The sequence below is a fragment of the Giesbergeria sinuosa genome, from assembly GCF_042652905.1.
In the GTDB taxonomy this organism is placed as follows: Bacteria; Pseudomonadota; Gammaproteobacteria; order Burkholderiales; family Burkholderiaceae_C; genus Simplicispira; species Simplicispira sinuosa.
The window spans coordinates 57,672-108,688 of record NZ_JBHSHJ010000013.1 but is presented as its reverse complement, the minus strand read 5'-3'; the positions used below and the strand labels follow the sequence as shown (position 1 = coordinate 108,688).

Here is a 51,017-nt window from a genome sequence, read left to right as displayed (position 1 = left end):
CTTGCAGCAGCGGTTCACCGCTACTGTTCTTGACCAGTGGGATATCGGCCAGCGCGCCATTGGGGGTGTTGGGGTCTTCGGCGCGGCTGTCACTGACAGGGGCAATGGTTTGGGTCGTGGTGGTGGTGGTTTGACCATCGCTGCCTGTTTGGGTGCTGGTCTGTGTTTGTACTGTCGTGCCATCGACAGTTTCGGTGTTGGGCGCTGGAGCCGGGGCTGGAGCTGGAGCTGGAGCTGGAGCTGGAGCTGGAGCTGGAGCTGGAGCTGGAGCTGGAGCTGGAGCTGGAGCTGGAGCTGGAGCTGGAGCTGGAGCTGGAGCTGGGGCTGGATCACCCCCGCCCCCACCCCCTGCACTGATGCCTGACACCGTGATACTGTTGTCGACGAGATCGGCCACCGTGGTCTCCGCTTCGGCACCGGCTGCCCAGTCTTCGGCCCCCGCCAGGTTGTAGCTGATGTTGCCCGTGCTGCTACTGCCATTTTTGTTGAGCACGGTTGCCAATGCTGTTTTGTCGGTAGCATTGAGGGTGACGCTAAAGCTGGTGCCATCGGTGATCTCGACACTGCTGGAAGTGAGCGTGTAGGCGGTGCTGTCACCGGTGATGGTCAATTTGCTGACATCAATGTCATTGGTAGCGCCGGAGCGTTTGAGCAGGCCGGTACCCGTGACAGCCAGCGTGCCAGTGCTGGCGTTGTAGGTGGCACTGGTCAGGGTGGGGGCAGGGACGTTGCTGACAGTCAGGGCGTTGCTGGGGTCGGCGTTCCCTGTTCCGTGCCAGTCTGCGGCAGCGTCTAGATTGAAGGTGGTACCACCGGTAGAACCGGTACCTGCCTTGTTCAAAATCTGGTTGAGCGTTGCTTTGTCCGTGGCATTGAGGATGATAGAGATGCTGGTGGCACTGCTGGCGGTAATTGCACCGGTCTCGGTCAGGGCGTAGGTACTGCCGCCTTCGCCGGTGATGGTCAATTTGGTTTCATCGACGGCATTGCCGCTGGTGAGGTTGGTGCCGGTGATCGTGAGCACGCCCGTGCTGGCATTGTAGGTAGCGCTGGTGATGGTGGGGACGCGAGCTGTAAGGCGAATGAACTCACCATCAAGGATAAATTCTTCGGGGGCGAAAGTGCCCGTGAGCTTGATCTCTACTTCTGGCGCATCATCCACGCCATCAGCATCAATGTAGAGGGTAGTCACACCACTGGTGGTAGTGGTCTGTACAGAATTCGCTGCAACGGCTGTGCCTGTGCCTGTGGTCACCAGCCCACCTGTGGAGGCCCGCCCCACCACTTGGATGGCATCACCGGTGCTGAAGTCGGTGATGGTATCTATATCGTTGCTAGTCGCCTCATACTTGAAGACATCGCTGCCGCTGCCCCCCGTCAAGCTATCGTCACCCGCGCCACCAATCAACGTGTCATCGCCACTGCCACTGTTGATTGTGTCGGTACCTGTCCCGCCCGTCACTTGGCTAGGTGCAATACCCGTGTCAGTGAAGCTGTCTCCATTGTCCTGAAGCACAAAGACCAGCTTCCCGCTAGCGTTGGTTGGCACTGTGCTCGCCTGCGTTATGGTCAGTCTATTGGTGGTTGTTATCGATGATGGTGAAAGATAAAAATCAATGGCCTGCTGGGTGTCTGTAAAGTTATTGTTGCTGACCTGATGAGCCAACCCCAATGTTGTACTGCCATAGTGTTCGAAGCTAATGCCGTAGGCCAGATTGGCAAAAATGTTGTCGTGGATATTCACGCCAGCCAAGGGTGTCATGACGGTCACGCCAGCAGTCTGATTGGCAGTCTCTTCGCGTGCGCCAGCCCCAAAGTTGTTGTTGGCAATTTCAACTACTCCAGCATTGGACAGCACCACACCCGACGACAGATACCCATTGGCGTTGGCGGTATCCAGCCCTGTGAATGTATTACCTGTCACTGTGCCGGTGGTGCCCATCCGGTCTGAATTGAATGAGCCAATTTGGATGGCGTTTTGCACGGTCAGGCTGCTGACCCCCGTTCCTGTGAAAGTGTTGTCCAGAATGTTGGCGTGCAGTTTGGCTCCCCAAGCAATGATACCGGTACGTTGGAAGGTCTGGAGCGTGGAGTTCTGAACAGTGACAGTGACCGGTGTGCTCAGGGCTGCATCAGCCTCGGCCACGATGCCAAAATTCTCATCGGTGTCGGCATACGCACCGCTGCTGCTATCAGCCATGTTCTTGACAGTAACTTTGTCAATGACCGCGTTAGTATTGAACACACCAATACCCACCAAGTCTTTGTTCGCGGCATCCCCGTCTACCACCGCCTGATAGCGCCCATCCACGGTGATGTTTTTGACCGTTACAGTGCCTGAACTTGGTGTGCTGGTTTGCAAATCTAACACGGGCATGCGCCAGCGCCCGTTGTTGCTCAAAAAGTCCTGTGCAGACTTGACCAGATCGGCTGTGTCCGGTGCCTCCAGCGTGACACTACCACTGGCACCTCCAAGCGCATCAATGGTCACGGCCTTGGTAGCGACAAACTGACCCCGGTACGTGCCATCGTGAATCAAAATACTGTCACCGTTTTTGGCAATAGCCAATGCTTCTTTCAAGTTGAAACCATCGGCCGCATCACTGTCAGCATCCAACACGGTTTGATCGACGTGAATGATATTGCTGGTCACCGTCACATCGGCGTTGGCAGTGCTGCTGCCATCATTCAACGCCATACGGATGATGGCATCGCCATAAGGCCGGGTGTTGCTGTACCCCACATGGCGCACCACGTCTTGCACCAAACTGCTGCTGGCGTTGGCATTGAAGCTGATATCGAGCGAGCCCGTAGAGCTGGTGTAAGTCCACGAAGCAAATGCGCTTCCTCCCGAGGTCAAAGTGCCATTGCTGTTAGTGCCTTGGGCCATTGGGCCACCCGTGACGGTGAAGGTGGCTCCTGAGGTAAAACCAAACACATCATGGGCGCAGCCATCGGCCATGCCACCGGCTTTGACACGATGCACGCTCAAAGTGCTGTTGTTCCAATTGCTGGCATCCAATTCAGCATCGCTGACAACGGCAGCGGCGCTTACCAGGCCATTGGCGGCATTGGCCAGCGTGATGGTGTTGCCTGTGCCTGCTGTGCCAGAACCGTTTAAATCGAGAACGGGGCTGGCATTTTCATCGTCGTTGATGGTGCCCGTAGCTGTGGCTGTGCCAATGGTGGCATTGGTTGCGTTGGATAACGTAACGGTGAATGTTTCATTGCCCTCCTGTGTGGTATCGCCCAGCACCGGCACAGTGAAGGTCTTGCTGGTATCGCCGGGATTAAAGGTCAGGGTGCCACTGCTGGCGGTGTAATCTGTCACTGCCGTGGCACTGGCGTTGTCACTGGTGGCGTAGTCCACCGTCACGGTCTTGCCCGAGGCTGCGCCCAATGTGACCGTAAAAGTCATGTTGCTGCTGCCGCTGTGGCCTTCCGTCAGGCTGGCGTTAACGATCGACAAGCTAGGCAGCGGATCGTCATCCATAATAGTGATGGTAGCTTGCTGAGTGCCGCTTTCGGTTGCTCCTCCTCCCCCCGTGACCGTGGTGATTTCAAGGATTACTGTTTCATCTGCTTCGTTCAGTGCATCTGGCACAGTTACCACCGTGGTGGTTCCTGTAGTCTCGCCTGCCAAGATCGTAATGGTGCTGCTACCCAGGGTGTAATCGACCCCAGAACTGCTGGCTATACCGCTCTGGCTCAGAGTAATCGTAGTGTCTGTTGAAGCAATTGCGCTCAGGGTGGCGGTGATTGTGGAAATGCCAGCTGATTCCGTAATGCTAGTAGCTGAAGCTCCCAAAGTCACACTAGGGACAGGTGGCCCAAAAGATCCTGTACCGGTAACAAAATCATCAGAAGTTAAGTTTTGACCTATATTTTTCACTAAGATGGTTACTTTATGCCCATTCCCATCATCTAGTATCACCGATCGATCTGAATTGCCTGTGCCAGATGTGATTTGATCAGCTAATAATCCGCTGAGCGTAGCACTCGAAACGGCGTTACTATTGATGAGTAGCTTTATCTTGTCGATGCCCTGCTTAAAATCTAAAATGGTATCAATGTCGTTACCACCTGCATCATTAATTTCGGCCTGAAAAACATCGGATCCCCCCATGCCGATTAGCTGATCAGAGCCAGCACCGCCATCTAGGGTGTCATTCCCACTCCCCGCAGCACTAAGTAACGACGTGATTTTCCCGTTCACCAAATCTGTCATAACTTGGGTGTAGATTGCACCATTGTTATCAGTGAAACGATAAACAGCAGTATCACCTACAGCCCCATCAACACCATTTCCACCAGATCCACCGTCTCCTCCGTCTCCGTTACCGAAGCCTCCCCCCCCACCACCACCAGAATTGTTATTAGCACCTCCTGTACCGCCTTTACCTTTATTCGTGCCAGCACTACTGGAATAGCCATTTCCACCAGCTGCGGCTGAAGAAGAACCAGCTGCCCCCCCTTGCCCAAAGTAACCACCACCGCCACCACCACCACCAAAAGTGGACACGTAAGTACTATCCTGTAGAGCCGATCCTCCTGATGCTGCCAAAGTTATGGAGGCATTTGCACCTACAGTGGCACCTTCACCTGCTGCGCCACCACCACCACCACCGATTCCACCTGATCCTGCATTGGCTGCGGCCCAAGATGGCCCTCCCCCAGAAGCGCCACCTCCAGCACCAATTCCTCCTTTGGCATTCGGGTTATCAGGTCCAAATGCACCACCGCCGCCTCCCCCACCATAACCGCCATAGCCACCTTGAGTATCTGTTTTACCTGCTCCACCATTAAACCCATCACCAAACAAGATATCGTTACCAGCGCCACCGTGGATTGAGTCAGAGCCTTCACCACCTAATCCACCAATACCTACACTGGTTGAGCTGCCACCATAACTACCGCCGCCACCACCTGAGCCGTCCCCAAAGATGACGTCATTGCCTGCTGTGCCAGTCAGTGTGTCAGCGTCACCTCCACCTGCACCACCAGCTCCGCCATTCTTACCTCCAGCCGCACCACCGCCACCGCCGCCTGAGCCATCGCCAACAATGAAATCGCCATTGGCTAAAACATACTCATAGCTGCTGAACGCTAACGCTCGGCTATCAATTTTCCCCGTTGACCTCTCCAGCACCCAGTCTCCACCGGATGTGCGGCCACCTGTCAGATTTTCAGATGCTGCAACATCGGTAGATGTTAGTTTTGCCAGTTTTTCAATGAAATCAACCCCAGTGATTCCATCTGCCACCTTGCAGCCGTACAGCAACAAGTCACCATCTTTTCTCAAATAAGAAGCAATTTTTTCTAACGCTGAAGAATTAATTTCGAGATTTTCTGATTTCAACTTTATAGCGCCGAACTGAATTTCACCAGAATCACCATGACTTAGTATATGAATAGCATCTAAACTATGAATTTCTCTTGATGAAAGATAGTTTGAAATTTCCAGCAGTCCATTGTTTTTTGCATTAATAACAACTAGATCTGTCTTGGAGGATATGGAATCAACCAAACCTCCCCATTCATTTAAATCATCAAACACAAATACCAATTCATTGTGTTCTTTGTCATCAGTGGAGCCTGAAAAATAGTCTTTTTCTTTTTTGTCAACAGAGAATAACATTTTTGAATCCCAATTCTAAAAATAAATTAAATTAATTATTTAGAGTCTAATCTAGAGTCCAATAATATTTAATTCAATTGCACGAGATATCATCTGCAATCGCGTATTTGCACCTAATTTTTGACGTACATTTTTTAAGTGAAACCGTATAGTTCGAGTATTTACATCTAGCCGCCATGCAATTTCAGCATCAGCAAATCCTTGTGCCGATAAATTAAGGCATTGGATTTCACGTGGGCTAAGCTCTGCATGGTGTGGCTTTGGCTTAATATTCAGCAAACGGATAACGGCCTCATGCATATAACAACCAAGCAAATGGCCGCAAGCCAATGATTTTACTGATTCTTCAAATAACTTATCAGCATCCCCTGGTTTTGAATATCCAAAGCCAGCAAGATCTTTTTGTTGCGTCACAATTGGGCATGTCACTCCAGCAGAAATACCAAATTGCTTTGCTTCTTCATACATTTTCCTTGCTTTTGCTTCAGAAAACGTAGCATTAGACCAAGGCAATGGGTAGTGGTGTTCACGAATATGCCTCGCAGTTGGGTCAACCAAATGATAATCCATTTCTAAATATCGATTTAGCCATGCATCTGGATAGGTAGCGACAGAGAACAATCGAAAATTATCCTGCTGCATGTCATCTTGTTGGCTTAACAGGTACATGTAGTGCTTGAATCCGAGCATTTCAATCACTTGCTGAGTTTGCTCCTTGAGCTGCTCCACCGATGTTGCGTTCAAGACGCGCAGCATAGACTCATAGATAGACATATCCATTATTTATCCTCAGATCTAGATGAATTGTCATGAAAAAAACCACTAAAGAAAACTGTCACTTGTGACAGTAGGACAAAAATGATCCTCTGGATCATGGAAAGATCATTGACCTGTCAAAAGACGCAGTAGCATGTTTCTAATTTTCTTGCTACATTTAAATTTCTGACTTTACGTCTAAGAAATTCGTCTGCTCAGTCACCAGAAAAACAATTTTTTTGGCTCATTTCAGGCAAAAAGTACCAAATTAAAACTGCTGTGAACTTTTTGATTGGCGTGATAATTCCGCACCGCAACCGACACTGCACCCACCCCGGCGGGTTTACCTGCCGCCATCACTCATGCCCGTCAGACAACAGTAATGCCTGCAAGTGACCCCTTATGTCCCTCGAAACTACCAGGCAATCCTCTGGATACACACGAAACACGGCCGCACTGTAAGAGCCAAAAACAGATGGCCGCACACCATCACCATGCAGACTATCGTCACCGTACCCTAGGCCTGCAGGTTTTGCAATTGGGCCACAAAATGGCGAACATTTACGAATTGCTTTAATTGAACAACCAAATGCTGTACAGCTAGACCAAAACCTACAGACCCGAGGGCATGGTACGTATTAAGCAAGCAGCCCTTGATAGACAAGTGGATGTTATGTACGGACAAGACAGATATGGACTACTAGCTCGATTGGATGGATGCTAGTCGCAGTCACAGGCGCATCAACGTGCTGAAGGCATTGAGCTAGGTTACGGGGTCAAGACCACAGGCACTATACGGAGTTTCTGGACAAGCCGACACACTACAGCGATTCGTATAAACGGACATTTGCGGTGATGGATAACGCCAGCATGCACCATAACCTCAACAACCGAATGCGCGAAGAATGACTGGCGGGGTATTTTTTCCGTTGAACTTGTCTGTCGGACTATAGCACGGGGCTCAATCTGATAGATATCATCGAGAAATAAGCTAATTACCACTGATTTTTATTCTAAATTTTGGCGGAAACGGCATATTTACCGATGCTAATGAATTATTTAATGAGTCAGGTACTAAATATCATTCTTCAACAATCTATTTATATAATTCATGAGTTTATCAAGCCAGAAACAATCAATAATATCAGAAAATAATGGCCTGCAAGCTAAATCATGTGGGGTGTATGATAATTCTCACAGTACGCATAAAAACATATGTATAAATCTTAAATTGCATCCAAATGATTATAAAATAATCGAAACTGCGGCAAAATTCCGAGGCATAGGAATAGAAGATTTCATTGAAATAACTGTTTATTTATGCGCAAAAGAAATAATTTTTCAAACCCATCCATTTATTGATATATTAAGTCAACAAGATACTGAACTGAACCAACGTGGAGAAAATTGAACATCTGCGAGCGCCAATTCAGCGATTTGCATATCTGGGCAACGATATTGAACCGATTCACTGAGCTGGGCAGCCCTCAGACAGTAGTCCCGGCATAGCACTAGCTAGGCTAGCGTGTTATGAACTCAGACTTGGTCTGGCATCGGGGTAAATTGTGGCCATGTCCCGCAAACCCTACCCCACCGATGTCCGTGACGAGGAATGGGATTTCGCTCTACCGTATTTGGCACTGATCACCATCGAGGCGCCCCAACGTCACTACGATCTACGCGAAGTCTTTAACGCCCTGCGCTGGCTCGTGCGTGCTGGAGCCCCTTGGCGCATGCTGCCCAATGATCTGCCTCCCTGGGAGGTGGTATGCCAGCAAACACGCCGCTGGCTGCAGGCCGGTTGCTTTGACGCGATGGCCTCAGCTCTGCGCTCCATCATTTGTGTCGCTCAAGGCAAACAAGGCCAGCCCAGTACGGTGATTCTGGATGGACGCACTCTGCAATCGAGCTGTGAGAGCAGCCCTCGGGCCGGTTATGACCGTTATAAGTGCAGGCGTGGCAGCAAGGTTCACATGGCAGTCGATACGCTGAGGCATTTGCTGGCCTTGCATGTGACACCCGCCCATGAACAGGAACGCGCGCAGGTGCAGGTGCTGTGTGAGGCTGTGCAGTAGGTCACGGGGGAGACAGTGAAGTTAGCGTGGGCCGATCAGGGCTATACGGGAGACAAAGCGCGCAGTGATGCCCAAGGACATGGAGTGCAGTTGGAAATCGTGAGGTTGCCAGAGGCAAAGAAGGGCTTTGTATTGTTGCCTAAGCGTTGGGTGGTGGAGCGCAGCTTGGGCTGGCTGGCGAGGTTTCGCCGGTGAGCGAGAGACTACGAGCGGTTGCTGCAGGTGTTTGCACTTTTTGGTGTTTGTGGTGCTGATGTTGCTAGCGGCGAGCCAGATATTGGCTGCTGCTGGGAGTTCATAATACGCTCTAGATGGATTCCTCTCTCAGCCTCTTATTGGTGATGAGGCTAGGTTCTGTGGTCTTGTGATACAGGGCCTTTTTATTTCTAGAAACCCTCGCCTCTGGTGAGGTTGTCTTCTCCTGTTTTGGCACGCAATGAACCCGTTTTCCACCCTGCATCTGCCTACCGACCCCACCATCACGGCTCCCGATGGCTCCGATGTGCGGGTCTTGCTTGGCCTGTCTGGTGGCGGCATGGCACATTTTGAGCTAGCTGCAGGCAAAGTCGCCAAGGCTGTGGCCCATCGCACGGTGGAGGAAGTGTGGTTCGTTCTGACAGGCCGTGGCGACATGTGGCGCAAACAAGGTGACCGGGAGGAGATCATTGCCCTACAGCCCGGTGTCTGTCTCACGATCCCCTTGGGTACACATTTTCAATTCCGTGCATCTGCGTCGGAATCTGTGTCTGCTGTTGCAGTAACGATGCCCCCTTGGCCCGGAGAAGATGAGGCCGTATTTGTTTCGGGGCCATGGCAGCCATCCATGTAGAACGGATCACTGGCATCGGTGTACCCGTGCAGTGAATTCTTTGCAGCCACCATTGACATCGTCTTGCTTGAACTGGTGGCTGGATTCTCCCACTTTCTCAGATGTTGGCGCCTCCTCAGTGCCCGAGGTGGTGCAGTGCGAGGGTGGATGCAAGACGGCAGCCTACAGAGAGAGCAACGCCAATCCCCCCAGTGCCTGAGCAACCCCGTGGAGCAGGAGCAGGCGCACCGAGCAATCCAGCATCGGCTCAGACCGATGCTAGGATGGAAGTCGTTTTATACAGCAAGGCACCTGATAGCCGGTATTAAGACCATGCACATGATTGCCAAGGGGCAGATGAACTGTGAGATGAGGGACAGCATTTCAACCGCTGAGCAGTTCTACCACTTGGCCTCATAACCGCCACCGACCTTATTACGACAGAACCAATCATTGAATCAATATGACCCATTCGATTAAACAACTTTGTTGCGCAGCTTCTCTCCTGCTGCCGGCCTTGGCCGGTAGCCAGGAGTTTCCTTTCTTTACCGCTGCTCAAAACGGCTTTCGACTCAGCATTCCCTATCTGGAATACAACGGCGGTGTCAGCAAACAAGGATTCCGGATGGCGTTGACCACCAGCGATGGCGGACTCTTTCAGTTGGAGCCGAGTTCGGTTGGTAGCGTGAGCACGGTCACTCCGGCGGTGAACGCCACCACGATCGCTGAGGTAAACGGTGCTTTCAAGCTGAACATCCCCTATTTAGAGTATGCCAACGGCAGCGTCACCCGTGCCTTTCAGGTTGCACTGAGTTCCACCGACCTCAGTGTCTTTAGGCTAGATCCGGCATCGGTGATCGAAGTAGCGGTGGAAGAATCGCCCTACGTCAAAGACGACCCCACCGTCTATGCGGTCGAAGAAGCGAAAGTATTGAGCGCAACCGTGGTCACGGTTGACGGGACTTATACTTTTGCCGACGTGAATGCCGATGTGGATGACAGCGACGCGATCGTTCCAGAAGTGGCCGCTCACTTCATCGTCGATGGCTATCCCGATGATGGCAAGGCTACCAACGCCACGCTGCGCTTACGTGGCCATAGTTCACGCCTCGCAGCGCAGAAATCCTACCGGATCAAACTGGCCAATGATGCCGCAGCCTGGCGCAATGAAAAAACCTTGCAGTTCAACAAACATCCGTATGACCTGACCCGGATGCGCAACAAACTGGCTTTTGACCTGTTTCGAGACATTCCACACATTCCCAGCTTGCGCACCCAATTCGTCCGCATTGGCATCACCAACAAGAACGCCAGTGGAGTCAGTTACGCCACCGGAGACTTCGGACTTTTTACCCACGTCGAAAAAATGGGCAAGGAGTACCTTAGCAAACGTGGTCTGCCCACTGATGGCAATATTTACAAGGCTGAGGATTTCGACTTCCGCTTGAGTCCAAAGCTCGCCCTAGACGGCAACGGTAAGCCGCTCAATAAAACCGAATTCGAAAAGGTGTTAAGTCTGGAGGCTGATAACGGGAATCATGAAAAACTGATTGCTATGACCAACGCGGTCAATGATGCGAGCACGGACTTCGATACCGTATTCACTCAATACTTCGATCGGAAAAATTACCTGACCTGGTTAGCCACAAGCATCTTGATGGGTAACCGGGACACCATCAACCAGAACTTCGCGCTTTACCAACCCAAGGCCAACGACAAGTTCTACTTCTTGCCCTGGGATTATGACGGCGCCTTTGGCTTTGAAGACCAACCGAGCCAAAGGGCCGCCGGCCCGCTTTATGCAGCCTACCAGAAAACCGTAGCCAATTGGTGGGGCGTTCCCCTGCACCAGCGATTTTTGAGCGATCCTCAGCACCGGGCTGAACTGGTGGCAATGGTGAATGAGCTTGCCGATCGTTACCTAACCGAAGCCAAAATCAAGGCCAAGATGGATGCTTATCGGCCATTGGTTGAGCCATCGATTACCACTTCTCCAGATCTCGACCATCTCCCACTTGTCAGCAATGCTGCAAGCAGCGAATGGGATGCCGAACGCACCCGAATCGCCAAAGTGATTCAAACGAATCTCACCAACTTCACCAGTACGTTGGAAAACCCGATGCCTTTCTGGCAGTCGGCTACCAGCCAAGGCAATCAAATTCAGTTGAACTGGGGTCAATCGGTCGATTTACAGGGCGACCCGGTTCGTTATACCGCAATGATCTCGGCAAACCCCGACTTCTCCAGTGTCAAGATGCAAAACGATCTGACCGAGAACCAATGGCTGGTGCCAATGCTCCCTGATGGAACCTGGTATTTGAAGGTATTTGCTACTGACAGCAAAGGAAACACCCAAGAAGCGTTTGATGTTACGGAATCGGCAAATAATCGCTATTTTGGTGTGCTCACTTTTGTGGTCAGGGGAAGTCAAATCGTGCAGCAGTGATCGATAACTTACCATAGCAGATCAGCGGTAGCCCAAGGCAGTAAAGCCTAGAGCCTTTTATGAACTCGGAGGGTGCTGGACAAGGGTAACTTTCCCATCATGTTCCGCATGCCATCCCCCTCCGATGTCCGTAATAAAGCACGGGATTTTTCCCTGCCGCCCTAAAACGGATCACCACCGCGTACATCACAAGCTTTAGCGGTCAAGGGAGATGGTATGAAATTAGAAAAAAATAAATAATAGAGTCAAGACTGTATGTCCCCCAAGCACAAATATTTGATCTCTAGATAATCATCTATGCCGTGGTGGGAGCCTTCTCGGCCCAAGCCAGATTGCTTGACACCACCAAACGGTACGTGTTCAGTGGCGAGCAGGCCCACATTGACACCCACCATGCCATATTCCAAGGCCTCACCCACACGGAAAATTCGGCCAATGTCGCGGCTGTAAAAGTAACTGGCCAGACCAAAATCGGTGGCGTTGGCCGCCTCGATGGCTTCTTGCTCGGTTTGAAACCTGAATACGGGTGCCAGTGGGCCAAAGGTTTCTTCGCTGGCACACAGCATGTGGGCAGCAGCATCGGCCACCACGGTGGGCGCAAAAAACTGGCCGCTGCCCAAACCAGACAGGCGTTGGCCGCCAGTCAGTACCCGTCCTCCTTTGGCGATGGCATCTTCCACATGGCGCTGCACTTTTTGCACCGCAGCCTCTTCAATCAACGGCCCTTGGTTGACACCCTCGTCAAAGCCATTGCCCACCTTGGCCGTCTGCACTTTGGCGGCAAACTTGTTGACAAACGCGTCATAGACTCCATCTTGGACATAGAAGCGATTGGTACAAACGCAGGTTTGGCCCGCATTGCGGTATTTGCTGGCAAAGGCACCTTCTACGGCGCTGTCAATGTCTGCATCATCAAACACAATAAAAGGCGCATTACCACCCAGTTCCAGCGCCAGTTTCTTCACGGTAGGCGCACATTGGGCCATCAGAATGCGGCCTACCTCGGTGCTGCCGGTAAAGCTGAGGTGGCGCACGGTGCTGCTGGCGCACAGCACCTTGCCAATGGCAATGCTGTTGGCACTGTCAGCCGTCAATACATGCAACACCCCTGCCGGAATGCCTGCGCGCAGCGCCAGTTCAGCCACCGCCAGCGCCGTTAGCGGGGTGAGTTCGGCCGGTTTGATCACCACTGGGCAACCCGCTGCCAGTGCTGGAGCTACCTTGCGGGTGATCATGGCCAAGGGGAAGTTCCAAGGCGTGATGGCAGCGCAAACACCAATGGGTTGTTTGAGTACCAGCAGGCGTCGGTTATTGTCGAATGGGGGCAAGGTTTCGCCGTTGACGCGTTTGGCTTCTTCAGCAAACCACTCGACAAAGCTGGCACCGTAGGCGACTTCGCCTTTGGCCTCTGCCAGTGGCTTGCCTTGTTCTGCGGTCATGATGCGGGCCAAGTCGTCTTGGTGTTGCATGAGCAAATTAAACCAACGCCGCAGCACCATGCTGCGCTCTTTGGCCGTGGTGTTGCGCCATGCGGGCCAAGCAGCGGCTGCGGCTGCAATGGCGGCTTCGGCCTCTTGTGGCCCCAGATTGGCAACCTGTGCCAACAGGGCACCAGTGGCGGGGTCGTGTACGGCAAAGCGGTCGCTGCCGCACACCCATTGGCCGTTGAGCAGAGCGTTGGTTTGAAGCAAGCTGGGGTCTTGGAGCAGGGCGAGGGGGGAAGTTGTCATGGAGAATGAGTGCAGAAAAAGGGGGATAGGCGTGAGACGGGATTGAAGCAGAATAGCCAAAACCTTGCTTCCCAAGGACACGCCCATGCTCATACTTTTGTTGACTGGCCGGGCGGGTTTGGTGGTCGATGCAGATGTGACCCTAGCAGGCAAGGCCAAATCTATAATCTCTGGCTATCCTCCAAGGGTAGGGCGCTGGTTGACCTGCCCTCCTGAATACCCCCTCACACACCCCATGAGCACACCCATTTTTACCGTTGCCGACATCCGCAAGACCTTTTTGGATTTCTTCGCTTCCAAGGGGCACACTGTTGTGGCGTCCAGCCCGTTGGTGCCGGGCAATGACCCGACGCTGATGTTCACCAATTCCGGCATGGTGCAGTTCAAGGACGTGTTTTTGGGCACTGACAAGCGCAGCTATGTGCGCGCGGCCTCGGTGCAAGCGTGCTTGCGTGCGGGCGGCAAACACAACGATTTGGAAAATGTGGGCTACACCGCGCGCCACCACACCTTTTTTGAGATGCTGGGCAATTGGAGCTTTGGCGACTACTTCAAGCGCGAAAGTCTCAAATGGGCTTGGGAGCTGCTGACCGAGGTTTACAAGCTGCCCAAAGAGCGTCTGCTGGCCACGGTGTATGCCGAAGACGATGAAGCCTACGATATTTGGACTAAAGAAATTGGCCTGCCCCCAGAGCGCGTGATTCGCATTGGCGATAACAAGGGTGCCCGTTACAAATCAGACAATTTCTGGATGATGGCCGACACTGGCCCCTGTGGCCCCTGCTCCGAAATCTTTTATGACCACGGCGAGCACATTCCCGGCGGCCCTCCGGGCAGCCCCGAAGAGGACGGCGACCGCTTTATTGAAATCTGGAACAACGTGTTCATGCAGTTCAATATGGCCGAAGACGGTTCGGTCACGCCGCTGCCTGCACCTTGCGTGGATACCGGCATGGGGCTGGAGCGTTTAGCTGCCATCTTGCAACATGTTCACAGCAACTACGAGATTGACCTGTTTGATGCCCTGATTAAAGCGGCCGCCCGCGAAACGGGTTGCACCGATCTGGGCCACAAGTCGCTGCGCGTGATTGCCGACCATATCCGCGCAACGGCTTTTTTGGTCAGCGATGGTGTCATCCCTAGCAACGAAGGCCGAGGCTATGTACAGCGCCGCATTGTGCGCCGCGCTATTCGGCACGGTTACAAACTGGGCCAAAAAACCCCGTTCTTCCATAAGCTGGTAGCCGACTTGGCACAGCTCATGGGCGATGCTTACCCGCAAATCCGTGCCCAACAGCAACGCATTACCGAGGTACTGAAGGCCGAAGAAGAACGCTTCTACGAGACCTTGGCCAACGGCATGGAAATTTTGGATGCGGCCTTGGCCGATGGTGCCAACACGCTGCCTGGCGAGATCGCCTTCAAGCTGCACGATACCTTCGGTTTTCCGTTGGATTTGACCAACGATGTCTGCCGTGAGCGCAGCGTGGCCGTGGACGAAGCCGGTTTTGCTGCCGCGATGGAAAAGCAAAAGGCCCAGGCCCGTGCCGCAGGCAAGTTCAAAATGGACAAGGCGCTCGATTACACGGGCGCAGGCAATACCTTTACCGGCTACGAGCATGTGCAAGAAGGGGCCGCCAAAATTGTTGCCCTGTATGTCGATGGCGTGAGCGTGGCCGAAATCAAATCCGGCCAGAGTGGTGTGGTGGTGCTCGATACCACACCGTTCTATGCTGAAAGTGGCGGCCAAGTGGGCGACCAAGGCCGTATTACCAGTGGTTCGGCACAGTTTGCTGTGGCCGATACCCTCAAAATCAAGGCCGATGTGTTTGGCCACCACGGCACACTGGAGCAAGGCACGCTCAACGTGGGCGACCATGTCTGCGCCCAAGTGAACACTGTGCTGCGTGCCGCCACCGTACGCAACCACAGTGCCACCCACTTGATGCACAAAGCCCTGCGCGAAGTGCTGGGCAGCCATGTGCAACAAAAAGGCAGTTTGGTTAATGCCGAACGCACCCGCTTTGACTTTGCCCACAATGCGCCGGTCACGGATGCTGAAATTCGCCAGATTGAAGCCTTGGTGAATGCAGAAATTTTGACCAATGCCGCTGCCCAAGCGCGGGTGATGGACATTGAATCGGCACAAAAAACCGGCGCGATGATGCTGTTTGGCGAAAAGTATGGCGAAACCGTGCGCGTGCTGGACATCGGCTCCAGCCGCGAGCTGTGTGGCGGCACCCATGTGCAGCGCACGGGCGATATTGGTCTGTTCAAGATCGTCGCTGAAAGCGGCGTGGCAGCAGGTGTGCGCCGCATCGAAGCCGTGACGGGCGACAACGCTCTGGCCTATCTGCAAGCATTAGAAGATGCCGTAGCCCAAGCTGCATCGGCCTTGCGTGCCCCTACAACAGAGGTCAACAGCCGCATCGCCCAGACGTTGGAGCAAATCAAGGCGCTAGAGAAAGAGGTGGCGGCGCTCAAGGGCAAGCTGGCCTCTAGCCAAGGCGATGAGCTAGCCACCCAAGCCACCGATGTGAAAGGCTTGAAAGTGCTGGCCGCAGTGCTGCCCGGTGCCGATGCCAAAACTCTGCGTGACACCCTCGACAAGCTCAAGGACAAGCTCAAGACGGCTGCTATCGTGCTGGCCGCTGTGGATGGCGACAAGGTGCAACTGGCCGCTGGGGTCACTGCCGACAGTGTGGGCAAAGTCAAAGCTGGCGAGCTGGTCAACTTTGTGGCCCAGCAAGTGGGGGGTAAGGGTGGTGGCAAGCCCGACATGGCGATGGCTGGCGGCACCAACGCCGCCCAATTGCCCGCTGCGTTGGCGAGCGTGCAGGCTTGGGTGGCTGAACGCCTTTGATGGCTGACTGAGGGGCAGGCTATGTAGTCTGCCCAAGGGTGCGAGAAGTGGAGCCGCAACAGCCGGACGGGGCCGGGCCACAGCAGCCCTGCGCTGCTGGCGTGGTGCTTGCCCCCAACATCGCAGCTGCAGCCAGCAGAGCGGCTTGCACAATCACGGCCTCTGGCACGGCCTCGTAAGATTGTCCGGCCAATTCCAAGGTTCGGCAGGGCGCGCCTTCGCAAGCAGCGCAACAGTTGCTTTGGCCGGTAGCGGCACCTAGCCAAGTTTCCAACGGTTGGCCGCCAATCCAAAGGCGGTTGGATTCGGCCGGTTGTGTCCGGAAGCTGTCTAAGGGGATTTCTTGGGTGTCTAACACTGGCTGCAACCCCAGTGGGGCCAGTGCTGTCTTTAACTGGGCCACGGCTTGCAGCAGGTTCTGGTGGGTACTGTGGCAGCGTTGACAGGTTTGCCCATCGGGGGTGACCAAGCGTTGCCAGACAATCGGCAGCGATTTCATACGGCAGTTTGCAGCCATTGCTGCACATCGGCTTTGTTTGGAATGCGTCCGCTGGCAACCAGCTTTTCATTGATAACCAGCCCTGGTGTTGAGAGCAGGTCATAGGCCATGATGGCCTGCATATCGGTTACTTTGACAAACTCGGCTTCAATGCCTGCCTCGGTGGCCGCTTCGCGGGCCACGGCTTCAAGTTTGCGGCAGTTAGAGCAGCCAGAGCCGAGGATTTTGACAGTCAACATAAGAATCTCCTTGCGGGTTGAAAAAACCATTCATAGCGGTGTGCGTGCTGCTTGTAAGCGATGCAGCCAGACCAACAAGCCAGCCAACATAGTGACAAAAATAGCCAAGCCCAAGGCCAGCGTTTGCCACGCTATGCCGTCTACCCAAGCCCCATACGAAAGCCCAGCCAGCACACTGAAAATAGCCACCAGCCCCACATAGGCAAAGGTTTTTGGGCGGCCAATCACCGCTATCACCATCAAAATGCTTTGCAGGCTTAACTCTGGATCGGCCATCAGGTAGGCCAATAATGGCCCTGGGTGCATGCCCAAGTCCAAAAACATCTTGGCTACTGGCACTTCGACCAGCGTTGGGAAATACATAAACACACCAAACAGCACAGCCACCATATTGGCCGCTATGGTGTTGCTGCCGGCCCAGCTTTCAATCCATTCGGGTTGAATCACTTGGCGCACCATGCCAACGATAAAAACACCAATGACCAACAGGCCAAAAATTTGTTTCACAAAGCGCCAAGCCTCCCAAAGCCAAGCTTGGCGGTCATCCGCCTCCAAGGCTTGCAGGTAATGCCAAACGGCCCACAAACACAGGCCCACGCCAAAGAAGCGCCCGGTCAGCGCCAATTCCAGCCCCTGGGTGTTGGGGGTCAGGCGCAAGGCTGCTATCAGCAGCGTGGCAGCGGTCAGGCCCAACGTGACCCATGTCCAACGGTTGGCCCCTTCAATGATGTTCTCTAGCCCCTGCCAAGCGGTGCTGGCAATGAACAACAGCAGCAGAATTAACACCGAGCCTTGGAAAGTGACCCCTTCTTCGCCTTTCGCAGCATCGTAGGGAACCCATTGGAACAAGGTGTCTTGCCAATCTTGTGCCCACGCCAGCGGCAACGTGATGGTGCCCAGGGTGCTGGTTAAAGGCCACAGTTTGAGCGTGCCAGCTATCAGCAGTGCCACCATCGATAGCAGCAGGCCGGTGGCCGCAGAACCCACGCGGGCTTTCTCGGCAAACAGGGCATCGGTTTGGGCATCATGGCTGGCATCATCACGCCAAAACAGCATGGCCATGAGCAGCCCGATACCCATGCCAAACAGCAGACACAGCACAAATCGTGCAGCAGCAAACTCCAGCCCCAAAATACTGCCGGTGTAGGCCAGAGCCATGATGTTCCCTGCTGGGGCAAAGAACAAAAAAGTGATGGCGGGGCCAACACCCGCCCCTTTGCGATAAATACCGGCAAACAAAGGCACGATAGTGCAAGAGCAGACCGCCAGCAGTGAGCCCGCTGCCGCCGCTGCTGGGTACGATATATGAACTGGTGTATTGCGGCCTAGCCAGCGTGTGATGCTGGCTTTGGGAATGAGTGCGGCCATAGCCCCAGCAATAAAGAAGGCAGGCAACAGGCACAACAGCACATGGGCTGCCAAATAGGCCGCCAAGTTGCCTGCACCACCTTCAAGCAATTGCAGAAAGTACGCCATCACATTTCCCTTTTTTAGACACCACAACAGCCACCGACACCCACACGCAAATTACAGCACTGCGCGTAAGCGGGGGGCTCTACCTGCAAGGTGGCATGGTGGATGTCGAAGTGCGTATGCAATAGATGTTCTGCTTGGTGCAGTATGGTTGTTACATCAGTTTGGGACGATTGCAAGACTACATGGGCGCTGAGTGCTACCTCGGAGGTGCCCAGCGCCCACACATGCAAATCGTGTACGTCAGTCACGCCCGGCAGTGCGAGCAGGTGCTGGCGCACTGCCGTGGTGTCGATGCGTTCGGGCACGCCATCCAACAGCAGATGCACCGATTGCCGCAGCAGATCCCAAGTGCCCCACACAATCACCACGGCAATCGCCAAACTCATCACTGGATCAATCCAGCTCCAGCCCTGCCAGAGATAAAGCCCGCCCCCCAACACCACCCCTAGCGACACCAGTGCATCGGCTACCATGTGCAAAAAAGCGCCACGGATGTTTAAATCTGTGGCCCGCCCACGCATAAACAGCAAGGCTGTGGCGGTGTTGATGACAATACCCACCCCGGCCACCGCAATGATGGCCCAGCCTTCAGTGGCTTGGGGTGTGCCCAAACGGTCAATGGCTTCCCAAGCCAAAGCCCCCATGGCCAACAGCAACAGCAGGGCATTCAGGACTGCTGCCACGATGGAGCCACGCTTCCAGCCATAAGTGTGGCGGTTGTTGGGGCGCAGTTTGGCGGCCCAAGCCCCTGCCCAAGCCAGCACCAAACCGGCCACATCGCTGAGGTTGTGCCCCGCATCGGCCAGCAGAGCCAGAGAGTTGATGCTCCAGCCATAAAAGGCCTCGATAGCCACAAAAGCCAAATTGAGCGCAATGCCAATGGCAAACGCTCGGCTAAAGTTGGCTGGGGCGTGGCTGTGGCTGCTATGGCTGTGTGCTGCACCCATCAGCTACCTTGTCGTGGTGGCTCGCGCAAAGCCCCATTGAGTTGATCGACCAGTTCGGCCCAATCGGAGTCTTGCAACAAGGCTTCGCGCAAGAAGGCGGCTTGGGCGCTACTCCAGAAGGGGGCATCTGCCAAAGAAACATGGCTATCAAGCGGACGGTGGGCGGCTAAAAAAGCACTGATGCCCTCTGTATCGGCAGGCAGGCCCAACTGGGCGAACAAATCGTGGAAGCGATGAACCGAGTTTTCCATGACGCAACTCCTGACGGTAAGAAAATTTCAGATGGTGTCACGGTCTTGTTATAAACCCCGTTGAAGGCATCGGTAAAGTAGCGGTTGACTATGCCCATGACAAAAACGATGCCTATCATGGGCATCAGCGAGCATGGCGGGCCGATTTGTCAACGGTTTTCTTGAGTTTTGTGTGGATGCCAAGCATTGACTAAAGCCACCAGTGATAGCATCACTGGCACTTCCACCAGTACGCCCACCACCGTAGCCAGTGCTGCACCCGAGTTCAGACCAAACAGAGAAATTGCCACTGCCACGGCCAATTCAAAGAAGTTGGAGGTGCCAATCAAGCACGCAGGCCCGGCCACGTTATGCGGTAGTTGCAGCCAGCGCGCACCCCACCAGCCAATAAAAAAGATACCGTAGCTTTGCACTATCAGGGGCACGGCAATCATGGCAATGACCAGCGGTTTAGCCACAATCGTTTCTGCCTGAAAACCAAACAGCAGCACCACGGTGGCAATCAGCCCAGTAACCGACCACGGCTTAATCCATGCGACAAAATCGGCCACGGCGTGCGCCGAACGTTGCTGCAATACATGGCGCGTTGCCATGCCCGCCAGCAGCGGCAACACCACATAGAGCACGGTCGAGAGCAACAGCGTTTCCCAAGGTACGGTCACGTTGGTCACGCCCAGCAAAAAGGCAGCAATGGGCGCAAAAGCCACCACCATAATCAAGTCATTGACAGAAACTTGCACCAGCGTGTAATTGGCATCGCCCTTGACCAATTGGCTCCAAACAAACACCATCGCCGTGCAGGGGGCTACGCCGAGCAAAATCATGCCAGCGATGTATTCACGGGCCGATGAGGCATCTACCCACGGTGCAAACAGATACTGAAAAAACACCACCCCCAGTGCCGCCATCGTGAATGGTTTGATCAGCCAGTTGACTGCCAAAGTCAGCGCCAGGCCTTGCGGCTTTTTACCTACATCCTTGACGGCAGCCCAGTCAATTTGGATCATCATGGGGTAAATCATCACCCAGACAAATACGGCCACCACCAAATTGACTTGGGCCACTTCCAGTGCCGCAATGGCTTGAAACAGGCTGGGCAGCATCAGGCCCAAGGCAACGCCAGCCCCAATGCCCAAGGCGACCCAAAGGGTCAAAAAACGCTCAAATAAGCCCATGCCTTGGCCCCATCAGTCGCAGGTATGGCCGATATGGCCCAACTCTTGTTGCAACGAGAGCTGATCGAGCTTGGCTAATGGCAAACTCAAAAACAGCGAGATGCGCCGATGCAACAGACGGAACACCTCGCTAAAGGCTTTCTCCACATTGTCGGGGCTGCTTTTCACGTTGGCTGGGTCTTGCAAACCCCAATGGGCTGACATGGGCTGGCCCGGCCAGATGGGGCAGGTTTCGCCAGCGGCTTGGTCGCACACCGTGAGTACAAAATCCATCGGTGGTGCATCGGGCTGGGCAAACTCTTCCCAATTTTTGCTGCGCAGCCCTTCGGTGGGGATTTTGTGGCGTTGCAGCAGGGCCAACGCTTGCGGATGCACTTGGCTGGTGGGGCGGCTACCAGCACTGTAAGCACGAAATTTGCCACCACCCAATTGGTTGAGCAAGGCTTCGGCCATGATGCTGCGGGCAGAATTGTGCGTACAAATAAACAGCACGTTGTAGACGGGACTGGACATGGTAAGAACGCTTTCTGGAGTGGATGGAGCTTCACAGGCCGTGCAGGCCAGCAAAGGTGTTTCTAGGCACGCTTCACCTTGGCAACAATGCGCTGTCAGGTAAGACAGCAATTCATTCATCGAGGCAATGGCGGCGCGGTAGATTTGGTGTCGGCCTTGGCGCTGCACCTGTACCAAGCCAGCAGCGTGCAACTCTTTCAGGTGAAAAGACAACACCGTGGCCGAGGCTCCTAAGCACTCAGCCATGCTGCTGGGGGTCAAGCCTTGCGGCCCAGCCACCACCAGCAGCCTAAACAAACGCAGCCGGGTCTCTTGTGCCAAAGCGCCCAAGGCGCGCACCACTTGTGCTTCATCCATGGTTGTTGCTGGTTTCTTTTGATAAGGGCAGGGCCAGCGTTGCCAACCAACACAGCCCTAGCATCAGGGCCGAGCCTATCAGGGCATAGAGCAAGCCGCCCCATTGGTAGAGCAGCCCCGACAGCAACGTGCCGACAAAACGCCCGAGCGCATTGGCCGCGTAATAAAAGCCGACATCTTCTGCCGCCTTCTCTGAACCCGCATAAGCCAAAATCAAATACGAATGCACCGAAGAATTGACGGCAAAAGCAAAACCAAACAGGCACAGTCCGCCCACCACCACCCACTCCAAAGCGGGTGCTTGGAATGCCACGGCCAAGGCCAGCCCCATCGGGACAAAGGCCAGCAAAGCCGACCACCAGCGCGCCGCTGGCACTTCACTGCTGAGGCCATCGCTGCTGCGCCGCACTAAGTGGGGGGCCAGTGCCTGCACCAAGCCGTAGCCGATAGTCCAAGCAGCCAAAAAACTGCCGACCATAGTGAAGTTCCAACCCGCCGAATACAAAAACACCGGCAAACTGACCACAAACCACACATCGCGGGCACCAAATAGCACTACCCGGGCTGCTGCTAAGGCATTGATACCGGCATTTTTGGCAAACAATTCTTTGGCCGAGCCAGAGGCTTTGCTCTTGCCCATCATCTGTGGCAACGAGGTGACTACGCCCAGCAACACCAGCCCCAGCAATGCCGCCATCGCCCAGAGCGAGGCTTGGAAACCCAGCGTTTGCAACAGCAAGCCGCCCAAAAAGAAGCCAATGCCCTTCATGGCATTTTTGCTGCCAGTAAACCATGCCACCCAGCGGAACAACTGGCCCGTGCCCTGTTCTTTGGCCTGTGCTTGCGTGACTTTGATGGCCGATTTGCTAGCGGTTTTGGTCAAATCTTTGGCTACACCGCAAACGCCCTGTGCCAGCACCACCCAAGCCACCGACATGGCTGCCGTCCATGCAGGGTTCAGCAGCGACAGCAGGGTAAAGCCGGTAATTTGCGTCGCCAACCCCACCGTCAACATGCGGGTAATGCCGTAGCGCGTAGCCAGCCAACCGCCCAGCAAATTGGCCGCAATGCCAGCTGCCTCGTACAGCAGAAACAAAAAGGCCAGCGTGACGGAGGAATAACCCAACTGGTAAAAATGCAGCAGCACCAACATGCGCAAAGCACCATCAGTGAGCGTGAAGCCCCAGTAGGAAGCTGTGACGATGGCATAGTGGCGCTCGGCGGCATTCATGCTAGATGCCTACCTGTTGCATGTGGCAAGCCAAATCGACCATGCGGCAGGCATAACCCATTTCGTTGTCGTACCAAGCGTAGACCTTGAGCAAGGTGCCATCTGTGACCAGTGTGGACAGGGCATCGACAATCGAGCTGCGCGTGTCGCGGGCGTAGTCGGCACTGACCAGCGGGCGCTCCTCGTAGCCCAAAATACCGGCCAGTGGCCCGGCTGCGGCTGCTTTGAACAGGGCATTGACTTCTTCGGCGCTGGTGGCGCGTTGCAACTCAAACACGCAATCGGTGAGTGAGGCATTGAGCACGGGTGCGCGCACCGCATGGCCGTTGAGTTTGCCTTTCAGTTCGGGATAAATCAGTGCAATGGCGCTGGCGCTGCCGGTAGTGGTGGGGGCCAGACTCAGCATGGCACTGCGGGCGCGGCGCAGGTCTTTGTGTGGGGCATCCACTACCAAATTGGTATTGGTGGGGTCGTGGATGGTGGTGATTTGTCCATGCCGAATGCCAATGTTCTCGTGTACCACTTTGACCACTGGGGCCAAACAATTGGTGGTGCAAGAGGCTGCGGTGACGATCTGGTCGCGCGCCGGGTCGTATTGCTGGTGGTTGATACCAACCACTATGTTGAGCACCCCGCCCACCTTGACCGGCGCTGCCACGATTACCCGTTTGGCCCCACGTTGCAGGTGGCCTTGAATGGTCTCGGGGGTTAAAAATTTGCCGGTGCATTCCAGCACCACCTCGACCCCCAAATCTCCCCAAGGAATATCAGCGGGTTGGGCATGGCTGCTGAAGGACAAACGTTGCGCGCCAATAGCCACCGCTTGTTCCCCTTCGGCATGGATGGGGGTGCGCCACGGGCCTTGCACGCTGTCAAAGGCCAACAGGTGCGCGGTGGCAGCAGCCCCGCCTTTGATTTCGTTCAGGTGCACCACCTCTAAGCGGTTGCCTGCGCGTGGGTCATCCAAGCTGCGTTCTGCCGCCCCCAAAGCCGCACGCAGTGCCAAACGCCCAATGCGGCCCATGCCGTTGATGCCCACTTTCATCGCAGTCTTGCCTTTCTGGTGCAAATGATTTGATATTTGTTGAAATATAAAATCATTTTATGACAAACCTGTGTCGCGATATACTGAAGTTGGGTGCCAAACCGTGGGGGTTGGGCAGGTTCATGCGAAGGTCGGGCCGCCTCGCGGTTCCTCTTCGTCTTTTTATATGCCCCCTACGCTGATCCACGGTATTGGTGCGGTGCTGTTTGCTTTGGCAGTGCTGCACACCTTTTCCACCAAATTTTTTGAACGCTTAGCCCACACCCGACCCCGCCATGCGGGTATTTGGCATTTGCTGGGTGAGGTGGAGGTGGTTTTCGGTTTTTGGGCGATGGTGCTGATGCTATGGATGTTTGGCATTGAAGGCGAAGACAAGGCCGTGGCTTATCTGGATTCCAGAAACTTTACCGAACCCGTGTTTGTCTTTGCCATCATGGTGATGGCTGGCACCCGGCCTATTTTGCAGTGCGTGGGTGCGCTGGTGCGCTCTATAGCACGCTACACCCCATTGCCTTCTGGCATGGCCTTGTATTTTCTGTTGCTCTCGGTGGTGCCGTTGTTAGGCTCCTTCATCACCGAGCCTGCGGCGATGACCCTGGCCGCTTTGATGTTGCGCGATACCGTGTTGGCGCGTTCAGTATCTACCCCGCTGAAATATGTCACTCTGGGGGTGCTGTTTGTCAACATCTCGATTGGTGGCACCTTGACGCCTTTTGCGGCACCACCGGTCTTGATGGTGGCTGCTGTATGGAACTGGGACATCTGGTTTATGGTGGCCCACTTTGGCTGGAAGGCAGCGGTGGCCGTTTTTATCAATGCAGGCTGTGCAATGCTGCTGTTTCGCAAAGAGTTGGTGCATGTGGCTACTACACCACCACATGCCCAAGACCCGGCTGTGCCTGTCAGTGTGGTGCTGGTGCATCTGGTATTTTTGGCGCTGGTGGTCGTTTTTGCCCACCACCCGGCGGTGTTCATGGGCTTGTTTCTGTTCTTTTTGGGGTTTTGGACGGCCTATCAGCGCCACCAGACCCCGCTCATTTTGCGCGAGGCCTTGCTGGTGGCCTTTTTTCTGGCGGGGTTGGTGGTGCTCGGTGGTTTGCAACAATGGTGGTTGGAGCCGTTGTTGATGGGGATGGACGCGAATACGGTATTTTTTGGCGCAGTGGCGCTGACGGCCATCACCGACAACGCCGCCTTGACCTATCTGGGATCTTTGGTCGATGGCCTGAGCCTGGAGTTCAAAACCGCCTTGGTGGCTGGGGCTGTCACAGGCGGTGGTTTGACCCTGATTGCCAACGCTCCCAATCCCGCCGGGGCCGCTATCTTGAAAGGAAAGTTCTCTGATCAGTCCATTCAGCCTTTGGGTTTGCTGATAGCCGCCCTACCGCCAACGCTGGTAGCCATACTGGCTTTCCGGCTACTTTGAAACAACTGACAAAGGAGATATGGATGATGAAAATAGGTGTGTTGGGTTATGGCAGGGCTGGCAAGGCGGTAGTGAACGTGCTGTCCAGCGACCCACGCTTTGAATTGCGTTGGGTGATGCGGGGCCGCGCTGCCACAGCTACACCGCTGGAAGGGCTGGAGCAAGCTCTGTTGGTCGGGTTAGAGGGCTTGGATTTAGAGCAGTGGTTCGATCAGCATCCCGTCGATGCCGTGGTCGATTTTTCGCAGGCGGACGCGGTCTACCGCTATGGCGAGCTGCTGCGCGAGCGCGGCATCATGTTGGTCAGTGCCATTTCTGCCTATAGCCCCGAGCATCTGGAGTATCTGCGCCAGATGGGCCAAGACACCCGGGTGATGAGTTCACCCAATATCACCTTGGGCATCAATTTTCTGTTGTTGGCAGCCAAGATGTTGCGTGAGATCGCGCCGTTTGCCGATGTGGAAGTGATAGAGCAGCATTTCCGTGACAAACCAGAAGTGTCGGGCACTGCCCGCAAAATTGCCGAAACCTTGCATTTGGAAGATGACCGTATCACCTCCTTGCGCTTGGGGGGCATCGTGGGGCACCACGAAGTGGTGTTTGGTTTTCCGCACCAGACGGTGCGTTTAGTCCATGACTCTATTCGGCGCGAGGCGTTTGGCACGGGTGCAGCGTTTGCTTTGGAAGAGCTGGCCCGATGTGACAAGGGGTTCTACAGTTTTGACGATCTGTTGATGCAAAAAATTCGCCATCAGCTTTTGAACATGGGCGGGTAATCGGCGGTGTTTTAGAAGAATTCGACATCGTCGTGGGCGATCTGCACCACCAGATCGCCACTGGCTATCAGATCGTCATAAAAGCAGACTTGGTTGCGGCCATGTTCTTTGGCGTAATAGAGTGCCTGATCCGCTTGGCCCAAGATTTCTACCGGGGCACCGTGGGTAGCATTGACAAAGCCGATGCTCACGGTGACCTGCCCTACCTGTGGAAAGGGGTAAACCTGCACAGCTTCCCGAAAACGGTTCAGGGCGTTGCGTGTTTCTTCGAGGCTGATCGAGCGCAGCAGCACCACAAACTCTTCGCCGCCAAAACGGAAAATCCGGTCGTTTGAGCGAAAAGAGCTGCGTAACACGTTGGCCACCAAAATCAGCACTTCATCGCCATACAGATGACCAAAACGGTCATTGACCTGTTTGAAGTGGTCGATATCGATCACTGCCAGCCATTGCTCTGCCTTGTGGGGCGTATTGTCGCTGGCGCTGCTGTAGCTTTGCCGGGAGAACTGCTCGTCAAAGGTCTTGCGGTTGTACAAATCTGTCAGGGCATCGCGCTCGCTGTAGTCCAGCAGGCTTTGGTAGTTTTGGTAGACATTGAAAATGCCCGTGATGACCTCCAGCCGATGCACTGAAAAAGGGCGTTTTTGGCTGATTTCCAAACAGGTACTGACTTTGTCGTGCATCCATACCGGTAACCACAGCACATGGTAGCCCCGCCGGGGAGAGGCAATCACATGGCTTTCGTGGCCGCGCACACAGGCAGCCAGCTCGGGCAGGTTTTCTAGGGGTTGCTGCTGCGGGTCTTTGCTCGGCTCCATATCGGTAGACACCCAGTCTTGGGGGCCTTTCCAGGTGCGGGGCCGCAGGTGCATCACGCCATCGATGGTGAACAACTCCAGCGCACGCACTTCTACGATGTTGGAGAGCTTTTGTAAGGTGGATAACACCGATACTTCCAGGCGCAGGTGGTCGCGCTGACCTGTCATTTCGACCAGATTTTGCAAAATGGGCTTCATGGTGTCGGTGTGCCTTGAATGGGTAATTTCAGGAGCGGCGCAAAAAAACCAGATCCCAAACGCCGTGGCCCAGACGCAAACCCCGGTTCTCGAATTTGGTCAGAGGGCGATAGTCAGGCTGGACAGCATAGCCATCGGTTTGGTGGCTGCTGTTGTGCAGGAGTGGTTCGGCACCAAGCACCTCTAGCATTTGCTCTGCATAGGGTTGCCAGTCGGTGGCGCAGTGCAGATAGCCACTGGGCTTGAGCCGTGCAGCCAGTTTAGCAACCAGAGGGGGTTGAATCAGGCGGCGCTTGTTGTGTTTTTTCTTGTGCCACGGGTCGGGAAAGAAGATATGGATGCCATCCAAGCTGGCTGGGGCCAGCATGTGGTCAATCACTTCTACGGCATCGTGTTGCAGGATGCGGATGTTTTGGATGTCTTGTTCGCCAATGCGCTTGAGCAAAGCGCCCACGCCGGGCTCATGCACTTCGCAGCACAGAAAGTTGTCGTTGGGGCGCACATGGGCAATATGTGCAGTGGCTTCGCCCATGCCAAAGCCAATTTCCAGAATTAAGGGTGCGTTGCGGCCAAACACAGCAGGTGCCTCTAACAGCTGGCCGCTGTAGGGCAGGATAAAGCGTGGCCCCAACTCTTCAAAAGCCTTGGTTTGGCCCGAGGTGGTGCGTCCGGCGCGGCGTACGAAGCTCTTGATGGTTTTGGGGTAGGCCACGCCAGCAGGAGCTTGGGGGCTGGGCTGGGAAGCGGCAACAGAAGTGGCATCCATGCCAAGAATGGGGGTGGGGTTGGGGGTTGCAGTCACAGGGGCTGATTGTAGAGATGCGTCCAAGCCCTGATCCACAGGGCCAGGGCATCTGACAGTGTAGCCTGCTCTGATGTCACTTTGGGTAGTTGGAGCACTTGGGCGGCTGCTGACAAGGCCTGTAAGGGCGAACGCAGATCGAGGGCAGGAGCGCCGTGCTGTTTGGAGAGCTTTTCTCCATTGGCTGCACACACTAGCGGGGTGTGCAGGTAGTGGGGGGTGGGCAGGCCCAATGCCTGTTGTAACAACATTTGGCGTGGCGTATTGTCTGCCAAATCTTCTCCACGGACGATGTGGGTAATCCCTTGGGCGCCGTCGTCCACGACCACCGCCAGTTGGTAGGCCCACAGCCCATCGGCCCGCCGCAGCACAAAGTCCCCCACGCTTTGGGCCACATTTTGCTGTTGTGGCCCCAGACGCCGGTCGTTCCAGGTGACGGTAGGCGCGTCCTGTGTGTTGAAGCGCCAGGCACGGGCCGTGCGTCCATGCAGACCTTGACGGCAGGTGCCGGGATAAGGCATGAGGGCATGCCGTTCGCGGGACTGCCCCTGCGCAGCGTGGATTTCGGCAATGTCTTTGCGTGAACAGGCGCAGGGGTAGGCCAAGCCTTGGGCGGCCAATTGATCCAGTGCCTGTTGGTAGGCTGCCGAGCGGCTGGATTGCCGCAGCGGTGGCGCATCGGGTTGCAGTCCACAGGTAGCGAGCTGGTGCAGGATGGTATCGGCTGCACCAGGCATGCAGCGCGGTGTGTCTATGTCTTCGATGCGCACCAGCCAGCGCCCGCCCCGTCCTTGATTCCAAGCGCGGGCATCGAGCCAACTGGCCAGTGCTGCGACCAAGGAGCCTGCATGCAATGGCCCTGTGGGGGACGGGGCAAAGCGGCCCACATAGACAGGCTGTATGTTCATGCGCCTGGAGGGATGGCCTTCATGCTCTCGAGCATGCCTGTGGCGATCTGCTGCTGGAAGTTGACGCTGAAATCCACGGCCAAGGCCAGTTCCAGACCAGAAAGGAAGGCGTCTTCTAGCCGGTGGCCCAAACACCAGTCGCCGCAAGCGCCAATGCCCATATGGCTGTCCAACAGGTGGCTTCTGCCTAAGGGTTGGGTGGTTTGGGCGTGGCGCCAGCGGCGCATTTCAACATAGCCGGGTTGGGCATGGATGCCCGTGACTTCGGCAAAGGCTTTGAGCAGTTTGGCTTGTACCCGACTGCTGTCATCGTTGAGGTGTTCATGCGACCAAGCTGGGCTGGCCTGTACGGTCCAACGCTCTACGATACCGCGTTGGGGTTTGGAGGATTCACGCGCCAGCCACGCAATGCGGTGGTGGGTGCTGCGGGCTGCATTCCATTGTGGCCCTAAGGTGGTCAGGCCGGGACGTACTGATTGTGGGAATGCCAGCATCATCGTCCAACAGGGGGCAGTGATAACGCCCGCAATTTCTGCCACCAAAGGGGTTTGAATGCCCGACTGGGTCAGCAGCGATCTGGCGGGATCGGCAGGCTGTGCCAGCAGCACGGCATCAAAGCCTGCTACTACCTGTTGGGCGCCGTCTGGGCTTTGGGCACGCACCTGCCAATGCTGTGGTTTGACCGGATCGCGCTCAATGGCGACGACATGGGCATTGGTGTGCAAGTGGCCGCCTTGGCGCAGAGGCTCAGCCCAAGCATCGGCCAGGGCGGACATGCCCGGTGTGGCTACCCAATGGGCTTCTCCAGGGGGTTGGCTGGCAGAGGCTACATGGCCTGTGGCGTCGAGTACCCGAATGGCATTGGCACTCCAAGGCCGGAACACGTTGGGCGCGGTGTCCAGCGCCAGTGCAAAGCGTTCATCGCGGATAGTGAAGTATTGCGCCCCAGCATCGAAACTGCCAAATGGTGAATCGTGGGTGGCAGTGCGCCCGCCCACTTGGTTGGATTTTTCGAACACTGTGACTTGGTGGCCTGCTTGCAACAGTGTGCGGGCGCAGGCAATGCCTGCGACTCCGGCACCAACCACAGCAAAGTGGCGTGGACTCTGGGGAGAATGGCTGCTGTGCAGGCGGCTGGAGCGAACAGAAGAAGTGGCAGGGGTACGGCGAGGCATGGCAGACCTTTCAGCAAGCGAGGGGGGAAGCAGACCTTGGCACTCTACACTGCCCGCAGGCAGATTCTGCTAAAAGTGATGGTGGTTTTCCAGTAGGGCTATTCGGGTCGCACGGCTGCGCAGTTGTTCTAGCCACCATTGCAGTGCCCGTCCCGGTGGTTTGGCACTGCCCTTCCAGGCATAGTGCAAACGCACATTGCGCTCAGAGCGGGCAACCCGCCGCGCAACCAGCCGACCTGCCTCAAGATAGGGCCGGGCCATCGCGATGGGCAGAAAACCACAGCCTAAGCCCCGCAGTTGCACCTGAAGTTTGGCCTGCATCGAATCGACGGTCAGCACATCTTGCCCACCCAGCAGACCGATGCTGGTGTTGTCGCTGTGGGCTGAGTCGGCCACTGCCACCAGCCGGTGTTGTAGCAAGTGGGCATCACTGATTGGCTCTGGCGTATGGGCCAATGGGTGGTGTGGTGCCACGGCAAACAGAAAGGTGCTGTCGCCCAGCACCTCTAACTGCAATCCGGCTACATTGCTCGCATTGACTCCCACACCAATAGCCAAATCTGCCCGTCCTGAGGTCAGGGCTTCTAAGGTGCCCGAGAGAATTTCATCGCGCAGTTTGAGCCGGGTGGGGGGATGCAGTGCGTAGAACGCCTGTACCAGCTCCAAGATGGTGTGGGGGGAGATCACGCCGTCGATGGCGATGGTCAGCTGTGGCTCCCAGCCGGTAGCAACACGACGCACCCGGTGGGCTACGGCATCGATGTCTTGCAACAAGCGTTGGCCTTCGCGCAGTAACTCGGTGCCTGCCGGGGTAGGGCGGGCTTGGCGGGAACTGCGGTCAAACAGCAGTACATCCAGAGCCTCTTCGATTTGGCGTACGCGGTAGGTTAGTGCACTGGGCACAAGCCCTAGTGTGCGAGCCGCAGCGGCAAAACTGCCAGCCACCGCAATTTCATGCAACATAGCCAGGCTATCGGGCGTCAGGACATCGCGTGGATTTCGCATGGTGGCGGGTTATTGATTGCAATTTTTTGCATTATCCCGTCAAGTGGCCTGCACGCCAACGCAGGCGCTGCCGCCTACAGTCAAGGCTTCTAATCGATGAGAGGAGAAATGCCATGTTGGTTATTCGCAAATCACAAGATCGAGGCTATGCCGACCACGGCTGGCTGCGTTCTTATCACAGCTTTTCTTTTGCGGGCTACTACGACCCAGAGCATATGGGTTTTGGCAATCTGCGCGTGATTAACGAGGATTGGATTGCCCCCGGCACCGGCTTTGGTGCCCACGGCCATCGAGATATGGAAATCATTACCTATGTGCTGGCGGGGGAGCTGGCGCACGAAGACAGCATGGGCCATGTTCGCACGGTCTCTCCTGGCGAGGTGCAGCGCATGAGTGCAGGCAGCGGTGTGGTACACAGCGAGTTCAACCATGCTGCGGGGCAGCAAACCCATCTGTTGCAAATATGGATCATGCCGCATACCCGTGGCATGGCACCAAGCTATGAGCAAAAACGGTTTGAGGCTCAACGTAAACAGGGCCGTCTGTGCCTGTTGGCATCACCCGATGGCGCACAAGACTCGGTACAAATCCATGCGGATGCCTCGTTGTATGCGGGGCTCTTAGATGGCCATGCCGAGGTGACGCTGGCGCTGAACCCCACGCGCAAAGCCTATGTCTTTTTGGCGCGTGGCAGTTTACAAGTGAACGGACAGCCTTTAAGCGCCGGGGATGCCGCCTTGCTCAGTGCAGAAAGCCATTTGACGCTGAACCAAGCGCAAGCGGCTGAAGTGCTGGTGTTTGATCTGGCCCCCTGATACCTTAGAACAAGGGGCTGGGCGGCGGTGGTATTTAGGCAGCGCGTGCCAGCAAGGTCTCGACGATTTTGTTGGCTAATTGCGATACGGCCAATGCCGCCGGACAGCCGGGAGTGAGCAATTGCAGCAGTTGGCGGCGCATCACGGCCTCGCGCACTGCGGGGTCGGCAGGGATGTCACCCATGTGGATCAGGCGCAAAGGCCGCCCCGAATCGGTCATGACAAAGCGGTCAATGACCTGCTGCAACTGGCCGGTAATGGCACGGCCATCACCGGGGCGTGCTGCCTGGTTGACGATCATGCGAACATGCTGGCGTTTTTGCTGCATGGCCAACACCTTGATGGCGGCATAAGCGTCGGTGAGCGAGGTTGGCTCTGGTGTAGCCACAATCAGCACCTCAGAGGCCAACGAGATAGAAAACAGCACCACTTCGGAGATGCCGGCACCAGTGTCGAGCAAGATCACATCGAAGTAGGGGGCCAGCTTTTGCACGGCATGGTAGAACTGGCTGCGCACCTCTTGTGTCAGGCGCGAGTATTCGACCATGCCCGAACCCGCCAATAGCACCGAGAAACCACCGGGTGCCGCCACGACCGCTTCTTCAAGGCGTGCCTTACCAGTGAACACATCGTGCAAGGTGAGTTTGGGATGCAGGTTGAGCACCACATCCAGATTGGCCAAACCGAGGTCGGCATCAAGTACCAGCACACGTTTGCCGCGCCGGGCCAGGGCAGCGGCCAGATTGGCAGAAACAAAAGTTTTGCCCACACCACCCTTGCCACTGGTCACGGCAATGATGCGGGCACCGGAGTACCGGGACGCCTCAGGGGCGTCTGCATGGAGGGTTTGGGTGGACGGCGCGTCGCTCATCTCGTCGCTTTCAAAAGGCGCTGTCGGTCGGGTTTTGGGGAGACGGATCATCCCAGCCGGACGGCGGGTAAAGCGTGCCAAACAGCAGGCCTTTCTCTTCTGCAGTCACGGTGCTGCTGGGTTGTTCTTCTATGTGTACGCGGTTGCGCCCGGCCGATTTTGCTTTGTAGAGTTGCAAGTCGGCCCGATCTACCCACAGCGAGGCCGTTGAACGTATCCATTGCAGTGCAAAGGCACCGCCTATGCTGATGGTGACATGCACTTCTTTGGAGGGGGCAATGCGTATGGGGGTGGCCTCGACAGCTTGCCGAATGCGCTCGGCCACGGTGTGACCAAAAGCCGCCTGACAGCCAGGCAATACCACCGCGAATTCTTCGCCGCCGTAGCGGGCCAAGGTGTCCATAGGGCGCACACAGGTGCTGAGGATGCGGGCAATTTCCTGCAACACCCTGTCGCCGGCCAAATGGCCGTGGTTGTCATTGACTTGCTTAAAGTGGTCAATATCCAGCAGCAGCAGCAGGGCGGATTCGCCTGAGCGGGCCACACGGTCGATTTCGCATTCGACCACGTTCAGGAAGTGGCGCCGGTTGGCCAGCCCCGTCAAGGGGTCGCGCAGCGATAGCTCACACAACCCATCAATCATGGATTGCAGATAGCGGGTGGCGTTGGGGGGGGCTGTAGGTTGCGCCGTGACCGGGCCTACCAACGCCCGCGCCTCGTCCAGACGCAGATCGTGCAGGTCAACGAGGTGGGAAGGTGTAGCAGGTGACACGGCAGGTGTAGGCACAGTGCGTTAAGTGTAACCCCGCGCAGTGACCTACTGCGCCAGACAGCCCCCAAATCCTCTGGGGCTGCACAGGGCTACCGTCAGTACGGCTCAGGCCCGTTGGATAATACGATGCTACGACCTTCCCTCCCGGCGTTGCTGGGCCGCTGTCAGGTGCGCAGCTTTTTGTAGCGCAGCCCTAGGGCGTCCCAGCCCGCAACAAAAAGATTTGTGCATGACAAAACCACCTCCTTCCCTGATGGGGCGCATTGCGCTGGCTATCAGCAGTTTTTTTGCCATCATTGCCCGGCCTGATTTTGCGGCCAGTGTGGCGCAGTTGCGCGATGGCGTGCCAGTGGCTGCTCCAGTAGCGCCTGCCCCTGTAGCCACACCTGTGGCACCAGCGCCTGCCGCCCCAGTATGGCAGGCACCGCCAGAGACGGCTGCTTTGCAACTGTTGGGCCTCTTGCAGCGTGAAGCACGGTTTGTCGATTTTATGGAGCAGGATGTGGCCGCATTCTCGGATGCTGAGATTGGTGGTGCAGCCCGTGTTGTGCATGAGGGCTGTCGCAAGGTATTACGTGAGCATTTCACCATTGCCACGGTGCGCACTGAGGCTGAAGGCAGCCGCATTACGTTGCCTGCCGGTTTTGATGCAACGGCGGTGCGTGTTACAGGGAATGTGGTGGGACAGCCACCCTTTACGGGTACGCTGGTACACCAAGGCTGGCGCGTGAGTGACAGCCGTCTGCCCCAACTGGCCCAAGGCCATGATGCCCGTGTGCTGGCCCCGGCGGAGGTAGAACTGTGAGCTTTGCCCCCTTGAACCAACCCCCCCGCTATACCGTGGGCATCGACTTGGGCACCACCCACTGCGCGTTGTCTTGGGTAGATACCCAAACCAGCGATGGCGAAAAAGTGGCCCAGGGTGTGTTAGAAATCCCGCAACTCACTGGCCCCGGTGCGGTGGAGGGCAAGACGTTGTTGCCCTCGTTCATGTATCTGCCCCATGCCAGCGAGATGGCCTCTGGTGATTTGGCCCTGCCTTGGGTGGCAGCACAAGACTTTGCCGTGGGTGAACTGGCGCGCAGTCGGGGGGCGGCCACGCCCATTCGTTTGGTGAGCAGTGCCAAAAGCTGGCTCTGCCATCCCGGTGTGGATCGGCGTGGCCCAGTTTTGCCGGTAGATGCGCCCGAAGAGGTGCAGCGCGTCTCGCCGTTAGAGGCTTCTATCCGTTACTTGTCGCACCTGAAGGCTGCTTGGGATCAGCAGCATCCCGAGGCGCCGCTGGCACAGCAGGAGGTGACCGTCACTATTCCAGCCTCATTTGACCCGGCGGCCTGCGAATTGACTGCAGAAGCCGCCCAGTCTGCTGGTTTTCATCACCTCACCTTGTTGGAGGAGCCTCAGGCGGCGTTGTACAGCTGGATTGAGCGCAGTGCTGGTCAGTGGCGCAAGCAAGTGCGCCAAGGCGACATCATTCTGGTGGTGGATGTAGGCGGCGGTACCACCGACTTGTCGCTGATGGCGGTGCTCGAGCGCGATGGCAATTTGGAGTTGCAGCGTGTGGCGGTGGGTGAGCATATTTTGCTCGGTGGCGACAACATGGATTTGGCACTGGCCTACGGTGTAGCGCGCAAGTTGGCCGCTGAGGGCAAACAGTTAGACCCTTGGCAGACGCGGGCTTTGGCCCATGCCTGCCGCAGCGCCAAAGAAACCTTGTTCAGCGATGCTACCGTGATGGCCGTGCCAGTGGTGGTGCCTAGCCGAGGCTCCAAGCTGATTGGTGGCTCTATCCGCACTGAAGTCACGCGCCAAGAGTTAGAGCAAACCTTGCTGGAGGGGTTTTTCCCGTCCGCAGCGGTGTCGGATCAGCCTATCAGCCGTGCCCGTGCCGCCTTGACGCAATTGGGCCTGCCCTATGCGCAGGATGCGGCTATCACCCGGCATTTGGCGGCCTTTCTGACCCGTCAACGCGGTGCCACGGCGCAATTGGAGGGCTTGGGCAGCAGCTTGCCAGAGGCCGCTACCTTCTTACACCCGACGGCGGTGCTGTTCAATGGCGGTGTGCTCAAGTCGGGTGCGATTGCTGATCGCGTGCTGGGCACCCTCAATGGTTGGTTGCAAGCCGAAGGAGCCGCCCCAGCACGTTTGTTGGCTGGTGCTGATTTGGATTTGGCCGTAGCCCGCGGTGCGGCCTACTATGGCTATGTGCGCCGGGGCCGAGGCGTGCGCATTCGGGGCGGTACGGCACAGGCTTATTACGTGGCTGTGGAGTCTTCGATGCCTGCTATTCCGGGGATGGAGCCGCCGATTCAGGCGCTGTGCTTGGCGCCCTTTGGCATGGAAGAAGGCAGTGAGGCTACCTTACCCGGCCAAGAGTTTGGCTTGGTGGTGGGCGAGTCGGTGCATTTTCGCTTCTTCGGCTCTTCGGTGCGCCGCCAAGACCAAGTTGGCACAACGCTCGATTTCTGGGCACCTGATGAGCTGCACGAATTGCAAGCCATTGAAGCCCACTTGCCCACCCAAGGGCGCACGGCTGGCGAGGTGGTGCGTGTGCGCCTCCACGCCCGTATCACCGAAGCGGGTGTGCTGGAACTGGAAGCCCTGCCCGTGGGGGGCACGGAGCGTTGGAAGGTTGAGTTGGACGCTCGGGGTGAGGCCCAGCCCGCACAGCCGTGAGCGCACGCTATAGCGTTGGCATTGACCTGGGCACGAGCCACACGGTAGTGGCTTATGCCGCCTTGGGCCGGGCCAAAGATGCCGCAGGTGTGCAGTTGCTGCCCATGAAGCAACTGGTGGGGCCGGGGGCACTGGCCGAGCAGGTGCTGCTGCCCTCGGTGCGCTACCACCCAGCACCGGGAGAGCTGCCGCCCGTGGCCTTGCAGCCAATGTGGTTAGAGCCGCAGCACCAAGGTCAAGCCCAACAGCCACCTGCTGTGCTGGGGCGCTATGCCCGTGATTTGGGGGCACAGGTGCCGGGGCGCTTGGTCAGCAGTGCCAAAAGTTGGTTGTCCCATGCGGGGGTGGATCGCATGGCGGCTATCTTGCCTTGGGGGGCGGCGGACGATGTCCCCAAAATATCGCCAGTGTTGGCCAGTGCCAGTTATTTGGCCCATGTGCGTGCGGTATGGAATGCGCGTTTTCCCAAATCGCCACTAGAACAGCAAGACATCATCCTCACAGTGCCGGCCTCCTTTGATGAGGGGGCACGCGCCTTGACGCTGGAGGCTGCCTGCCACGCCGGTTTGCCCACAGTGCGGCTACTGGAGGAGCCACAGGCGGCTTTTCAGGACTGGCTACTGCGCCATGCCCAGCATTGCGCAGATACGTTGGCACAGTCGCGGCTGGTGCTGGTGTGCGATGTGGGGGGCGGTACCACCGACTTAACGTTGATTCAGGTAGAGCATGGCCAGGGTGCTGTGCCCCAGCTCACGCGCATGGGGGTGGGTGACCACCTGATGCTGGGTGGCGATAACATGGACTTGGCGCTGGCGCATTGGGTAGAGCGCCGTTTGGGGGGCACAGCGCCGCTATCGGCCACACGTTTGGCGCAATTGGTGCAGCGGTGCCGGGTGGCTAAAGAACTGCTGCTGGGGCCAGACGCCCCTGAACGCGCCACGGTCACCTTGTTGGGTGCGGGTTCGCAATTGTTGGGGGCGGCCCGTTCGGTCGAGATCAGCCGTGCAGATCTGGAGCTGCTGGTGGTCGATGGCTTTTTGCCGCACGAGCCTGCCAGCGCCCGGCCCCAGCGGCGGCGGTCGGGCATTGTGGAGTTTGGTCTGCCCTACCCGGCTGATGCCGCTATTACCCGCCATTTGGCTGATTTCTTGGCCCGCCATGCCGAACTAGGGCTGCCCGATACCTTGCTGCTCAACGGTGGTGTGTTTCGCGCTCCGGCCTTGGCACAGCGGCTGGAACAGGTGTTGGCCTCTTGGCGCGGCGCACCGTTGCAGGTGCTGCACAACGATGCGCCCGATGTGGCTGTGGCCCGTGGTGCGGTAGCCCATGCACTGGTGCGCGCTGGCCGGGTGCCTGCTTTGGGGGCTGGAATTGGTGGTGGGTCGGCGCGCAGCTATTTTTTGCTGCTCGAACATAGCAACCCAGACACTAAGCCACAGGGCATTTGTGTGCTGCCACGGGGCACGCCAGAGGGTGTGCCAGTGCATCTGGCCGATCATGTTTTTGCGCTGCGCTTGGGGCAGGCCGTGCGTTTCCATTTGCTGTCGTCCTCGGCCAGCACACCTTGGCAAGCAGGAGATGTGGTCTTGCTCGAGGGCGATGATGCAGCACAGTTTGTGCGGCTGCCGCAATTGTCGGCGGTGTTGCCCTGCCCCGAAGGTCAACGCCGTCGGGAGGTGCGAGTGCAGCTCACAGCCAGCATCACCGAAGTAGGTACTTTGGAGATGCATTGCACGCAGGCAGATGACGCAGCGCAACGTTGGTCGTTGGCTTTTGAGCTGCGTGGCGGTGTGCAAGGCGCTGATGCGCAGCATACTGCCGCCACAGCACCACCGCACCCACGGCTGCCCGAGGCACTGGCGCAGATTGAGCGTATTTTTGGCACCGGCACCCACAAACCCGAGGCCCGTGAGGTGCGCCAGTTGCGCCAAACCCTAGAGCGCCTGCTGGGCCGCCGTGAAGAATGGAGTCTGCCCCTGCTGCGTGGTTTGTTTGATGCCCTGTGGGCTGGTGCCAAGCGCCGTCGCCGCAGTGCCGAGCACGAGCGTGTTTGGCTCAATTTGGCAGGTTACTGTCTGCGGCCGGGTACTGGCGCACCGTTGGACGCGTGGCGGGTAGAACAACTTTGGACGTTGTTTCCCCAAGGCATCCAGTATGTGGCCGAAAGTGGCAACTGGTCAGAATGGTGGACACTGTGGCGCCGTACTGCCGCAGGCCTGAACGAGGCCCAACAACTGCAACTATTGGAGCCATTGGTCGGCCATTTGGAAACCATCGCAGATGCCCCGCGCAGCAAGTCTCCCCTGCATGGCAGCTATGACGACATGGTGCGCTTGGCCGCCACGCTCGAGCAGGTGCCGGCAGGGCATCGGGTGGATATTGGGCATTGGTTGCTCGACCGCTGGCAGCGTCACCCTGAAAAAGCCCACACTTGGTGGGCGCTGGGGCGTTTGGGCGCGCGTGTACCGTTGTATGGCAGTGCCCACCATGTGGTGCCTGCCGATACAGCCCTACTCTGGTTGCAGGTGCTGCTGGGGCTGGATTGGAAACAGGTAGAGCCTGCCGCTTTTGCTGCCGTTCAGTTGGCCCGTTGTAGTGGCGACCGCGCCCGCGACCTGCCTTGGCCGGTGCGTGAGCAGGTGATGGCACGTTTGCAAGCTGCCAAGGCTCCCCCGGCGTGGGGGGCGATGGTGCGCGAAGTGCTGGCGCTGGACGAAGCCGACCAACGCCGCAGCTTTGGTGAGGCGCTGCCGCCGGGTTTGCAGCTGCTCCATACTGGAGCTGACCAGCTCGGGTAACATTCACACCTTGAATCGTTAGGCATGGTGACATGCCGGGCGGTGTTGGCCGCGTGGCCCTGGCGGCTGCGCCAGCGGCGCGGTGTTACAGGGTGATCCGTGCGTCTCAATTCCATTAAGCTCTCTGGCTTCAAATCTTTTGCTGAACCCACCCATTTCATGCTGCCGGGGCAGTTGGTGGGCGTGGTCGGCCCCAACGGCTGTGGTAAATCCAACATCATGGATGCTGTGCGCTGGGTGTTGGGCGAAAGCAAGGCCTCAGAGCTGCGCGGCGAGTCGATGCAGGACGTGATTTTTAACGGTACCACCCGGCGCAAACAGGCCAGCCGCGCCAGCGTAGAGCTGGTGTTTGACAACGATGACCACCGCGCGGGTGGCCAATGGAACCAATACACCGAGATTGCCGTCAAGCGGGTGCTCACCCGCGATGGCAACAGTAGCTACTACATCAACAACCAGCCTGTGCGTCGGCGTGATGTGCAAGACGTGTTTTTGGGCACCGGGCTGGGGCCACGGGCTTACGCCATCATCGGCCAAGGCACCATCAACCGCATTCTGGAGTCCCGCCCCGAAGACTTGCGTCTGTTTTTAGAAGAGGCTGCCGGGGTTTCCAAGTACAAAGAGCGCCGCCGTGAGACCGAAAACCGCCTGCACGACACCCGCGAGAATCTGATCCGGGTAGAAGACATCCTGCGCGAACTCAACGCCAACCTCGAGAAGCTCGAAAAACAGGCCGAGGTCGCACAAAAGTACCAAACTTTGCACGCCAGCGCCACCCTCAAGCAGCAGCAACTTTGGTTTTTGCGCCGCGCAGATGCCCAAGCTGATCAGGCCGCTGTGCAGGCCCAAGGCTTGCAGGCCGTCAATGAGCTGGAAGCACAAATGGCCGCCTTGCGCCACCTAGAGGCGCAATTGGAAACCATCCGCCAAGCCCACTATGCAGCGGGCGATGGTGTCACCCAAGCGCAAGGCCAAGTTTATGAGACCAATGCCGAGATTGGTCGCCTAGAGGCTGAAATCCGCTATGTGGTGGAGGCCCGCCAGCGCGTGCAGTTGCGCCTAGGCACGCTGGCCGAACAAATCAGCCAGTGGGAGGCGCGCAGCGAAGAGGCCCACTTTGAACTCGAAAATCTGGCCGGTGCCGGGTTAGAGGCCGAAGAACAGACTGAACTGCTCCAAGCCCAACTGGAAGAGCAGGCCATGCGCCTGCCCGATCTGGAAGAGGCCCTGCGCCACAGCCAAAGCCGGGCCAACAGCCAGCGGGCCGTGGTGGTACAGGTGCAGCAGCAAATCCAAGTGCTGGCCGCCGAGCAACGTAGCATTGAGGAGCAAAGCCGCCAACTGCAAAGCCGCTATGAGCGCCTGCGCGCCGAGCGCCAAGCCTTAACTGCCCCCGATGCCAGCGGTGTGCAGCATTTGCAACAGCAACTGCAAGCGGCGCAAGAGGCGCTAGAAACCACCCAAGCCAGTTTGGCCGAAGCCCAAGAGGCCGTGCCGCAACGTGACGAGGCCCGCCGCCAATATCAGCAGGCTTTCAATGCCGAAAACGCTCGACAGGCCGAGTTGTCTGCTCGGCTCGAAGCGTTGCAAACCCTGCAAGAAAAGCTCAAAACCGATGGCAAGCTGCATCCTTGGTTGCAGCGCCACGGCTTAGACGACTTGCCCGCTTTGTGGACTCGCCTGCATATCGAGCCGGGTTGGGAAAACGCCCTAGAGGCCGCGCTGCGTGAACGCCTGTCTGCGTTGGAGGTGGGTAGCCTAGACCGGGTGCGCGGGCTGGTTGGGGCCACGGGTGATGGGCCACCTGCCAAATTGGCTTTTTTTAGTGCAGCCCAACCAGCCGTGTTGCGATCTGCGGGGGCCGTTTTGCCGCAGCTGGCCGACCACTTGCGCTTGCACGATGCCCGCTTGCAGGCGGTGTTGCAAGATTGGCTACAGGGCTGCTATACCGCCCAGACGTTGGATGAAGCCCTGAACCGGCGCGCACAACTCCAGCCCGGAGAAACCTTGTATGTGCCCGAGGGCCATGCTGTCACCTTGCACAGTGTGGCCTTTTATGCCCAAGACTCCGAACAAGCTGGGCTGTTGGCCAGAGCGCAAGACATCGAGCATCTGGACAAAGCACTGCGCGCCCAAACGCTCATCACCGAAGAAGCCCGTACCACCTTGTTGCGTGCGGAAGCGGCCTATGCCGATACGGTGCAGCAGCTCACCACGTTGCGCCGCACCGCCACTGAGGCCCAAACCCAAGCCCATGCCTTGCAGGTAGAACATCTGCGGCTGGCGCAATTGCTAGCGCAAACCCAAGCCCGCAGCGCGCAGATTGGTGCCGATCTGGATGAGGTGCAAGTCCAACTCGATGACTTGCAAGAGCGCCGCGTCACCGCAGAAGCGCGTTTTGAAACCTTGGATATGCAATTGGCCGACAGCCAAGAGGCCCATGCACAATTTGACGACCGCGTGCTTGATGCCGAACGCCGCTTGAACCAATGCCGCGAACAGCAACGCAGCCTAGAGCGTCAAGCCCAAGAAGCACTGTTTGCCCAACGCAGCCTAGAGGCCCGCCGGGCCGAGTTGTCGCGTACTTTAGATACCGCCCGCCAGCAAGCCACCACGCTGGCCGATGAGCGTGTGCGCGCCCAAGCAGAGCTGGAGCGCCTGTCTGATGCTGCTGCCCAGGGCGGTTTGCAAGACTTGCTGGCGCTCAAAATGCAACGCGAACACCACTTGGCCGCTCAGCGCAGCCAATACGATGATCTCACTGCGCAATTGCGCAGCACCGACGAGCAGCGCCTGCAACTGGAGCGCGCCCTGGAGCCGCTGCGCCAACGCATCACCGACTGCCAGCTCAAAGAACAGGCCGCTCGGCTAGGGTTAGAGCAATTTAGCACCTTGCTGACCGAAGCCCAAGCCGACCTAGAGGCCGTGGAACGCTCCATTGCCCAAGGCCAAGTGCGCGCTACGGGCCTGCAATCTGAGATTGACCGCCTGCACCGCGAGATTACGGCGCTGGGGGCTGTCAATTTGGCAGCATTAGAAGAATTGGTGGCTGCCCGCGAGCGCAAAACCTTTTTGGATGCCCAGACCACCGATCTGACCGATGCCATGCAGACGCTAGAAGATGCGATCCGCAAAATCGACGGCGAAACCCGTGACCTGCTCTCAGGCACCTTCGATGCCGTCAACCGGCATTTTGGGCGTATGTTTCCAGAACTGTTTGGCGGTGGCAATGCACGCCTTATCATCACGGGTGATGAAATTCTGGATTCGGGCGTACAGGTCATGGCCCAGCCGCCGGGCAAGAAAAACCAGACCATCCACCTGTTGTCTGGTGGCGAAAAAGCCCTCACGGCCATTGCCTTGGTGTTTGCCATTTTTCAACTCAATCCAGCCCCGTTTTGCCTGCTGGACGAGGTGGATGCCCCTTTGGACGACGCCAACACCGAACGATATGCCAAACTGGTGTCCAGTATGAGCCAGCAGACCCAATTTCTGTTCATTAGCCATAACAAGATTGCCATGGAAATGGCCGAACAATTGATCGGTGTCACCATGCAGGAGCAAGGCGTCTCGCGCATTGTGGCCGTAGACATGGAATCGGCCCTGTCGATGGCCGATGCCACCTGAACCATTTACCCGCACACCACTCTCATGAGCAACTTGCAAATCAGTCTGGCCGTCATCGGCGCCGTGTTGCTGGCCCTGATCGTCGCCTACAACGCCTGGACCAACCACCGCAACACCCCCAAAAAGCCGCGGCCTGCCGAACCGGGCACGCCTGCCGAGCCGGCATTGCGCCAAGAGCCTGCCTTTGACCACTTGTTGGATCAGGCGCTGCATGGCACGCCACCTGCGCCCCCGCCAGTGGCATCGGCGTCAGAGCACGACCATGACCATGACACCCCATTCCCTGAAAAACGGGCAGAGGTGCCCAGCACTCCGGTGGCCTCTGCCCCTGCTGAAGCAGCACCAAAAGCTGCTGCGGCACCCACTGCCAAACCCAACGCTGCACCTGATCGCCGTTTGGGCTTGGACAAATTGATTGATGCGCTTGCCACTTTGCATTGCGAGCAGGCGGTGCCCGGCGATGCGGTGTTGGCTGCCCTGCCCCCTACCCGCCGGGTCGGCAGCAAGCCCTTTGCCATAGAGGCTTGGAATGAGACCAGCCAGCAGTGGGAACACCCGGTAGCGACCCAACGCTACAGCCGTTTTCAGGCGGGCGTGCAGTTGGCCAATCGCACGGGAGCACTGAACGAAATCGAATTCTCCGAGTTTGTGCACAAGGTGCAACCCTTTGCCGACATGCTGCACGCAGCCGCAGAGTTTCCTGAAATGCTGCACGAAGTGGCCCGTGCTAAATCCTTGGACGATTTTGCCGGACAACACGATGCCCAACTGGCTTTTGTGTTGCGTGCCCGCCAAGCTGCTTGGAGTGCGGGTTATTTGCAGCAAAACGCCTCCCGGTTGGGTTTTTTACCCGGCTCAATGGCAGGCCGAATGCTACTGCCAGCCCCCACCGCGGGCTTGCCACCGCTGCTCACGCTGGCCTTTGATACCCAAGCGGCCCTGGCGGAAGACTTGGAGCAATCGGCGGTACGCGATTTGATGTTGAGTTTGGATGTGGCACAGGTCAACCGTTCTGAGCAGCCATTTACCCGCTTGCGCGAGATTGCCACCGTACTGTGCCGTGTCATGGATGGTGTGCTGTGCGATCAAAATGGTCAACCACTGCCTGCTATGGCTATGGACCCCATTGCCACCGATTTGGAGCTGCTATATGACCAGCTCGACAGCCACGGGCTGTCTGCTGGCTCGGTATTGGCTCGGCGCCTGTTCAGTTAACGTCTAGGCTAGGTAGGCTGTTGTGACCCAATCTCTTGATCTTTTTCCTACACCACCAGAGACAGCCCAGACCAACGCACCAGCCCCCGCTGCTGAAGAGGTCGCTCGCTTGCGAGCCTGTCTGCACCGTTGGGCACACCAATATTACGTGCAGGACGCACCAGAGGTGCCTGATGCTGAATACGACCGGGTCTATCAGCGTTTACAGGCACTAGAGTCTGAGCACCCAGAGCTGGTCACTCCCAACTCACCCACGCAGCGGGTGATTGGCGCAGTAATGGACGGACTGGCCCCCGTGCGCCATGCTGTGCCCATGCTCTCTATCCGGACTGAAACTGATGTGACGGCGGCAGGCGCCGAAAAGTTCGAGCAGCAATTGCGCTCCTATCTGGCCACAGAACAAAAGCGGGCCGAACGTGGCGAACGCCCCGCCCTGTGCCCGCTGGCGCTGGAAGTGGTGGCTGGAGCCCCTATCGGCTATGTGGCCGAGCCCAAATTTGATGGCTTGGCAATGAGTCTGCGCTATGAAAACGGCTTGCTGGTGCAGGCGGCAACCCGTGGCGATGGCGAAGTGGGCGAGGATGTCACGCACAACATCCGCACCATTCGTCAGATACCGCTGGTTTTGCCCGCTGGCGTGCCCCCTGTGCTAGAGGTGCGCGGCGAGGTTTACATGGCCCGGGCCGATTTTGACCGCCTCAACCAAGAACAGCGCGCCCGTGGGCAAAAGACTTTTGTTAACCCACGCAATGCGGCCGCCGGGGCTGTGCGCCAGTTGGATGCAGGCATCACGGCCCAGCGGCCCTTGCGCTTTTTTGCCTATGGCGTGGGTGAAGTAGCCCCGCTGGCTCAAGGCACGCCACATTGGCAGAGTCATTATGGGTTGTTGCAAACCCTCAAAAGCTGGGGCTTTCCGGTGGCCGAGCAGGTACAGCCGGTGGTGGGTGCTGAGGCATTGGTTGCGTTTCACCAGTGCGTTGGTCAGCAGCGTGATCAGCTGCCCTACGATATTGATGGTGTGGTCTACAAAGTAGACGATCTGGTATTGCAGCAGGAACTGGGTTTCAAAACCCGTGAGCCACGTTGGGCCGTAGCACACAAATACCCAGCGCAAGAGATGATGACGCTGGTCGAGGGCATCGACATTCAAGTGGGCCGCACTGGCAAACTCACGCCTGTGGCGCGGTTGGCTCCAGTGTTTGTGGGGGGGGTGACCGTCACCAATGCCACTTTGCACAACTTGTTTGAATTGCGCCGCAAAAAGGTGCGTGTAGGCGATCAAGTCATCGTGCGCCGTGCTGGCGATGTGATCCCTGAGGTCGTTGGTGTGGTGCCGCCTGTGGTGAGCCCTGCTGGTGATGGAGCATGGATTGCCCGCCAACCCTATGTGGCTAACTTTCGTATGCCCACCGCCTGCCCTGTGTGTGGCAGTGCTGTGGTGCGCGAGCCGGGCGAGACCGAATACCGCTGCACGGGTGGCCTATTTTGTCCAGCGCAACGCAAAGAAGCTATTTTGCATTTTGCCGCCCGCCGGGCGATGGACATCGAAGGCTTGGGCGGCAAATTGGTCGATCAATTGGTTGATGCAGGTATCGTCCACACCCTGCCCGATCTGTACCGATTGGGCCTTACTGCACTGGTAGCCTTGGAGCGCATGGCTGAAAAGTCGGCGCAAAACATTCTGGCTGCGTTAGAGCAATCTAAGCAAACCACCTTGCCCCGGTTTTTGTTTGCCTTGGGTATTCGCCATGTGGGTGAATCCACGGCCAAGGACTTGGCCCGTCACTTTGGCCGCTTAGATGCCATCATGGATGCCACGGTCGAGCAACTGCTACAGGTCAATGATGTGGGGCCAGTAGTGGCGCAAAGTATTCGCTTGTTCTTTGACCAACCCCATCACCGTGAGGTGGTGGAGCAGTTGCGCGCCTGTGGCCTTGCGTGGCCCGAAGGTGCGCCATCTGAACGGGCTTTACAACCCTTGGCTGGTCAAACCATCGTCTTGACGGGCACGCTACCCACCCTCAGTCGTGATGCTGCCAAAGACATGCTAGAGGCTGCGGGTGCCAAGGTCTCTGGTTCAGTCAGTAAAAAGACCAGCTATGTGGTGGCTGGAGCCGAAGCAGGCAGCAAATTGACCAAGGCCCAAGAGTTGGGCGTGCCAGTGCTGGATGAAGCAGGCTTGCTGGCGCTGTTGGCGCAGCAACCCTGAGCGTGCCTTGACGAGTCTGGGTTGATGCCTCCTTTTGTGCTTTCCATGTGGGGTCGGTTGTCTGGAGTGGGGAGATGGCTGGGTCCATCACTCATGCAACATCTGCACCGCCCCAACCGCCGTACCTTGTGGGGGTTGCTGGCCGCAGGCCCAGTCCTGCTCCTGTTGTATACCCTGCTGCTCATACCCTTTACCCCCGCCATCAGCGACATCCGTAAAGCCAAGACTGAACAACCAGCCCAAGTGCTATCGCGCGATGGCAAACTGCTGGCCGAATACAAATGGGCCCACCGCCAATGGGTGCCACTCAAGGGCATTGCCCCAGCCGTGGTGGATGCACTGATCGCTACCGAAGACCATCGCTTCTACCAGCACTGGGGCATGGACGGACGCCGACTGGTTGGCGCTGCCTTGGCCACGTTTTCTGGAGACCGCCAAGGCGGCTCTACTATCACCCAGCAATTGGCCCGTAATCTGTTTCCAGAAGAGATTGGCCGCGCCCCCACGCTCACGCGCAAGCTCAAAGAGGCCATTACAGCCTTCAAGATTGAGCTGCTCTACTCCAAAGAAGAAATTCTGGAGACCTACCTCAATACGGTTCCATTTCTGTACAACGCCTATGGCATAGAGATGGCGGCCCGCACCTATTTTGATACCTCGGCAGACAAGCTCACAGTATTGCAAAGCGCCACCCTGATCGGCATGCTCAAGGGCACCAGTTACTACAACCCCGTACTCAACCCAGAGCGGGCACAAAACCGGCGCAATACCGTGCTGGCGCAGATGGTCAAGCGTGACAAACTCAAACCTGCACAGTTCGAGGCACTCAAAAAACGGCCGCTGCGCATCGAGTTTGAGCGCCAAGCCGAGCCCCAAGGCCCAGCACCCCATTTTTCACAGCAGTTGCGAAAATGGCTGATTGCCTGGGCTGATCGCAATGGCTACAACTTGTACACCGATGGATTGGTCATTCACACCACTATCGATTCTCGTTTGCAAGCTGTGGCCAATCAGGCTGTGGCCCGTCAGGGCCGTCAGTTGCAGGCGGTGGCCGATGCGGCTTGGAGTCAGCGCAATGGCTGGCAGCCCCGCAACCCCTTGGTAGAAACCTTGGTGCGAGAATCCACCGAGTTTCGTGCCGCTGTTGCCAAGGGCCAAACCCCTGATGAGGCCGCCAAGGCTTTGCTGGCCGATGTGGCTTTTTTGCGCACACTGCGTCAGACCAAAGTGCGGGTGCAGGCCGGATTTTTGGCATTGGAGCCAGAAACAGGGCAAATTCGGGCCTGGGTGGGCAGTCGGGATTTTGCTCAAGATGCTTTTGACCATGTGCAGCAAGCCCGCCGCCAGCCCGGCTCTACCTTCAAGCCTTTTGTTTATGGTGCGGCCTTCGAGCAGGGCTTGAACCCCACCGATACACTGATAGATCAAGCCGTAGAAATCAAGCTCCCGGGCGGTGAGGTCTGGCGTCCCAGTGATGGTGGGCCGCCCAGTGGTCAAGCCATGAGCTTGCGCACAGCATTGGCACAGTCCAAAAACACCATCACTGCCCAATTGATGCAGCAGGTGGGCCCCGAGCGGGTGGTGGAGCTGGCCCGTGTCATGGGAGTGCGTGACAGTAAACTCGATCCTGTACCGGCCTTGGCATTGGGTACTAGTCCCGTGACGCTCAAAGAAATGGTGGCTGCCTATGGCACCATTGCCAATACGGGGCGCTATGTAGAGCCACTGTGGGTCACCCGCATCGAAAATCGCCGTGGTGAGCTGTTGCAGGAATTTGCATCGGCACGCCCCCAAAAAGCCATGCCCGTGCAAGCGGCCCAAGATTTGCGCAATGCCTTGCGCGGTGTGATTGATCAAGGTACGGGGCGTGCCATCCGCACCCGTTATGGCATTCAAGCGGATGTGGCAGGCAAAACAGGCACCACCCAAGACAATGCCGATGGGTGGTTCATCTTGTTGCATCCACAACTGGTGGCGGGGGCTTGGGCAGGCTTTAATGATAGCCGTATCACGTTGCGCAGTGACCATTGGGGCCAAGGCGCCCGCAGTGCGCTGCCAATGGTGGGTGAGTTTTTTCAGCAGGCTTTGCGCAGCAAACAGATTGATGCCCAGGTTCGTTTTGTCGATACCCCGCGTTCACGTTGGTGGCAAGACTTCAAGGAGCGCCTGCGCGATTGGCTACAGGACTGGTGGGCCAGCCGTCCTGTGCCAGAAAAAATAGAAACGCCACCAACGCGCCCAGCAGTTCCAGTGCCCGCTCCCGTGCTGCCCACAGCACCAGAAATCACCGAGTCGACCGCGGTGTCTGGCCGTTCTGGCGCTTTGCCAATAGAAACCAGCCCAGTGCCTGCATGGCCAGATCCCCCACCGATTCAGGAGGAACCACCACTACAACCCCTAGAAATGCAGGAGCTAACACCCTCCCCCGCCTTGCCTGCATCGGGGGAAAGTAGTTTTTGATGATTGTTAGAACCTAGGCAGGCCGTGAGAGCGATAGCCGCTATGATGGTTCAAATCATCATCAGAATGGATGAGATGTTTAGGCCGGAGGAGAAAATGTGACCGTATCTGCCAAACCGAAGCAAAGTCGAGGGGTTGTCATGGCGGGACGGGTGTCTCGTTGGGCGGCGTTGCTGTGTTGTCTGCTGGGTTTTGTGGGCGTTGCTTCGGCACAAGAAACGAAGGCCAACAAGACCATTTTGTGGTTGCTGAATGATTTTCCGCCTTTCATTTTGGTCGACAAAGAACTGCCAGGGCTTGGCTTTGTGGATGCGGCGGTCAAGTACTTTGTCAAGCACATGCCCGATTTCGAGCATCGGTTCGAAGTGGCTGGCGTTGCACGCTTACAAGGGCTGATGGCACAGGGCGCGCCAGTGTGCCATCCGGCGCTGTTGCGCACCCCAGAGCGAGAAAAGTTGGCTTATTTCAGCAACCCAGTGCATTTTGCGCTCACCCACCATGTGGTAATCCAACGCAAGAATCTGGCACGCCTGCGTGAGCACATCGGCTCCGATGGCAAAGTCGATGTGCAGGCTTTGCTGTCCGATTCCAAGTTGAGCACCTCATTGACGGAGGGGCGTGCCCTGGGCACCGAAATCGATGCGGCGCTGGCACGGCACCAAGGTCAAGCCCATCTCAAGACCACAGGCGTGCATTTTGATGCCCCCTTTCGCCACTTGGCTGCCGGATGGACAGACTATGTCTTTGCCTATCCTGTGGAGCCAGGCTATTACAACATGCAGGGCCGCATTACTGCACCGCTGGATTTGGTCTATCTGCCAATTGCTGGCACCAAAGACTACACCGTGGGGCATGTGGTTTGCACCAAAAGTGCTTGGGGGCGTGAAGTCATTGCCCGAATCAATACTGTTCTGGCACAGGCTGGCCCTCGGCCACCTTGGGTGGATACACAACTCTCGTATATGGACGCAGCCAGCATCAGCCGTTTTGAGCAATTGTTGGCCCGACACAGTCCTTTTCATAGCACCACCAAGCCATGATTCGGTTTGATCAGTTGTTTGGTGTGTTGGGCAAGCGCCTGCTGCTTTGGATGCTGCTGATCAATGGTGTCAGCGCGTTGGTGGCCACCTCTGTCCAACTCTACGCCAACTATCGCCAAGACGTGGTGGACATGCAAGACGCCTTGGACTTTATTCGCATCAGCCAGATTCCTGGGCTGGCCCAAGCGGCTTGGAACTTTGACCGCCAGCAACTGCATGCGCAGGTCGATGGCATTGCCCGCTCTTCGTGGGTGGCAGGGGTCATGTTACGTTACGGCTCCAGCGACAAAGAGGTGATTCAGCAAGGCCGTCTGGATGCCAAGCATTTAGCAGCGCATGAGCTACCGCTGGTGCATGGCTCTGGCGAACATGCCATTCAGGTGGGCAGCATTGTGTTGGTGCCCAACCGCCAGCAGCTCTACCAAAAGAGCTTTGATCGTTTAGTGGTGGTATTTTTGACCCAAACGGCCAAAACCACAGTGATCTCTTTGGGTTTGCTCTGGCTGGTGTTTTCGATGGTGACACGCCACCTGATACGCATGGCCGATTTTGCCAGCCAGTACCAACCCGGAAGCAGCCAGCCCTTGCTGGTACTCCATCGCAGCCCAGCCTACCAAGACGACGAGTTGGGGCGCTTGCAAGACAGCCTCAACAGTGCCTATCTTCGACTGCAAAACGCCCACGAGGCAGAGCAGCGCCACATCGAGGAGTTGGAGTTGCGCGTGGCTGAACGCACCAATGCGTTGCGTGTGGCCAATGCGCAGTTGGTGGAACACGCCTACCACGACCCCCTTACCGGCTTGGCGAACCGGATGCTATTGGATGAGCGCCTGAAGCAGGCCATTGCCAGAGCGCAACGCTATCAACATGAGTTGGCCGTGTTGTTGATCGACCTCAATCGATTCAAGCCTATCAATGATCTGTATGGTCACGCGGCTGGTGACGTATTGCTGACAGAACTGGCGAAACGGATGCGTTCGGTATTGCGCGAAACAGATACATTGGCGCGCATTGGGGGTGACGAGTTTGTGGTCATCTTGGAAAACCTAGAACCAGGTACCTCTGTGGCCCGTGTGCAAGACAGTTTGAAAGACGTTCTGCGACAACCTTGTGCTTGGCAAGATGAACTGTTGCAAGTAGGTGCCAGTATTGGTGTTGCACGCTATCCTCACGACGGCACCCAGGCCCACGACCTGTTGCGCGTGGCAGATGCGCAGATGTATGTCGACAAGCGGTCGATGCAAGTGGTGGACTCTTTCCAAATTTGACCGCACAGTGCGGGGTTCATGCAAATCCCCATGTTAGGGGAGTTCATCAACTTCAATTTACACTTGGTGACATATCGTTTCCAGGTGTTCTGAATCAGCTGCGGGCGCA

The 51,017-nt window shown here is 56.9% G+C and carries 37 protein-coding genes and 3 pseudogenes; 18 read left to right on the top strand and 22 right to left on the bottom strand.

Features of this window, described 5'->3' with window-relative positions; genetic code table 11:
* From ACFO6X_RS14015 to ACFO6X_RS14000, 4 genes and pseudogenes are all read right to left on the bottom strand, one after another.
* A partial coding sequence (locus ACFO6X_RS14015; protein ID WP_382434124.1) for a beta strand repeat-containing protein occupies nucleotides 1–4,228 on the bottom strand: 4,228 nt, incomplete at its 3' end.
* Between the two features lie 56 nt (nucleotides 4,229–4,284).
* A complete protein-coding gene (locus ACFO6X_RS14010; protein WP_382434131.1) occupies nucleotides 4,285–4,434 on the bottom strand; it encodes a hypothetical protein in 150 nt (49 codons plus the stop codon).
* 673 nt (nucleotides 4,435–5,107) lie between these two features.
* A pseudogene (locus ACFO6X_RS14005) lies at nucleotides 5,108–5,638 on the bottom strand (DUF4347 domain-containing protein); the annotation flags it as partial.
* 51 nt (nucleotides 5,639–5,689) lie between these two features.
* On the bottom strand, nucleotides 5,690–6,418 hold the full coding sequence (locus ACFO6X_RS14000; RefSeq protein ID WP_382434108.1) for a LuxR family transcriptional regulator: 729 nt from the start codon (nucleotides 6,416–6,418) through the stop codon (nucleotides 5,690–5,692).
* A gap of 1,087 nt (nucleotides 6,419–7,505) precedes the next feature.
* Here ACFO6X_RS14000 and ACFO6X_RS13995 point away from each other — a divergent pair.
* From ACFO6X_RS13995 to ACFO6X_RS13975, 5 genes and pseudogenes are all read left to right on the top strand, one after another.
* Entirely contained in the window at nucleotides 7,506–7,805 is a 300-nt protein-coding gene (locus ACFO6X_RS13995) for a hypothetical protein (protein WP_382434106.1), read from the top strand.
* Nucleotides 7,806–7,965: 160 nt separating this feature from the next.
* Nucleotides 7,966–8,770: pseudogene (locus ACFO6X_RS13990) on the top strand (IS5 family transposase).
* 135 nt (nucleotides 8,771–8,905) lie between these two features.
* Nucleotides 8,906–9,298 (top strand): cupin domain-containing protein, encoded by a 393-nt coding sequence (locus ACFO6X_RS13985; RefSeq protein WP_382434104.1) that lies wholly within the window; start codon nucleotides 8,906–8,908, stop codon nucleotides 9,296–9,298.
* Nucleotides 9,299–9,445: 147 nt separating this feature from the next.
* Nucleotides 9,446–9,697 carry a DDE-type integrase/transposase/recombinase gene (locus tag ACFO6X_RS13980; protein WP_382434102.1) on the top strand — a complete coding sequence of 84 codons (252 nt, stop codon included), beginning with the start codon at nucleotides 9,446–9,448 and terminating at the stop codon, nucleotides 9,695–9,697.
* Between the two features lie 43 nt (nucleotides 9,698–9,740).
* Complete coding sequence (locus ACFO6X_RS13975) at nucleotides 9,741–11,723, top strand: CotH kinase family protein (RefSeq protein WP_382434100.1); 1,983 nt, start codon at nucleotides 9,741–9,743, stop codon at nucleotides 11,721–11,723.
* A gap of 245 nt (nucleotides 11,724–11,968) precedes the next feature.
* On the opposite strand, the gene ACFO6X_RS13970 is transcribed toward ACFO6X_RS13975, so the two are convergent.
* Nucleotides 11,969–13,453, bottom strand: a complete 1,485-nt coding sequence (locus ACFO6X_RS13970; protein WP_382434098.1) for an NAD-dependent succinate-semialdehyde dehydrogenase — start codon at nucleotides 13,451–13,453, stop codon at nucleotides 11,969–11,971.
* Between the two features lie 235 nt (nucleotides 13,454–13,688).
* Here ACFO6X_RS13970 and alaS point away from each other — a divergent pair, with 235 nt between their 5' ends.
* Nucleotides 13,689–16,316: an alanine--tRNA ligase gene (alaS, locus tag ACFO6X_RS13965; protein WP_382434120.1), complete on the top strand. Its 2,628-nt coding sequence runs from the start codon at nucleotides 13,689–13,691 to the stop codon at nucleotides 16,314–16,316.
* Between the two features lie 19 nt (nucleotides 16,317–16,335).
* Here the strand turns inward: alaS and ACFO6X_RS13960 are convergent, their stop codons facing one another.
* From ACFO6X_RS13960 to ACFO6X_RS13915, 10 genes and pseudogenes are all read right to left on the bottom strand, one after another.
* Nucleotides 16,336–16,815 carry a DUF2703 domain-containing protein gene (locus ACFO6X_RS13960; protein ID WP_382434096.1) on the bottom strand — a complete coding sequence of 160 codons (480 nt, stop codon included), beginning with the start codon at nucleotides 16,813–16,815 and terminating at the stop codon, nucleotides 16,336–16,338.
* The gene (locus tag ACFO6X_RS13955) at nucleotides 16,812–17,054 is read right to left on the bottom strand and encodes a thioredoxin family protein (protein ID WP_382434094.1); all 243 of its coding nucleotides are present in this window, start codon (nucleotides 17,052–17,054) and stop codon (nucleotides 16,812–16,814) included. The genes ACFO6X_RS13960 and ACFO6X_RS13955 overlap by 4 nt, the downstream gene beginning before the upstream one ends.
* A gap of 30 nt (nucleotides 17,055–17,084) precedes the next feature.
* Nucleotides 17,085–18,530: a permease gene (locus ACFO6X_RS13950; RefSeq protein WP_382434092.1), complete on the bottom strand. Its 1,446-nt coding sequence runs from the start codon at nucleotides 18,528–18,530 to the stop codon at nucleotides 17,085–17,087.
* 14 nt (nucleotides 18,531–18,544) lie between these two features.
* A complete protein-coding gene (locus ACFO6X_RS13945) occupies nucleotides 18,545–19,477 on the bottom strand; it encodes a cation diffusion facilitator family transporter (RefSeq protein ID WP_382434090.1) in 933 nt (310 codons plus the stop codon).
* Complete coding sequence (locus tag ACFO6X_RS13940) at nucleotides 19,477–19,728, bottom strand: DUF2789 domain-containing protein (RefSeq protein ID WP_382434088.1); 252 nt, start codon at nucleotides 19,726–19,728, stop codon at nucleotides 19,477–19,479. Before ACFO6X_RS13940 ends, ACFO6X_RS13945 begins: the two co-directional genes overlap by 1 nt.
* Nucleotides 19,729–19,877: 149 nt before the next feature.
* The gene (arsB, locus tag ACFO6X_RS13935) at nucleotides 19,878–20,903 is read right to left on the bottom strand and encodes an ACR3 family arsenite efflux transporter (RefSeq protein ID WP_382434086.1); all 1,026 of its coding nucleotides are present in this window, start codon (nucleotides 20,901–20,903) and stop codon (nucleotides 19,878–19,880) included.
* Nucleotides 20,904–20,915: 12 nt separating this feature from the next.
* Nucleotides 20,916–21,416: an arsenate reductase ArsC gene (locus ACFO6X_RS13930; RefSeq protein ID WP_382434118.1), complete on the bottom strand. Its 501-nt coding sequence runs from the start codon at nucleotides 21,414–21,416 to the stop codon at nucleotides 20,916–20,918.
* A 177-nt stretch (nucleotides 21,417–21,593) separates the two neighbouring features.
* Nucleotides 21,594–21,773 (bottom strand): annotated as a pseudogene (locus ACFO6X_RS13925) (ArsR/SmtB family transcription factor); the annotation flags it as partial.
* Nucleotides 21,766–23,004 (bottom strand): organoarsenical effux MFS transporter ArsJ, encoded by a 1,239-nt coding sequence (gene arsJ, locus ACFO6X_RS13920; RefSeq protein WP_382434084.1) that lies wholly within the window; start codon nucleotides 23,002–23,004, stop codon nucleotides 21,766–21,768. The pseudogene ACFO6X_RS13925 and the gene arsJ, both read right to left, overlap by 8 nt.
* 1 nt (nucleotide 23,005) lies before the next feature.
* Nucleotides 23,006–24,049, bottom strand: a complete 1,044-nt coding sequence (locus ACFO6X_RS13915) for an ArsJ-associated glyceraldehyde-3-phosphate dehydrogenase (RefSeq protein WP_382434082.1) — start codon at nucleotides 24,047–24,049, stop codon at nucleotides 23,006–23,008.
* Nucleotides 24,050–24,215: 166 nt separating this feature from the next.
* Here ACFO6X_RS13915 and ACFO6X_RS13910 point away from each other — a divergent pair, with 166 nt between their 5' ends.
* Complete coding sequence (locus ACFO6X_RS13910) at nucleotides 24,216–25,475, top strand: putative Na+/H+ antiporter (protein WP_382434080.1); 1,260 nt, start codon at nucleotides 24,216–24,218, stop codon at nucleotides 25,473–25,475.
* Between the two features lie 23 nt (nucleotides 25,476–25,498).
* Nucleotides 25,499–26,251, top strand: coding sequence for a 4-hydroxy-tetrahydrodipicolinate reductase (locus tag ACFO6X_RS13905; RefSeq protein WP_382434078.1), 753 nt, complete (start codon nucleotides 25,499–25,501; stop codon nucleotides 26,249–26,251).
* 11 nt (nucleotides 26,252–26,262) lie between these two features.
* Here ACFO6X_RS13905 and ACFO6X_RS13900 read toward each other — a convergent pair whose 3' ends face one another.
* The 5 genes from ACFO6X_RS13900 to ACFO6X_RS13880 all read right to left on the bottom strand — a co-directional run bounded on the left by ACFO6X_RS13900 (nucleotide 26,263) and on the right by ACFO6X_RS13880 (nucleotide 31,157).
* Nucleotides 26,263–27,267, bottom strand: coding sequence for a GGDEF domain-containing protein (locus ACFO6X_RS13900; protein ID WP_382434076.1), 1,005 nt, complete (start codon nucleotides 27,265–27,267; stop codon nucleotides 26,263–26,265).
* A gap of 28 nt (nucleotides 27,268–27,295) precedes the next feature.
* A complete protein-coding gene (gene trmB, locus ACFO6X_RS13895; RefSeq protein ID WP_382434116.1) occupies nucleotides 27,296–28,033 on the bottom strand; it encodes a tRNA (guanosine(46)-N7)-methyltransferase TrmB in 738 nt (245 codons plus the stop codon).
* Between the two features lie 32 nt (nucleotides 28,034–28,065).
* The gene (gene gluQRS / locus ACFO6X_RS13890) at nucleotides 28,066–28,977 is read right to left on the bottom strand and encodes a tRNA glutamyl-Q(34) synthetase GluQRS (RefSeq protein ID WP_382434074.1); all 912 of its coding nucleotides are present in this window, start codon (nucleotides 28,975–28,977) and stop codon (nucleotides 28,066–28,068) included.
* The gene (locus tag ACFO6X_RS13885) at nucleotides 28,974–30,152 is read right to left on the bottom strand and encodes an NAD(P)/FAD-dependent oxidoreductase (protein WP_382434073.1); all 1,179 of its coding nucleotides are present in this window, start codon (nucleotides 30,150–30,152) and stop codon (nucleotides 28,974–28,976) included. The genes gluQRS and ACFO6X_RS13885 overlap by 4 nt, the downstream gene beginning before the upstream one ends.
* A gap of 69 nt (nucleotides 30,153–30,221) precedes the next feature.
* Nucleotides 30,222–31,157 carry a LysR family transcriptional regulator gene (locus ACFO6X_RS13880; protein WP_382434071.1) on the bottom strand — a complete coding sequence of 312 codons (936 nt, stop codon included), beginning with the start codon at nucleotides 31,155–31,157 and terminating at the stop codon, nucleotides 30,222–30,224.
* A 113-nt stretch (nucleotides 31,158–31,270) separates the two neighbouring features.
* On the opposite strand from ACFO6X_RS13880, the gene ACFO6X_RS13875 reads away from it, so the two are divergent.
* Nucleotides 31,271–31,972 (top strand): pirin family protein, encoded by a 702-nt coding sequence (locus tag ACFO6X_RS13875; RefSeq protein ID WP_382434069.1) that lies wholly within the window; start codon nucleotides 31,271–31,273, stop codon nucleotides 31,970–31,972.
* Nucleotides 31,973–32,006: 34 nt separating this feature from the next.
* Here ACFO6X_RS13875 and ACFO6X_RS13870 read toward each other — a convergent pair whose 3' ends face one another.
* The gene (locus ACFO6X_RS13870) at nucleotides 32,007–32,843 is read right to left on the bottom strand and encodes a MinD/ParA family protein (protein WP_382434067.1); all 837 of its coding nucleotides are present in this window, start codon (nucleotides 32,841–32,843) and stop codon (nucleotides 32,007–32,009) included.
* A 10-nt stretch (nucleotides 32,844–32,853) separates the two neighbouring features.
* A complete protein-coding gene (locus ACFO6X_RS13865; protein WP_382434065.1) occupies nucleotides 32,854–33,630 on the bottom strand; it encodes a GGDEF domain-containing protein in 777 nt (258 codons plus the stop codon).
* Between the two features lie 214 nt (nucleotides 33,631–33,844).
* Between ACFO6X_RS13865 and ACFO6X_RS13860 the strand changes: the two genes are divergently transcribed.
* The 9 genes from ACFO6X_RS13860 (at nucleotide 33,845) to ACFO6X_RS13820 (ending at nucleotide 50,908) form a co-directional block, all read left to right on the top strand.
* The gene (locus ACFO6X_RS13860) at nucleotides 33,845–34,420 is read left to right on the top strand and encodes a DUF2760 domain-containing protein (protein WP_382434063.1); all 576 of its coding nucleotides are present in this window, start codon (nucleotides 33,845–33,847) and stop codon (nucleotides 34,418–34,420) included.
* The gene (locus ACFO6X_RS13855; RefSeq protein ID WP_382434061.1) at nucleotides 34,417–36,291 is read left to right on the top strand and encodes an Hsp70 family protein; all 1,875 of its coding nucleotides are present in this window, start codon (nucleotides 34,417–34,419) and stop codon (nucleotides 36,289–36,291) included. The genes ACFO6X_RS13860 and ACFO6X_RS13855 overlap by 4 nt, the downstream gene beginning before the upstream one ends.
* Complete coding sequence (locus tag ACFO6X_RS13850; RefSeq protein WP_382434059.1) at nucleotides 36,288–39,089, top strand: Hsp70 family protein; 2,802 nt, start codon at nucleotides 36,288–36,290, stop codon at nucleotides 39,087–39,089. Before ACFO6X_RS13855 ends, ACFO6X_RS13850 begins: the two co-directional genes overlap by 4 nt.
* A gap of 99 nt (nucleotides 39,090–39,188) precedes the next feature.
* On the top strand, nucleotides 39,189–42,716 hold the full coding sequence (gene smc / locus ACFO6X_RS13845) for a chromosome segregation protein SMC (RefSeq protein WP_382434057.1): 3,528 nt from the start codon (nucleotides 39,189–39,191) through the stop codon (nucleotides 42,714–42,716).
* Between the two features lie 24 nt (nucleotides 42,717–42,740).
* Nucleotides 42,741–43,931 carry a cell division protein FtsZ gene (locus ACFO6X_RS13840; RefSeq protein WP_382434055.1) on the top strand — a complete coding sequence of 397 codons (1,191 nt, stop codon included), beginning with the start codon at nucleotides 42,741–42,743 and terminating at the stop codon, nucleotides 43,929–43,931.
* Between the two features lie 22 nt (nucleotides 43,932–43,953).
* Nucleotides 43,954–46,140, top strand: coding sequence for an NAD-dependent DNA ligase LigA (gene ligA / locus ACFO6X_RS13835; protein WP_382434053.1), 2,187 nt, complete (start codon nucleotides 43,954–43,956; stop codon nucleotides 46,138–46,140).
* A gap of 24 nt (nucleotides 46,141–46,164) precedes the next feature.
* Entirely contained in the window at nucleotides 46,165–48,600 is a 2,436-nt protein-coding gene (locus ACFO6X_RS13830; RefSeq protein ID WP_382434051.1) for a penicillin-binding protein 1A, read from the top strand.
* 98 nt (nucleotides 48,601–48,698) lie between these two features.
* Nucleotides 48,699–49,640 (top strand): TIGR02285 family protein, encoded by a 942-nt coding sequence (locus ACFO6X_RS13825; protein ID WP_382434049.1) that lies wholly within the window; start codon nucleotides 48,699–48,701, stop codon nucleotides 49,638–49,640.
* Nucleotides 49,637–50,908 carry a diguanylate cyclase domain-containing protein gene (locus ACFO6X_RS13820; protein WP_382434047.1) on the top strand — a complete coding sequence of 424 codons (1,272 nt, stop codon included), beginning with the start codon at nucleotides 49,637–49,639 and terminating at the stop codon, nucleotides 50,906–50,908. The genes ACFO6X_RS13825 and ACFO6X_RS13820 overlap by 4 nt, the downstream gene beginning before the upstream one ends.
* Nucleotides 50,909–51,017 lie beyond the last annotated feature (109 nt).

What these genes read in the sequence shown, in the direction of transcription:
- ACFO6X_RS13970 (WP_382434098.1), bottom strand. Translation starts at nt 13,453, where the DNA reads ATGACAACTTCCCCCCTCGCCCTGCTCCAAGACCCCAGCTTGCTTCAA.
- ACFO6X_RS13875 (WP_382434069.1), top strand. Translation starts at nt 31,271, where the DNA reads ATGTTGGTTATTCGCAAATCACAAGATCGAGGCTATGCCGACCACGGC.
- ACFO6X_RS13985 (WP_382434104.1), top strand. Translation starts at nt 8,906, where the DNA reads ATGAACCCGTTTTCCACCCTGCATCTGCCTACCGACCCCACCATCACG.
- ACFO6X_RS13975 (WP_382434100.1), top strand. Translation starts at nt 9,741, where the DNA reads ATGACCCATTCGATTAAACAACTTTGTTGCGCAGCTTCTCTCCTGCTG.
- ACFO6X_RS13905 (WP_382434078.1), top strand. Translation starts at nt 25,499, where the DNA reads ATGATGAAAATAGGTGTGTTGGGTTATGGCAGGGCTGGCAAGGCGGTA.
- ACFO6X_RS13960 (WP_382434096.1), bottom strand. Translation starts at nt 16,815, where the DNA reads ATGAAATCGCTGCCGATTGTCTGGCAACGCTTGGTCACCCCCGATGGG.
- ACFO6X_RS13955 (WP_382434094.1), bottom strand. Translation starts at nt 17,054, where the DNA reads ATGTTGACTGTCAAAATCCTCGGCTCTGGCTGCTCTAACTGCCGCAAA.
- arsB (WP_382434086.1), bottom strand. Translation starts at nt 20,903, where the DNA reads ATGGGCTTATTTGAGCGTTTTTTGACCCTTTGGGTCGCCTTGGGCATT.
- ACFO6X_RS14010 (WP_382434131.1), bottom strand. Translation starts at nt 4,434, where the DNA reads ATGGCTATTCCAGTAGTGCTGGCACGAATAAAGGTAAAGGCGGTACAG.
- ACFO6X_RS13995 (WP_382434106.1), top strand. Translation starts at nt 7,506, where the DNA reads ATGAGTTTATCAAGCCAGAAACAATCAATAATATCAGAAAATAATGGC.
- ACFO6X_RS13950 (WP_382434092.1), bottom strand. Translation starts at nt 18,530, where the DNA reads ATGGCGTACTTTCTGCAATTGCTTGAAGGTGGTGCAGGCAACTTGGCG.
- ACFO6X_RS13980 (WP_382434102.1), top strand. Translation starts at nt 9,446, where the DNA reads ATGCAAGACGGCAGCCTACAGAGAGAGCAACGCCAATCCCCCCAGTGC.
- ACFO6X_RS14000 (WP_382434108.1), bottom strand. Translation starts at nt 6,418, where the DNA reads ATGGATATGTCTATCTATGAGTCTATGCTGCGCGTCTTGAACGCAACA.
- ACFO6X_RS13940 (WP_382434088.1), bottom strand. Translation starts at nt 19,728, where the DNA reads ATGGAAAACTCGGTTCATCGCTTCCACGATTTGTTCGCCCAGTTGGGC.
- ACFO6X_RS13830 (WP_382434051.1), top strand. Translation starts at nt 46,165, where the DNA reads ATGCCTCCTTTTGTGCTTTCCATGTGGGGTCGGTTGTCTGGAGTGGGG.
- trmB (WP_382434116.1), bottom strand. Translation starts at nt 28,033, where the DNA reads ATGGATGCCACTTCTGTTGCCGCTTCCCAGCCCAGCCCCCAAGCTCCT.
- ACFO6X_RS13870 (WP_382434067.1), bottom strand. Translation starts at nt 32,843, where the DNA reads ATGAGCGACGCGCCGTCCACCCAAACCCTCCATGCAGACGCCCCTGAG.
- ACFO6X_RS13930 (WP_382434118.1), bottom strand. Translation starts at nt 21,416, where the DNA reads ATGTCCAGTCCCGTCTACAACGTGCTGTTTATTTGTACGCACAATTCT.
- gluQRS (WP_382434074.1), bottom strand. Translation starts at nt 28,977, where the DNA reads ATGAACATACAGCCTGTCTATGTGGGCCGCTTTGCCCCGTCCCCCACA.
- alaS (WP_382434120.1), top strand. Translation starts at nt 13,689, where the DNA reads ATGAGCACACCCATTTTTACCGTTGCCGACATCCGCAAGACCTTTTTG.
- arsJ (WP_382434084.1), bottom strand. Translation starts at nt 23,004, where the DNA reads ATGAATGCCGCCGAGCGCCACTATGCCATCGTCACAGCTTCCTACTGG.
- ACFO6X_RS13820 (WP_382434047.1), top strand. Translation starts at nt 49,637, where the DNA reads ATGATTCGGTTTGATCAGTTGTTTGGTGTGTTGGGCAAGCGCCTGCTG.
- ACFO6X_RS13945 (WP_382434090.1), bottom strand. Translation starts at nt 19,477, where the DNA reads ATGGGTGCAGCACACAGCCATAGCAGCCACAGCCACGCCCCAGCCAAC.
- ACFO6X_RS13900 (WP_382434076.1), bottom strand. Translation starts at nt 27,267, where the DNA reads ATGAAGCCCATTTTGCAAAATCTGGTCGAAATGACAGGTCAGCGCGAC.
- ACFO6X_RS13910 (WP_382434080.1), top strand. Translation starts at nt 24,216, where the DNA reads ATGCCCCCTACGCTGATCCACGGTATTGGTGCGGTGCTGTTTGCTTTG.
- ACFO6X_RS13880 (WP_382434071.1), bottom strand. Translation starts at nt 31,157, where the DNA reads ATGCGAAATCCACGCGATGTCCTGACGCCCGATAGCCTGGCTATGTTG.
- ACFO6X_RS13915 (WP_382434082.1), bottom strand. Translation starts at nt 24,049, where the DNA reads ATGAAAGTGGGCATCAACGGCATGGGCCGCATTGGGCGTTTGGCACTG.
- ACFO6X_RS13840 (WP_382434055.1), top strand. Translation starts at nt 42,741, where the DNA reads ATGAGCAACTTGCAAATCAGTCTGGCCGTCATCGGCGCCGTGTTGCTG.
- ACFO6X_RS13885 (WP_382434073.1), bottom strand. Translation starts at nt 30,152, where the DNA reads ATGCCTCGCCGTACCCCTGCCACTTCTTCTGTTCGCTCCAGCCGCCTG.
- ACFO6X_RS13860 (WP_382434063.1), top strand. Translation starts at nt 33,845, where the DNA reads ATGACAAAACCACCTCCTTCCCTGATGGGGCGCATTGCGCTGGCTATC.